Raw genomic sequence first — 56,884 nt, 5'->3', positions numbered from 1 at the left:
TCCGACGCCCTTCAGCTTGACGAGATCGTCGGGCGTGCCGGTCGCACCGGGCAATTCCTGGTGTACCTTGGCCGAAATCAGCTGCCCGGTGACATCGCTGGCGGCGGCGGCGGCCTCATCGGCTATGCCGCGGCCTTCGCGCTTGAGCGGCTGTGCGGCCATGTGCGGGCGGAGCGGCGTTTCGCTAGTCAGCGTCACCCGTTGCCGGGGGCGGAATACCAGGTAGCCGACAATGGCACCGATGATGAGTGCGACCAGGAATACCGGCCAGTAGATTCCAACGAATTCCATCCCCTCAAATCCTCCGTTTCCAGCGGTTCGCGCGGCGGCGCAGCTCGACCAGATACGCCAGAACCATGCCGACGGCGAAACCGGTCAACGCAAACATTTCTGCTTCGATACCAAGCGGGATCATTTCGCGGTCCTGTATTCCTGAGGCAGCGAGGCGGGGTCCCAGCGGACGTCGAGCACGCCGGGGACGTCGTCGAGGATTCGCACCAGCTCGGACCGCTGGAAGTCATCGGCAGGACCGGACAGGATCAGGCGGCGCGACAGCGGGCCGCGCTCCATGCGGGCCTGAATCATCGGCATGTCATAATAGTCGAGCGTCCGGCGGGCGGTGGTCTCTGCGCGGGCGGCGAGACGCTCTCCCGCGCCCAGCGGGCCGTGCCAGAGCGCAGTAGAGCCGAGCGTCGCGGCGACGCCGAGAATGACGATGCTGCTTCGGTTCACGATACTCGCTCCAGTTCCCGCCAGCCAATATCGCGGCGATGGAAGCCGTCGACGAAATCGATCCGGTCGACCGCCGCATAAGCGCGATCCCGCGCTTCGCCCAGCGAGCCCCCGCGAGCGGTGACGGCAAGGACCCGTCCACCCGTCGATACGAGTTGGCCGTCAGCAATCGATGTTCCGGCGTGGAAAATGATGACGCCATCGCGCGTTCCCGCGTCGTCGACATTCCGGATCGCGCCGCCTTTAATCGGAGTGCCCGGATAGCCCCGGGCCGCGAGGATGACCGTCATCGTGGTGTCGTTGGTGAGGGATGGGGCTTCGAACGCGCCACCGGTCGCGACGGCGTGGAGCAGCGCGGCGAAGTCGCCCTGGATCCGGGGCATGATCGCCTCGCATTCGGGGTCCCCGAACCGAACATTATATTCGATCAGCTGGGGTCCCTCGGCGGTCAGCATGAGGCCCGCGTAGAGGACGCCCGAGAAGGGGGTGCCGGCGTCGGCCATGGCGCGGGCGGTCGGTAGGACAATCTCGCGCATGGCTCGAGCTTCCAGCTCCGGCGTCAGCACGGGAGCGGGGGAATAGGCGCCCATGCCGCCGGTATTGGGCCCGGTATCGCCCTCACCGACCCGTTTATGATCCTGGGCGGAAGCGAGCGGGATAGCGCGTTCGCCGTGGACCAGCGCGAACAGGCTCGCTTCCTCGCCCTTCAAAAATTCCTCTATCACCATGGGGCCATCGCCCGCCGCGCGGATAGCGGCCTCGGCCTCCTCGCGGGAGATGGCGACGGTGACGCCCTTCCCGGCCGCGAGACCGTCCGCCTTGATCACGACCGGAGCCGCAAAACGGTCGAGCGCGGCCAGCGCGGCGGTGACGGTCTCGATCCGCTCATAGGCAGCGGTCGGGATCCCGGCGCGAGCGCACAAGTCCTTGGTGAACCCCTTTGATCCCTCCAGTTGGGCGGCGGCGGCGCTAGGTCCAAACGTGGCGATCCCAGCCGCTCGCGCCGCATCCGCGACACCGGCGACTAACGGCGCTTCGGGCCCGACCACGATGAGGTCGATGCCGCGTTCCTTCGCCAGCGAGACGACGGCTTGCGGGTCGCAAGGGTCAATCGCCACGCATTCAGCCCAGCGCGATATGCCCGGATTGCCGGGCGCCGCGATCAGCTCCGCGCAGCTTGGCGATTGCTTCAGCCGCCAGGCCAGCGCATCTTCGCGCCCGCCCGACCCCAGCAGAAGGATATTCATGTCACTCCCCGATGACGGCACTCCAGCTCTCCTAGCCGAGCAAAGGAGCGGCGACAACGCGCCCGCGCTGTCGGTCAGCGAACTGTCGGGAGCGCTGAAACGGACCGTCGAGTCCGCGTTCGGCCATGTCCGCGTGCGCGGCGAGATTTCGGGGTGGAAGCGGCATGCGTCGGGGCATTGCTACTTCACGCTGAAGGACGAGAACGCCTGCATCGACGCCGTATTGTGGAAAGGGCAGGCGGCGGCGCTCGCATTCCGGCCGGAAGACGGAGCCGAAGTCATCGCCACCGGCAAGCTCACGACTTATCCCGGTCGGTCGAAGTACCAGGTCGTCGTAACGCGGCTGGAACTGGCGGGCGAGGGCGCTCTGATGGCGCTCCTCGACAAGCGGCGCCGCGCGCTCGCGGCCGAGGGCCTGTTCTCGGAGGAGCGGAAGCGCCGACTTCCCTATCTTCCACGGGTGATCGGCGTGGTGACCTCCCCGACGGGCGCGGTGATCCGCGACATCCTGCACAGGTTGGAAGATCGTTGTCCCACGCATGTCATCGTCTGGCCGGTTCCGGTCCAGGGCGAAGGGGCGGCGGCGAAAGTAGCACAGGCCATTCGCGGGTTCGGCGCCTTGCCAAAGGACAGCGCGATCCCACGACCCGACCTCCTAATCGTGGCGCGCGGGGGCGGGTCGATCGAGGATCTGTGGGCCTTCAACGAAGAAGACGTCGTCCGGGCGGCGGCCGAATCGCCAATTCCGCTAATTTCTGCCGTCGGCCACGAGACCGACACGACCCTAATCGACTTTGCATCTGACCGCCGGGCGCCGACGCCCACCGCCGCTGCGGAAATGGCGGTTCCCGTCCGCGCCGAGCTGGTGGCATTCCTGGCCGAGCTGGGACATCGGCAGTCGGCCTGCGTCACGCGATCGCTGGTAAGGGGAGGGGAACGGCTGGAGCAATCCGCTGCGCGCTGGCCGGCGCCCGCTAACCTTTTCGCGCCTTTGGCACAGCGGCTAGACGAGGTTGGCGACCGGCTACCTCGCGCGCTGACCCAGCGCACAGCGCACGCTCGAGCCGAGCTTGCCGCCGTCGCGCCGCGGCTGCAAGCGCGCCTGCTCAATCATCGAATCGAGCGGGGACAAGAGCAGCTTGCTTCCCTATGGCGTCTTGCCGAACTGGCGCATCCCGAACGCCCGCTGCAGCGTGGCTTCGTCCGGGTGACGGATCGTGCGGGCAAGACGCTGGTCCACGCCGCAACGGCGCGCGCGGCCGGGGAGGTCGATCTGCACTTCGCCGATGGCAAGGTGGCGGCACGTGTCGGCGATGCAGCGACGCCCCGGGCGTTTCGCCCGGCAAAGCGGGTTGAGCGCGGTGGCTCAACGTCCTATCCGCCGGGCCAACCAGGATTATTCGATTCAGAGGATTAGGCGATGTTGATGAGCGGCCGCTCGCGAGAGGCGAAAATCCACTATCTAGACGGCACGTTCCGCCTGCTCAGCACCGGCGACCACGTCCGCTGCGCAATTACCGGCACGCTCATCGCGATTGAGGAGCTTCGTTACTGGTCGGTCGAACGGCAGGAAGCCTATGCCGACGCGGCGGCCAGCGTCGAAGCTGAACGCCGCGCCGGAAAGCTTTAGCCGACCCGCTTGACCTTGAATCCGGGCTGGCGGTTCACGCTGAGGTAGTAGCTGCCCATCGATCCGCGCCGCACCACGACTTTCTGTCCCGGCTTGGGCGACAGGCCCAGCGGCGTATCGTCGGTCTGCATCCACGTCGTGTTGTCGGCGAGCCGGACCGTCCAGCCGCCATCACCGTTGCGGACGGAAGAGGCGACTGTGCTTTCGATCTGCTTGACGCTCTCTTCTCCATCATCGCCAAACAGCCCGCCGAAGCCGGGCAGCGAAAATCCGAAAAGCGACCGCCGCGTGGCCCGGGCCTGCTCGCGATCGACCACGACCAGATCCTTCTTTGCGATCGCCTGCTCGATCCCGGAAGACTCCCTGTCGAAGCAGGCCAACCGCTGTGCCGGATCGGTAATCGCGCGGCATCCGATCAGCTTTTGCACCTGCGCCGGAGTACCGGCATCGACATTTTTCTTAGCCATCGCGGGCGCGCCGCCCACTAGCATTACGGTCGCCAACAGGCATTGAATCTTCATAGCCGCCACACCCTTTTTGCGTCGTCCGACAACTATGTCGTTGCCGCTCCAAAGCACAAGGTGTCGCTGTTGCAATTTTGCGACAGCATGTAGACAACTCGACTCAACGAAGGGCGAAGGCGTTGCCACGCTCGTCGCGCTTCACCTATCAACCCCCTGCTAAGCAATGGGCTCATTGCTGCCAAGATTGCCGTGCCCTGAAGGTGCGGCATGCAAGGGGAACTAACTTTATGAAGCTCGAATTCCGCTCGCGACTGCTGGCTACGACTCTGTTCGTAAGCGCCGGCATGCTCGCTTCGCCCGCGTTCGCGCAGGACGTGCCGCCCGCTCCGGACGAGGATCCGGCAGAAACGACCGCTCCGGTCGAGGGCTCCAGCCCGCCGTCGACGTCGGCCACCGGTGAGCCGGTCCGCGAAGCCAGCGACATCGTCGTCACCGGCTCGCGTATTCCGCAGCCGAACCTGACGTCGTCCAGCCCGGTCACCGTCGTCTCGAGCCAGGAAGTCAAGCTTCAGGGCACGACCCGTACGGAAGACCTCATCAACTCGCTGCCGCAATCGTTCGCGGCGCAGGGTTCGAACATCTCGAACGGCGCGACTGGCACCGCCACGGTCAACCTGCGTGGTCTGGGCACTGCCCGTACGCTGGTCCTGATCAACGGCCGTCGTCTCGTCCCGGGCGATCCGCGTCAGCCGGTTGCCGACATCAACTTCATCCCGTCGGCGCTCGTGAAGCGCGTTGACGTCCTCACGGGTGGTGCTTCGTCGGTGTACGGCGCGGACGCCGTCGCGGGCGTCGTCAACTTCATCATGGACACGCAGTTCACCGGCCTGCGCATCGACGCCCAGGCGAGCGTGTTCAACCACAACAACGGCGCACGCGAAGACATCATCGACGCGCTCGACGCTCGTGGCTTCCCGTATCCGACGAAGACCAGCAACAACGGCGGCGCGCAGGACATCTCCGTGTCCTTCGGCACCGGCTTCGACGACGATCGCGGCCACATCATGGCTTATGCGACTTATCGTCAGCAGGACGCTGTGCTCCAGTCCAGCCGTGACTATTCGGCGTGTGACAAGGCTGCGCTCAGCCCGGCGCAGATTGCTGCGACCGGCCGCACCTTTACCTGCGGTGGTTCGGGCACCTCGGCGCTCGGCACCTTCCTGACCAACGTCGGCACGTTCACCGTTGGCCCGAACCGCACGTTCGTGACCTCGAACGCGACGACCAACCCGCCGTTCAACTTCGCTCCGTACAACTACTTCCAGCGTCCGGACGAACGTTACACGCTGGGTGCGTTCGCGGAGTATGAGATCGCTCCGGAAGCGCGTCCGTACCTCGAAGCGATGTTCATGCACGATCAGTCGAACGCGCAGATCGCTCCGTCGGGCAACTTCTTCAACACCAGCTCGATCAACTGCAACAGCCCGCTTCTTTCGGCCCAGCAGCGCAACCTGATCTGCGTCACGTCGAACCTTGTGGGTTATGCGGTTGACGATCCCACGACGCCGGAAAACGAAGCTTCGGCACCGACCGTGTTCACCGACGCGAACGGCGACACCTTCAACCGCGCGATCGTGTATCCGGGACGTCGTAACGTCGAAGGCGGTGGTCGTAACGACGACCTTGAGCACCAGGCGTTCCGCATCGTCGGCGGTGTCCGCGGCGACCTCGCCCGTGGCCTGTCCTACGACGCGTCGTATCAGTATGGCCGCACGACGCTTGCCGAGACGTATCAGAACGACTTCTCGGTCACGCGCCTCAACCGTTCGCTCTATGTCGTCACCGATCCGGACACTGGCCTGCCGGTCTGTAACTCGGTTCTCGACGGCACGGACGTGAACTGCGTTCCCTACGACATCCTGGCGGCTAATAACGTCAGCCAAGACGCGCTCGATTACCTACAGACCCCGGGCTTCCTGCGCGGTAACGTTCAGGAAACCGTTGCCAACGTGAACTTCACCGTCGAACTCGGCGAATATGGCGTCAAGCTGCCGTGGAGCGACCGTGGCGTCGGCCTGAACGTCGGTGGCGAGTATCGTAAGGAATCGTTGAAGTTCGATACGGATACGGCCTTCGCAACCGGCGACCTCGCTGGTCAGGGCGGCGCGACCATCGGCGTCGAAGGCGAATTCGACGTCCGTGAGCTGTTCGGCGAAGTTCAGATCCCGATCGTGAACGACTCGTTCCTGTACGACTTCAACATCTCGGCCGGTTATCGTTACTCGGACTACAAGGTCCCCGCGACGACGACTTCGGAAGGCAACAGCTTCTCGACCGACACGTACAAGATCGCAGCCGAGCTCGCTCCGGTTCGCGACATCCGCCTGCGTGCCAGCTACAACCGCTCGGTGCGCGCACCAAACGTAGTCGAGTTGTTCTCGGCGCAGTCGGTTGGCTTGGCCGGCACCGAAGATCCCTGCTCGGGTGACTTCGATCCGACCACGGATGCGACCGCACCGTCGGCGACTGCAGCTCAGTGCGCCCTCACCGGCGTTACGGCTGGCCAGTACGGCAACGTTCCGCAGAACCCGGCGAACCAGTACAACTCGTTCCTGGGCGGCAACCCGAACCTGGCGCCGGAAGTCGCTGACTCCTACACCGCCGGTCTGGTCCTCCAGCCGCGGTTCCTGCCTGGCTTCGCCGCGACGATCGACTACTTCGATATTCGCGTGAAGAAGGCGATCGGCGTCATCGGGTTCGACACGATCATCAACCAGTGTCTCGACACGGGCGATGCGTTCTTCTGTGATCGCATCCAGCGTGACGCACAGGGCTCGTTGTGGGTCTCGCCGAACGGCTTCATCGTCGACGTGAACGACAACATCGGCAGCCTCCGCACCAAGGGTGTTGACGTCCAGGCTTCCTACGCCCGCGAAATCGGCGCGCTGGGAACGATGAACGCCAGCATCGTCGGCACGTGGCTGAAGGATCTGAAGGTTAACCCCTTCGGTGACATCAACTACGACTGCGCCGGCTTCTTCGGAACCCAGTGCGGTACGCCGAATCCTGAATGGCGCCACAAGCTGCGTCTGGGCTTCACGCTGCCGAGCGGCATCGGGATCTCCGGCCAGTGGCGCTACTTCTCGAAGGTGAAGAACGACGCTCGTAGCAGCGACGAAGATCTGGCCCTGTCGCCGACCTCGCCGCAGTTCTTCGAAGAAAACCTTGAGATCAAGGCTCAGAGCTACTTTGACCTTACGCTCACGGCGAAGGTCCAGGATCGGTTCAACTTCCGTCTTGGTGCCAACAACATCTTCGACAAGGATCCGCCCATCGGTGGTAACCAGGCGATCGGTGCACCGTTCGGTAACGGCAACACCTACCCGCAGGTCTATGACTCGCTGGGTCGGTACCTGTTCGCCGGTGTGACCGTCGACTTCTAAGTCGTCGATCACTCGAACAAGATTGCGGCGGGCCTCTCACGAGGTCCGCCGTTTTCTTTTGGGGCGCGGCGATGCATGACGAGACGATGGGTAACGAAGCCGACACGAACGAACTTGAAGCCGACCGCGCTGCGGCGGCCGGGCGCGCCGCAGACGCGGTTCACCTTCTTGAGGCGGCAGTAAGGGCGGATCCTGGCCGGTTCGCCGCGTGGATGAAGCTGTCGGCAATGAAGAGGGCGACGGGGGACGAGGTCGGGGCGCTCGCCGCGATCGACCGAGCGCTGGCCGTTCGGCCGCTGGACTTTTCGGCACTGCTTGCGCGAGCGATGCTGCTCGACCGCCAGGGCGACGGCCAAGCTGGCGAGGCCTTTTCTCGAGCGATTGCGCAGCTTCCGCCAGACGAGAAGGTGCCACCCGCCATGGCCTCGGCCATCACGCTGGCAAAGCGTAAAAGTGAGGCCCACCAGGCTGCCTGCGAAGCAGCGATGCTTTCGGCAGCCGGGCCATTGGCCGACGATGCTGTTGACCGCGCCATCCGCCGCTTCGCCTCCAACAGCGCGCGGAGGACTCGGCACTTTCATCAGGAGCCAACTCATTTCCACTATTCCGGCTTGCCGGAAGTGGAATTCCATGAATGCGAGCAATTTCCGGGCCTGGCTCGGCTGGAAGCTGCCACCGCCGACATAAAGGCGGAGTTCGAGGCGCTGATTGAATGCGAAGCGGCAGAGATTGCGCCTTATATCCAATATCCGGACCAAGCGCCGCTTCGGCAGTGGGAAGCGCTCAACCAGAACAAGGATTGGAGTGCGCTGCACCTCCTTCAAAACGGCAATCGCGTTGAGGCCAATGCCCGCCACTGCCCGGTGACGATGGACGTATTGGAATCGCTTCCGCAACCGCGCATTCCCGGAGCGTCGCCCAATGCGATGTTTTCGCTACTGGCGCCACGAACGCGAATTCCTCCTCACACCGGAGTCGCGAACATCAGGCTTGTTTGCCACCTGCCACTGATCGTGCCGCCCGATTGCGGCTTTCGCGTCGGGGCGACAACAGTCGAGTGGCGCGAAGGCGAGGCGTTCGTGTTCGACGACACGATCGAACATGAAGCCTGGAACTCCAGCGATCAATTGCGGGTGGTCTTCATCTGCGATTTGTGGGTGCCCCAACTTAGCGAACGGGAACGGGATGCTGTCGCCCGGATCATCCCCGCCGCCGGCGCGGGCTTTAGCGGCGGCCTCTGATGCAGCAGGTTTCCGATCCCACTGCCACCTATCGTCAGATTGTCGCTGCGCTTGATACGCCTGCCGCAGGCGCCATGCTTAACGACGCCGACGCACTCGTTCGCTTGGGCCCTGACGAACCCCGGTTCCACTATGTCCGCGGGATGATCCTTCGTCATCTTGATCGCCGGGATGAGGCTATCCCCTCGCTCCGGCGCGCGGTGGCGCTTGCCCCGGGTGAGCATTTGTTGTGGCATGGCCTTGCCCGGACGCTGATGGAGGCGGGCCTACCGAGCGTGGAGGAATATGGCCGCGCGCTGCAGCTTCGGCCCGGCGATGGGCCGATGATCGAGGGCATGACGGCCGCGCTAGTCGCCAAGGGTGACGCGGAAGCCGCTCTGCGGGGGCTTGAGCAGATCGTCCGACGCTCGCCGACCTGGGCCGATGGGCAGAAGTTGCTCGCCCAGATGCGCTGGATGAGCGGGGAGCGCGAAGGCTTCGACAGGGGGTTCGACGAAGCCCTCCGCCAGCATCCGCGTGACTACGGGCTTCGGTACGAACAGATCCTAGCGCTAACCCACGCCGACCAGTGGGAAAAGCTCCGGATCGTGGTTGAACGCGGCCGTGCGGCAATGGGCGAACTGCCCCTGTTCGCGGTCAACGAGGCCGTAGCCCTGAGCGAGTTGGGGGAAACCGAAGCCGCGGAACAAATGTTCGAGCGCTTCGACGACTCGGCGGATTCGTCGGTGGCGGTGCGCCACATTCGCAACCTCCTGCGCCTCGGCCGTCTCGACGTCGCGAACGCCGTTCTTGAGCCGTGGCTGAAAGGGGATCACGCTCAGACCTTCTGGCCCTATGCGGCTACGATCTGGCGGATGACGGACGACCCTCGGTGGGATTGGCTGGAGGGCGACGAACGATTTGTCGGCGTTTACGACATTGCCGGACGCCTGCCGGCCCTGGATGTGCTTGCCGAAAAGTTGCGATCGCTGCACCGAGCACCCGGCCAGTTGGTCGACCAGTCCGTCCGCGGCGGAACGCAAACGGACGGCAATTTATTCCACCTCATCGACCCCGTCATCGTTCAGTTGCGGGAGACCATCCGGGAGGTTGTCGCCGAGCATGTCGCGCAGCTCCCGCCAACTGATCCCGGTCACCCGCTCCTTCGCACGGCTCGCAGCCCGATCCAGTTTTCGGGCGCATGGTCCGTTCGCTTGACCGCGGGCGGACATCATTCAAACCATGTCCACCCGATGGGATGGCTGAGTTCCGCACTGTACATTGTCGTCCCGCCATCCGTTGCCGGCGATGCGCAGGCGGGCTGGCTGAACCTAGGCGAGCCTCATGCGCAGCTTGGGCTCGACCTTCCGCCTTTCCGAATGGTTGAGCCGAAGCCTGGCCGCTTGGCGCTGTTTCCGTCGACGATGTGGCACGGCACCAGCAAATTCCCCGCCGGCGAGCGGATGACCGTCGCGTTCGACGTGGCGATGCCGTCTGGAAGCGCGAGCTGAACCCAGTCCAGCATGTTAGTCCGCCCGAATTGCCGGGCGAGCGCTTTTCCGTTATCGAATGTGTTTCAATCAGATCAGGGAATCTACCCGATGTTGAAAGCTTCATTATTCGCTGCCGTGGCCGTGCTCGCGGCGCAGCCTGCCATTGCTGGTCAGGACACGACTACCGCTGCCAAGCCGATCGTCGTGACGGGCAAGGGGAAAGCCGGCGACCCGAACCGCATGGTCTGCCAGCGTGAAGAAACGACCGGCACCCGGCTCGGCGCCCGCCGCATTTGCCTGACCGCCGCGCAATGGGAAGAAAAGCGCCGCGTTCACCGTGAGGAGCTGGAGCGGGCCCAGCGAAACGTGGGGATCGCGAACGAAGGCTAAGCCTTTTCCGGCCAGTCGCTGCCAAGACGGTTGGCCAGTTCGCGCATTTCATCCGCGTAATTTTTCCAGCGGCCGGAAGATCGCCGATGCACCGGCTCGCGCACCTGCCAAACGCTGGCAGTCTTGACCTCGCCCTTGACGCGGTGGGGCTGAAGGCAGGCGTCTTCCCATTCCAGCCCGCAAAAATGCAGCAAGGCTTCCGTCACCCTGGTTGGATCACGGACTAACTCGTCATAATCGAGTGTGAAGATATCCTCGCCAAAGAGGCGCTCCCAATGCGCCATCAGTCGCTGGTACTGCCCATACCAATGCGCCGCATCGCCTAGGTCGAGCGCGTAAGACATGTCGGGATGGAGCTGAAGAAAATAAAGCGAGAGGAGATTATCCAGCGCGTTGCGCCGCGTGTGGACGATCCGCGCGCGCGGAAACATTGCCTTGATGAGGCCGATATGTAGGAAATTGTCCGGCCGCTTGTCGGTGATGAGCCTGCTGCCCGCGTCCAACGTTTCAATCCCACGCAGATAGTTACGCCGCGCGCCAGCAATCGCCTCGTCGTTTGCGGCCGCCTCTGGATAGGGAGAAATTCGTTCGGCAATCGTTGGAATGAGGTCGAGCTCCCCGCCGGGCATGACTTTACTGTGAGCCGCCAAGATCTGTTCGCCGAGCGTTGAGCCCGAGCGGAACATTCCGCAAATGAATACAACCGGCTCAGCCTCCGCTCTTGCAGTAGTCGGTCGGTCGAACGTCGAGATCAGCCGGTCGACGAAGCGCTCATGGGCGACCGCGTCATAGGACTTGAATGAAGGCCCCGCGCTCGCCCGGACGGCGTCGTTGGCAGATCGATAGGCCGCAAACGCATCGGAGTAGCGGCCTGCACGGTCGAGCAGCCGGCCTTGCGCAAACCCGAGGTCGGCTCGGCCCGCCGGCTCAAGCGCCGGATCGTCCAGCCGCTCGCCGACGCGCCGCAATAGGTCGTCTGTTTCATAATCCATTGTTACGCCCGCGAGCCGTGCCAGCGCGAGTCCGCTTAGCGGGTCCACCTCGAGCGCGCGTCTATATGCGTCTTCCGCCCCCCTTCGGTCGCCACGGTCCTCGGCCAGGTTGCCTAGGTTGAGCAGCGCCGGAAGATAGAGCGGATTGAGCGCCAGCGCGCGATCCAGCTCCGCCCGCGCATCGTCGGGGCGAAACAGCTGGTCCGAAAGGATGACCGCCCTGTTGACATGGACCTCCTCCGGTTTGCTCACGCCGCGCGCCAGCGCCTCAGCATAGGAGGCCAGCGCCTCCTCGAAGTGCCTCGCCTGCCGTTGCAGCCAGCCAAGGTTGTACCAGCTGTCGGGCAGCTGCGGTTCGACATTGAGGAGCTGTCGATACGCGGCGATGGCCTCTTCGACGCGTCCGGCATGCCGCAGGGCGGACGCCTTGGACAGCAGGGCCTGAACGGAGGAACTGATCACGGTCCAGCCCTACCGCCCACGACCGGCCTCTGTCGAGCAGCCGACCGGCTTGGACCTTGCGTCCACGGCCGCTACGGACGATGAATGACCGCGCAGCCGCTTCCGCCAGACCTCGCCGACGATGCCCGCTGGCTAGTGCAGGCCGTCGATTCGGCGGTCGGGCTGGCGCGCTTGGTGCGCATGGACGAGGAGGCTTATCGCCAGTCGAGCTTCCTCGACGACCGATTGCTGGCTGCAAAGCCCGAGGCAAGACTGTGTGCGCTTGGCGACATGCTTGGCGAAGCACGCCAAGTGAACCGGCCCGCCGCCCACTGGATCTTTCACATCGGCCATGTCGGCTCGACGCTGGTCGCACGCCTGCTCGGAGAATTGGCGGAGTTTCTGTCAATTCGTGAGCCGCGGTCTCTGCGTGACCTTGTGCAGTCCGGCGCAGGCGCGGAGGTTGCCGCTAGCATAGCTGCACTGATGTCGCGGACTTTCCGGCCGCATCAGCGTGCGCTGGTAAAAGCGACCAGCTTCGTCAGCGAAATCGCACCCTTGCTGGTGCAGCCCGACGGGCAGGCGCTATTCCTCTTCGCTTCGCCTCGCCACTACATCCAAGGAATATTGGCGGGCGAAAATAGTATCCTCGAACTACGGGCGCTGGAACAGGGCCGCCGGGAACGGCTCGCCAAGCGCGGGATCGACCTCGCCGGGTTCGACCGGAGCGATGCGCATCTCGCCGCCGCCGCTTGGGCTTGCGAAATGACGGCGCTGGAAGCCGCGTGCGACGCCGTGCCGGCCGGCTCGGTGATGTGGGCGGATTTCGACGGAATGTTGCGCGACATGGCCGGTTCGCTTGCAGCGGTAACTGCCCACTTCGGCGTGCCGGTACAGCATGACCGGCTGGTCGGGATTGCGTCGGGGCCGCTGATGCGCCGTTATTCCAAGGCGCCCGAATTTGATTATAGTCCGGATCTGCGGGCGCAGCTGCTGGCCGAGGCTGGCGCGACGCATCACGCAGACATCGGTGACGCCATCAATGGCTTGGCCCGTTCGGGCCATTCGTTGATCGTCCGGGCGTTGGGCAGGGCAGAAGGGGAGTAGGGTCAATGTATCGCGTGCTGCAGCTGCTGGACGAGCGCGAAATCGCGGAATGCCGCAAGATCGCGGCAGAAACGCCGTTCATCGATGGGCGCATCTCCAACCCGCATAACAAGGCGAAGAACAATCAGCAGCTGCATGACGCGGACGCGGGCCAGCGCAGTTCTCAGCTATTGATGCAGGCCTTCACGCGCAGCCCGGAGTTTCGCGAATTCGCCTTCCCGCTGAAGATCGCGCCGCCGTTGATGACCCGCTACCAGCCTGGCATGTCTTATGGCGCCCACGCCGATGCCGCCTTCATCCAGATCGGCAGCACGCTGATCCGAAGCGATTTGAGTTGCACGGTCTTTCTCAATGACCCGGCGTCGTATGAAGGCGGCGCTCTGCACGTAAGACTTGGCGATTCCAGTCTACGCTTCAAGCTGCAGCCCGGCGAGGCGATTATTTACCCGTCAGACACGTTTCACGAGGTGGAGCCGGTCACGAAGGGCGAGCGGCTCGTCGCGATCACCTTCATCGAAAGCCAGGTGTCGGACCCATTCCGCCGCAACCTCCTGTTCGACCTGAACGAGGTTGCGGCGCTGGAAGGGTTAAATATGGCACCCGAGAATTTCTCCCGGCTGCAGCTCGTCCAGCAATGCCTTTTGCGGCACTGGGCCGATAAGCCCTGACCGGTCGGGCACGCCGTTCACCGATTGAAAATTGGGCCAGTTTCAGGCTGGCTTAATTGTCAATCCGCCGTCGCCTTCATCGACCTTCACCGCCGATCCGTCATGCACGCGCCCGGCCAGGATTTCGTCGGCCAGCGGGTCCTGCAGATATTTTTGCACCGCGCGCTTCAGTGGTCGCGCGCCATAGACCGGATCGTAACCGACGCGACCCAGCCATGCGCGGGCGGCATCGCTGAGTTCGAGCCGGATTTTGCGGTCCTCCAACAGCTTTTGCAGACGCTTCACCTGGATATCGACGATCGGACCCATGTGGCTAGCCGACAGACGGTGGAACAGGATGATCTCGTCCAGCCGGTTCAGGAATTCTGGTCGGAAATGACTGCGGACAACCTCCATGACCTGAGCCTCGACATTGGTCGGATTCTCGTCCTCGCCCAGTGACGCCAGATACTGGCTGCCAAGGTTCGACGTTAGGATGATGATCGTGTTGGTGAAGTCGACCGTGCGGCCCTGACCATCGGTCAGGCGGCCGTCGTCCAGCACCTGCAACAGGATGTTGAACACGTCGCCGTGCGCCTTTTCGACTTCGTCGAATAAGACGACTTGGTAGGGCCGGCGCCGAACCGCCTCGGTCAGCACACCGCCTTCCTCATAACCAACATAGCCGGGGGGCGCGCCGATTAGCCGAGCGACCGCATGCTTTTCCATGAACTCGCTCATGTCGATGCGGACCATGGCGGTGGGATCGTCGAACAGGAACTCGGCCAGGGCCTTAGTCAGCTCGGTCTTGCCGACGCCCGTTGGTCCAAGGAACAGAAAGCTGCCCAGCGGCCGGTTCGGGTCCTGCAGGCCGGCGCGGGCGCGGCGGACTGCGGCGCTGACGGCCTTGACAGCCTGCTCCTGGCCAATAACCCGGGCACCGATCGCGTCTTCCATGTGGATGAGCTTTTCGCGCTCGCCCTCCATCATCCGCTCAACCGGAACACCTGTCCAGCGGCTGACGACCGCGGCAATGTCCTGGTCGGTCACTTCCTCGCGCAGCATAGCGCCCTGGCTCGCGTGCGCAGCCTCGGACAGCTTTTTCTCCAGTTCGGGAATACGGCCGTATTGCAGTTCGCCTGCCTTCGCGAGGTCGCCGCTGCGCTGCGCCTGCTCAAGCTCGATCCGCGCGGCGTCGAGTTGCTCCTTGATCTTCGCCTCGCCCGCGATCTTCTCTTTTTCCGCCTGCCAGCGGGTGGTGAGCTCGGCCGACTGCTGCTCGAGGTTGGCCAGCTCCTGCTCCAGCGTCGCAAGACGATCCTTTGACGCGCTGTCGCTTTCCTTTTTCAGCGCCTCGCGCTCGATCTTCAGCTGGATGATGCGCCGGTCGAGGTTCTCGATCTCTTCGGGCTTGGATTCGACCTCCATGCGCAGACGGCTGGCTGCCTCATCCATCAGATCGATCGCCTTGTCCGGCAGGAAACGGTCGGAGATGTACCGGTTGCTCAACGTCGCCGCTGCGACCAGCGCTGCGTCGGTGATCCTCACGCCATGGTGGAGTTCATATTTCTCCTTCAGGCCGCGAAGGATCGAAATCGTGTCAGGCACGGTCGGCTCGCCGACGAACACGGGCTGGAAGCGCCGCTCCAGCGCCGCGTCCTTTTCGACATGTTTGCGATATTCGTCGAGTGTCGTTGCGCCGATGCAGTGAAGCTCGCCTCGTGCCAGCGCGGGCTTCAGCAGGTTGGAGGCGTCCATTGCGCCCTCGGCCTTTCCGGCGCCGACCAGCGTGTGCATCTCGTCGATGAACAGGATGATTTCGCCCGCGGCCTGCTTCACCTCGTCGAGCACGCCCTTCAGCCGCTCCTCGAACTCTCCGCGATATTTCGCGCCTGCGATCAGCGCACCCATGTCGAGCGACAGCAGGCGGCGATCCTTCAGCCCGTCCGGCACGTCGCCGTTGGCGATGCGCAGCGCCAGCCCTTCCGCGATCGCGGTCTTGCCGACGCCCGGCTCGCCGATGAGCACGGGATTGTTTTTGGTCCGGCGTGCCAGCACCTGGATTGTCCGGCGGATTTCCTCGTCGCGGCCGATGACGGGGTCTAGCTTGCCGTCACGTGCCGCGGCGGTCAGGTCGCGCGCAAACTTCTTGAGCGCGTCGTAACGGTCCTCGGCACCCTGCGTGTCGGCGGTCCGCCCGCCGCGAAGCTTGTCGATCGCGGCATTGAGGTTCTGCGGCGTAAGGCCCGCCTTGGCCAGCGCATCGCCCAATTCGCTACCCTTGGCGAGCGCCATGGCAAGCAGAACCCGCTCGACCGTGACGTAACTGTCACCAGCCTTCTTTGCGATTTCCTGCGCTTGGTCGAGCAGGCGGATGAGGTCTCCGTCGATGCCTGGCGCGGAGGTGGCGCCGCTGCCAGTGACGGACGGCTGCTTGTCGACTAGCGCATCGACTTCGCGGCGTGCCGCGGCGCCGTCGCCGCCCGCCGCGTTGATCAGCCCGATGGCCATGCCCTGATCGTCGTCGAGCAGGGCCTTGGCATAATGGGCCGGCGTGATGCGCTGGTGATGTTCGCGTACCGCGATGGTCTGCGCTGCCTGAAGGAAACCCTTGGCGCGATCGGTCAGTTTCTCAAGGTCCATGCATTACCCCTCGGTTTTGCATGCATGTGGTGTGTCTTGACGGCAACGCAAGTGTGTCAGCGCTGCGGCGACAGCGGGTCGGAGGCGGGCGGATAAACGATCTTGGCGGCGAAGGGTGGCGGAGCAGCGGCGGTCACCCCGGGGGTGGCGATAGCTGGTGTATTTGGCCGTGCACCTTCGGCCATCACGGCGGTGCAGCCATAGCCGCCATGGGCACCTGCGGTCCCCCATTCGCGAAACTTCTTGGCGTCGATGTGAAAGCGCAGACCCTTGTAAAAGCCCAGTCCGATGCTGTTCCAGGATCCGCTGCCTAGGTGAATCCTGCAAAGGCTCGCCATCAGTGCTTCGCGCGTGATGGGATGCATCGGCACCATGTCCACCGCGCCCATTGTCCGGTGAACGCTTTCCGGCGCGCCGCCAGCGCAGCTGTTGAGCTGCGGATTGCGATAGACCGAGACGATCTCGACCTGCCCGATCACGGGCTCGACGAACGCGCCGATGTAGCGCAGCGCAGCGACGATGTTAGGCCATGCGTTGACCGGCGGCACCTCGAACGGCTCTGCCCCGCACCTGCTCCAGTCGGTCGCAGTGCGCAGCAGCTGCCATGTCGGCGCAACTCCGCCGACACCGTTGGCAGACAGATAATCGTTGAACGCCTTGACGTAGGTCGGGCGCCAGTTGGCGCGGGCCATCCAGGCGCGATAGCCGGGCTCGTCCTGGCCTGCGGTGATGTATTCGGCGGCCGGGTTGAACGGCTGGGCATGCGCGGCAACGGGCGCAACAAGTAACAATATGGCGGCAATCCAGCGGATCATTCGCCCATGAAACGCCTCGCGGCATTGAAATGCAACGATTGCCGTCGCATTTCATCGTGATGCAGAGACCGATCGACGTCGACCTCCCTCACAAGCTTGGCCGCGACGAAGCGCGCCGCCGGCTCGCCGACAACATTCACAAGTTAAAGGATCATATCCCAGGCGGTGCCAGTCACGTCGAATCCTCCTGGGTCGGGGACAGGCTCAACCTCTCCGTCCACGCCATGGGGCAGGCGGTCGAGGCGCAGATCGATGTCGAGGAGACGAAGGTGCATTGCCGCATCCAGCTGCCCGGCATGCTGTCGCTGTTCGCCGGCCCGATCGAGGCGATGCTGAAGGCCAAGGGCAGCGACTTGCTGCTGGAGGACAAGCGCGACTAGGCTCCGTCACGCAAAACGGGGGAGAGTCGCGCCATGCGCCATTTCGCGGTGATCGGTTCGGGACCGGCAGGCTTCTATACCGCCGAAGCGCTCGTGAAGGCCTATGGTGACCAGGCGCGGATCGATATCATCGACAAGCTTCCCGTTCCTTACGGCCTCATCCGTTTCGGGGTCGCCCCAGACCATCAGTCGATCAAGGCAGTCAGCAAGCGCTACGACAAGGTCGCCGACGATGGGCAGGTCCGCTTCGTTGGAAATGTAGCAATTGGCGACGCCGTCTCAATCGACGAACTGCGCAGCGTTTACGATGCCATCATCCTCGCGACCGGCGCCCCGTATGATCGCAAGCTCGGCATCGAGGGTGAGGAGTTGCGCGGGGTCATCGGCTCCGCCGCATTCGTCGGCTGGTACAATGGACATCCCGACTTCACCGACCTCGACGTGCCGCTCGATGGCGATTCGGCCGCGGTGATCGGCAACGGCAACGTCGCACTCGACGTCGCGCGCATCCTGTCCAAGACGCATGACGAGTTCGAAGGATCGGACATCGTCGCCCATGCCCTCGACGCGCTCGACGGCAGCAACATCCGTACGATCACCATCGTCGGCCGCCGGGGGCCGCACCAGATCGCGATGACTCCGAAAGAGCTGGGCGAACTCGGCCACCTCGCCGCCGCCGAAGCCGACGTCGAAGTCGCCGATCTCCCCCCGGGCGCGGCCGACGAGGCGCTGGACCCGGGCGCCCGCAAGTCGGTCGCGCACCTCCGGGAATTCGCCGCACACCAGGACGAGGGCAAGCCCAAGCACATCGTCTTCGATTTCTTCGCCCGTCCCGTTCGAATCGAGGGTGAGGGACGTGCCGAGCGGCTGGTGGTCGAGCGGACCGCCCTCGACGGCGAAGGGCGCAGTGTGGGCACAGGCGAGAACTACGACATCCCCGCGAGTCTCATCGTTAGCTGTATCGGCTACCAGACGCCGCGGATCGAGGGCGTGCCCTATGACGAGCGCGGCGGCCGCTTCGCCAATGAACAAGGTCGGATCGACGATGGCCTTTACTGCGTCGGCTGGGCTCGGCGCGGACCGACCGGCACGATTGGGACCAATCGTCCTGACGGCTATGAAGTCGCGGAACAGGTCGCGGTCGCAATGCCGCCCGGCTCCGATGGCGGCAAACTCGGCGGCATCGCACTCGACGAACTGCTGACGGGCCGCGGCGTTGAGGCCACCAGCTATGACGACTGGCGCTCGATCGAGGCGGCGGAAAACGCTGCGGCGCGGCCCGGATCGCCGCGCGAGAAGATCGTTCGCCACAGTGACTGGCTAAAAGTGCTCGGCCGCTGACCATCTGGGTTGCGCAACCGCCAACCCCCCGCTAGGAGGCCCTCGCCCTGCACCGGACGCTTGTCGTCCGGGAGCCCGGTCGGGGAGTAGCTCAGCCTGGTAGAGCACTGTCTTCGGGAGGCAGGGGCCGGAGGTTCGAATCCTCTCTCCCCGACCATTTCACTTTTGCCGATCATCCTGCCGGGTGGTCGGCAAAGTCGTTTTCGGGCTGCATTGCCCTGAGGCCTCGGGAAGCCTACTCTCCCATTCATGACCGGACAGTCCGAGGAAGTGCACGTCCTGCGGAGATTCCGTGGTCCTCCGACCTCGGGCAACGGGGGTTATGTCGCCGGCCTTGTAGCTGAATGGATCGAAGGGCCGGCGGAGGTACGGTTGCTTGCGCCGATCCCGCTGGAGGTCCCGCTGCACCGCCGCCGTAATGACGCCGAGGTGACGCTTTCGGACAGCATTGCGTCCTATGCCATTGGCCAGCCGCTAGATGACGGGCTGGACCTCGACATCCCCGCGCCGCCGTCGGAGGCGGAGTTGGAGGCCGCTGCCATCGCCTTCCCCGGCGAGGGCGGTCATCCGATTCCTGGCTGCTTCGTCTGCGGGACGGAACGGCAGGCGGGCGATGGGCTGTGCATCTACGCGGGCGAAAGTCCCCACCGCGATGTCGCCGTTGCCGAATGGGTGCCCGACGAGGAATTCGCGGGCGACGACGGCCACCTCGCCGAAAGGTTCCTTTGGGCCGCGCTAGACTGCCCGAGTTATTTTGGCTTGGGCGAACCGAGGCCGCTCGCGCTGTTAGCTCGGATGCAGGCAAGGATTGATCGCCCGGTTGTGCCGGGCGAGCGTTTGCGGGTTACCGGCTGGTCGCTTGAACGGCAGGGCCGGAAACATCATTCGGCAACCGCGATCCACGATGAAGCCGGTGAATTGGTCGCGGTTGCGCGTAACCTGTGGATCGAAGTGGCCGAACTGCCTGCCTAAGTCGCGAAACCGGCGTCGAGGCGGTACGCCTTGCGGAGGAGCGCAGGCCAAGCGAGCAGGTTTGCCGCCGGCTTCAGCCCCGCCATGCCCTGCTGGGCGGCCAATTCCGGAGTGCCCTGCGGGGGATTGTTGCACTTGTCCCCGGCAGACAGCGCCATGATCTGCGCCTGGCAGGCCCGTTCGATGAAATATAGTTTGATGAAACATTCGCCGACATTGCCGCCGACTGCCAGCGTGCCATGGTTGCGAAGCAGCATCCCGCCCTTGTCCCCAAGGTCCGCGACGATCCGCTCGCGCTCCTCAAGGTCGGTGGCGACGCCTTCATAGTCGTGAAAGGCGAGGTCGGCGCGCACCAGCATTGCGGTCTGGGTAAGGGGGAGCAGCCCTTCTTCGTGCGCGCTTACCGCTTGGCCCGCGGGCGTGTGCAGATGCATCACTGCATGCGCATCCTCACGCGCCATGTGAACCGCTGAATGAATGGTAAAGCCCGCCGGGTTGGTGATGAATGGCGTCGGATCGACCGGATTGCCATTGACGTCGACTTTGACCAGCGAGCTGGCAGTCACTTCCTCGAACATCAACTGGTACGGATTAAGCAGGAAATGATGCTCCGGCCCCGGAATGCGCGCGGACAAATGAGTGAAGATGAGGTCATCCCAGCCATAGTGAGCGACCAGTCGGTAGGCGGCGGCGAGGTCAACACGAATTGCCCATTCTTCATCGCTGACCTTGCCCTTTAGGCTCGGGATTTCGACCTCGCTCAGCGCTCGGGCCTGGGCCATACCGGCGTTGATATTGTCGACGCGGTTCATCTTAATGCTCCTGCCTGTCGGGATGGGCGGCAGCGAATGCCTCATGCGCGCTCGCGGTTTCGTCGGCGCGGCGAAGGGTGGGATAGGGTTCGATCGGCACCGAGAAGCGCCGTGCGTTGTAAAGCTGGGGCACCAGGCAGATATCAGCCAAGCTGGGCTCGTCCCCGAACAGGAATGCCCCGGCGCGCGGTGCGGCCATCGCTTCGAGTGCAGCCAGCCCCTCGGTCACCCAATGACGATACCAGCGGTCTTTCGCTTCCTCGTCCTGGCCCAGCTCGCTCTTCAGATATTTGAGCACCCGCAAATTATTGAGCGGGTGGATGTCGCAGGCGACCGTCAGCGCCAGCGCAAGCACATGACCGCGATCAGCAGCATCGGCAGGCATCAACGCCGGCTCGGGCACGATGCTGTTGATGTAGTTGCAGATGGCGAGGCTCTGGGTGATCCGGTGCCCATCAATCTCCAGCATCGGCACGAAGCCTTGCGGGTTGAGCGCCCGATAGGCCTCGTCCTGCTGCGCCCCCTCGGCCAGGTTCACTTGGCGCTGCTCGTACGCAATGCCTTTGAGGTTGAGCGCGATGCGCACCCGGTACGAGGCGGACGAGCGGAAATAATCGTGTAGAATGGCACGTGGCATAAGCAAAGCCTGCGCCTGCTTCGCCCCGCTCGTCAATCGCCCATAAACGGCGCGATGACTTCGGTCGGGACCCGCATCGGGCGGCCCGTTGCCTTGTCGATAATCGCCCATTGTGTCGTGGCGCGAACGCGCACCTTGCCGTCTTCGCCAACGAATTCCATATGCCGATCGAACCGCGCGCCGCGAGGCGCGTCGCCGACCCACGTCCGGCCGGTCAGCAGATCTCCTTCAAACGCTGCCCTGAGATAATCGATTTCGTGCCGCACCACGACCCAGATGTAATTGTCCTGGTGCTGCGGATCGGCGACGCTGTACCAATGAGCCAGCGCCACTTCCTGAATCCACTGAACCCACACCGCATTATTCACATGCCCCAGCTCGTCGATCGCCGAAGCCGGGGCGACGATACGATGCTCGAAGATGGGCCGTGTCACGGAATCTGCGTCACGACGAAAGTATAGGCTTCCGCGACCTCATGGAGGCTATTCCAGCGCCCCGACTTCCCGCCGTGGCCGGCGCCCATGTTGATTTTCAGGAGAAGAAGATTCTGGTCGGTCTTACTCGCACGCAGCCTGGCCGCCCACTTCGCTGGCTCCCAATAAGTGACGCGCGGATCGTTAAGGCCGCCGGTGATCAGCATCGGCGGATAGGCCTGTTTCCGGACATTGTCGTAGGGGCTGTAACTCTTCAGCAGTTCGAATGCTTCGCGATCAGTGATCGGGTTGCCCCACTCGGTCCATTCGCCCGGCGTCAGCGGCAGCGTGTCGTCGAGCATGGTGTTCAGAACGTCGACGAAGGGTACATCGGCAACGATCGCGCCGAACAGTTCAGGCGCCTGATTAACCACCGCGCCCATCAGTTCGCCGCCGGCCGAACCTCCCTGCGCCGCGACGCGGCCGGGCTTTGCATAGCCTGCGTCAATCAGGCCCTTGGTAACGTCGACGAAGTCGTTGAACGTGTTGTTCCGCTTCCTAAGCTTGCCGTCCAGGAACCATTGATAGCCAAGATCATCGCCACCCCGGATGTGGGCAATGGCGTAAGCGAAGCCGCGATCGACCAAGCTGAGCCGCGAGGTCGAGAAGCTGGGCGGGATGGCGTAACCGTAGGCTCCATAGCCGTAGACGAACAGCTTGCCCGAGCCATCTTTCTGGAAACTCTTCAGCCGGACGATTGAAACCGGCACTTTGGCGCCGTCGCGCGCGGTGATCATCATCCGTTCGGTGACATATTTCGACGGGTCGTAGCCCGACGGGATTTCCTGCACCTTGCGGACCTCGAGCCGCTTGTCGGCCGGGTGGTAGTCGTAGACTGTCTGCGGCGTGACCATCGACGAATAGGTCAGTCGGTAGCTGTCAGGCGCATACTCAGGGTTGCCAGAGAAGCCTGCGCTGTAGCTCGCCTCAGTAAACGGGACGCGCTCCTGCGCGCCGCTGGAATAGTCGCGCAGGACAAGCTGGTCGAGGCCGTCGACCCTGCTGGTGATCAGTAAATGGTCGCGGTGCGCCGTAATCCCTCGAAGGTAGGTTCGATCGCTGCCGGCTACGACCTCGGTCCATTCGCCGGGCGACTTCGGGTCGGCCGAAGCAATCCGGAAATTGACGTGCTTGTCGTTAGTGAGGATCCACAGCTTCCCGTGGGCGGCATCGACCTCATACTGGACGTCGGGCTTGCGCGCGCGCACGAGCATTTGCGGCTCATCGGGTTTGTCGGCACGGACTAGACGTACCTCATTCGATGAATTGTTGCCCGTCGAAATGACGATCAGGCTGTCGTCGGTCGTGCGGTTAACTCCGACCGAAAAGGCGATGTCGCCCTTTTCCTCGTAAAGCGTTTTCGTCGCTGAAAGCGGTTCGCCAATGACATGGTAACGAGCGCGGTAGCTTCGCCACTGGTCGTTGACTTCGGTGAATACCAGCCCCTTGGAATCGCTGGTCCAGACCGGGTTGCCGATGCCGACTTCGGTCACCGTTTCCAGTTCCTTGCCGGTCGCAAGTTCGCGGACGACCAGCTTGAAGCGTTCCGAACCGTCGTCGTCCACTAACGTCGCCAGCATCTTGCCGTTCGGGCTGACCGTGAACGCGCCGAGCCTGTAATATTCCTTGCCTTCGGCTTCCGCATTCTCGCTGTAGATTAGCACTTCGTTGCCGCCCGCGACGGGCCGGCGATACCAGTCGCGATACTGGGTGCCTTGCTTGAATGCGCTGCGATACAGCCAGTCGCCATCCTTCAGGGGAACCGAGCTGTCGTCCTCCTTGATTCGGCCCTTCATCTCCTGGAAGATTTCTTCTGTCAGCCCGGCATGCGGCTTCATCGCGGCTTCGAAGTAGGCGTTCTCGGCCTTCAGGTAATTGAGGACATCCTTGTCGTTGACGGTCGGATATTCCTTGTCTCGCAGCCAGGCGTATGGATCCTCGACCCGCACGCCATGCCGCTCATAGCTGTGGGGTCGCTGCTCGGCGCGGGGCGGGGCGGGAAGGGTGCTCGTCGTGGACATGGTCGCTTTCTGGGCTGGGGATTCGGTAACGGCGAAGATGGTGGCGGCCAGCCCCATCGCAAGCGCGATCGTTCTCATGGGATGGCAAACAAGCAGAGGCTGCCCCGTCGCGTCCAGCGCAAAACTTCGCTAACAGGGCGGCGATTCCTCACCTTCTAGCCAAATGGTGCTCCATGTCGTCCTATGCCGACCGTCTCGCCGCCCTTCGCCAGCAACTGAAGGAAGACCGCCTCGACGGATTCGTCGTCCCGCTGACTGACGAGCACATGAGCGAATATGTCGGCAGCTATGCGCAGCGGCTGGCTTGGCTGACCGGGTTTCAAGGCTCGGCGGGTTCGGCGGCGGTGCTACCGGAAGAAGCGGCGATCTTCACCGACGGGCGATATACCATCCAGGTGCGCCAGCAGGTCAGCCCAACCGAATGGACCTACCAGTCGGTTCCGGAAACCAGCGTCGCGCAGTGGCTGCAGGACAATGCGCCGAACGGAGCGCGCATCGGCTACGATCCCTGGTTGCACAGCCGCGACTGGGTAAGACAGGCGACTGCCTCGCTGGCAGCTAAGGGCGCGGAGTTGGTGGCGGTCAAGCGCAACCCAATCGACGCGGTTTGGGCTGACCGTCCCGAACCTTCAAAGGCAAGGCTAATCGTCCAGAGTGAAGAGCTTGCCGGCAAATCGTCGGCGGAGAAGCGGCATGACATGGCCGACTGGCTGTCCAAGGAAGGCGCGGATGCTGCGGTGCTGGCGGCACTCGATTCAATCGCCTGGACGTTTAACGTCCGCGGCGCGGACGTCACACACACGCCCGTAGCGCTGGCGTACGCCGTGGTTCATGCCGACGGTACGGCGGATCTGTTCACAGAGGGTGAGAAAATCGGTGACGACGTTCGCGCGCATCTTGGCAACGGCGTCCGCCTGCACGAGCGATCTGAGTTCGCATCCTATCTGAAGTCGTTGTCCGGCAAGCTGGTCGCGGTGGATCCTGAGCGGTCGGTTGCCGCCATCCCGCAAGCACTCGAGGAAGGCGGGGCACGCATCCTCAGCCGCCGCGATCCCGCAGTGCTTCCGAAAGCAATCAAGAATGCAACAGAGATCGCGGGTCACAAGGCGGCGCAGGCCCGTGACGGCGCGGCGGTGTCGCGCTTTCTGAAATGGGTCGAGGACGAGGCCCCGAAGGGTGGCGTCGACGAGATGATCGCGGCAGATCGGCTGGAAGCCTTTCGTCACGAGCATGGTGATGTCCGCGATCTCAGCTTCGATACGATTTCCGCCTATGGACCGAATGGCGCGCTACCCCACTACAAGGGCACCGCGGAATCCAACTTGCCGTTCAAGACAGGCACGCTCTACCTCGTCGATTCGGGCGGTCAGTACCAGGACGGCACTACCGACATTACGCGCACCGTGCCGATTGGCGAGCCGACGGAGGAGATGATCGACCGCTTCACTCGTGTGCTGAAGGGACACATCGGCATCGCCACCGCGCTATTCCCCAAGGGAACGCGAGGGTCGCAGCTGGACAGTTTCGCCCGCCGCCCGCTGTGGGAAGCGGGCGTCGACTATGCGCATGGTACCGGCCATGGGGTCGGCGCCTTCCTGTCGGTTCACGAGGGCCCGCAGCGCATCTCGCCGGTCGGAAGCTCGCAGGCCGGCGGCGACGAGCCGCTTCAGGCGGGCATGATCCTTTCCAACGAGCCCGGCTATTACAAGACAGGCGAATATGGCATCCGCATCGAGAATCTCGTGCTCGTGGTCGAAAGATCGATTCCGGGAGCGGAAAAGGAAATGCTCGGCTTCGACACGCTGACCTTCGTCCCGATCGAGCCCCGGCTCATCGACGTCGCCATGTTGTCCGATGCCGAACTGAAATGGCTCAACGACTATCATGCTGAGGTCCTAGCGAAGATCGGTCCGCAGCTTATGGGGGAGGACAAGGCATGGCTCGAAAGGCAATGCACGCCGCTAAGCCGTTAGGGCTGGTCGCGCTCGGCTGGGCGCTCGGCGCGCTCTACATTCTGGGTCCGCGGGTCGCGCTCAATCGCGGACTCGATATCGGCTATTCGCTGGCGGCCTGGTTCGGGTCGCTCTTCGGCTGAACGTCGCGCGACTGCGCCTTGCGCCGCCGCAAATTTTCGCGAAGCGCCGCCGCCAGCCGTTCCGCCTTGTCCTTGTCACCTTTGGTCATGGCCTAATGCGCTAATATTCCCGATGCCGCGCGGCAAGCGGGTTGACGGGTGCGCACGGCTCGGCCATAGGCCCGCCCGTCCTTCCGACATGCTGCCGTAGCTCAGTGGTAGAGCGCATCCTTGGTAAGGCTGAGGTCGTGAGTTCAATCCTCACCGGCAGCACCATTTTCTGAAGTCGGCCCGGCGTGCGGGCGGACACGCTCAGGTAGTGGGACAGTGGCGGTTCGCACGTCGCATTGACCTTCCCGTTTGGCCCCGCCACACGGCGCATCATGCGCTTCTTCTCCGATAACGCTGCCGCCGCCTGCCCCGAGGTCCTGCAAGCGCTGGTCGATGCCAATCGCCTCGACACCGCGTACGACGGCGATGCCTGGTCGGCGCGCATGGACGGCGCCTTCTCGGACCTGTTCGGAAAACCGGTCCGTGCCCTGTGGGTTACCACGGGCACAGCAGCCAATTGCCTCGGCCTCGCCGCGCTTTGCCCCCCTCACGGCGCAATACTGTGCCACGAATTCGCTCATATCGAGCAGGACGAAGCGGGCGCTCCCGGCTTTTTCACTCATGGTGCGAAGCTAAGCCTGTTACCCGGTGATGGCGCTAAGCTCTTGCCCGCTGCTGTGGACGAGGCATGCGATCGTATCCGCGCCGACGTTCACCAGGTTCAACCGGCGGCTCTGTCGATTACAAACGCCACCGAATATGGTCTGACCTACCGGGCCGACGAAGTGGCGGCGCTCGGCGACCTCGCAAGACGCCGTGGACTTGGCTTTCACATGGACGGCGCACGTTTTGCCAACGCCATTGCCTTCGCCAATGCCGATCCGGCGGACGTTACCTGGCGCGCCGGGGTCGACGTGCTGAGCTTTGGCTTCGTCAAGAACGGGGGCATGAACGCGGAAGCACTGGTGTTTTTCGACCTGGACAAGGCCGAATTAGTGCCGCGCCTTCGCAAACGGGCCGGACATCTGCTTTCTAAGGGCCGGTATTGTGCCGCCCAGATTCTTGCCATGCTGGAGGACGGCTTGTGGCTAACCAATGCCCGCGCCGCCAACGGCGCAGCGGCGACGCTTGCGAAGGCAGCACGAGACCGGCTGGTCTACCCGGTAGAGGCCAATGAGCTGTTCGTCCGCATGACGGCCACCGAAGCCGCTTCAGTTCGGGCGCAGGGCTTCGATTTCTACGATTGGGCGCCCGGCGAGGTTCGTCTAGTTACCAGCTGGGATCAGGACATGGACGCGGTCGCCAGGCTCGCCGCCGTGATCGAGGCGCTTTGAAGGACGGCGCGCGGATCGACGCGTCGATCGCCGTTCCCTTCATCATCTTCACGCTGGTCTGGAGCTCGACCTGGATAGTTATACGCGACCAGCTCGGTGTCGTGCCGCCGCAATGGTCGGTGGCCTACCGCTTCGCCATCGCGGCCGTAGCCATGGCGCTTGTCGCATGGTGGGGCGGGCATTCGTTGAAGATCGATCGCGGGGGGCTGATCGCGGCGACGGTGATCGGCGTCACGCAGTTCTGCGTCAATTTCAACAGTGTCTATATCGCCGAGCGGTTCATCACCTCCGGCGTCGTGGCGACAGTATTTGCCCTTTTGCTGATTCCCAACAGCCTGCTGGCTTGGGCATTTCTGGGGCAAAAGCCGAACCGCCGGTTCGTTGCCGCAGGACTGGTAGCGGTGGCGGGCGTCGGTCTGCTGTTCGCCCATGAGATTCGCAGTAGCGCATTGGACGGACGGCAAATCGCCATCGGACTTGGGTTCACACTTCTCGGCCTGCTCGGCGCATCGGCGGCCAATGTCTATCAGGCTGGCAAGGAAGCGCACCGACATCCGCTTCCTTCGTTGTTAGCCTGGTCGATGGCTATCGGCGCGGTTTTGGACGCGGTCATCGCTTTTACAGTCGCAGGCCCGCCGGTTTTCGAGACGCGTGCGGGCTATTGGTTTGGTCTGTTCTACCTCGCCCTCGCGGCATCCGTGTTGTGCTTCAGTCTTTATTTTCCGGTCGTCCGAAAAATCGGCCCAGGCAAAGCAGCCTACTCCAGTGTGATGGTACCGATTATTGCGATGGCCCTCTCGACTGCGTTCGAAGGCTATCGCTGGAGTACGCTGGCAATCGCGGGCGGCTTGCTGGCGATCGGGGGGATGCTAGTCGCGCTGCTTGGGCGCCGGCGGCCGCTTCCGGCAACCGCGCCAGACGCGGGTTAGTCGGCCGGGGCCGGCGGCGGGGTCATGACAACCATGCTGCGCAGGTCGACGGGAAGCTCGGCGAGGTGCTTCGTCTTCCAGTCCGGGGCCATCTGCACGCGTTCCCCCTTTGGAAGGGGTCAGACCAGCCTGTCGTTTCGCCCACGCAACACCTCTCCCCGCCGCTAGTAAAGGCCCGTCGCCGTTGCGTCGGACGGGTGCGCTGCCTAAGCGGAGAGCCATGTCCGACGCCATTTTGAACCCCGAAGCACCGGCCGCGCCGGAGCATGTCGCCATCTACCGGCAGGATTATCGTCCACCTGATTGGCTGGTGCCGGAGGTTACTCTGGATTTCGATCTCTCTGCTGACAGGACGCGAGTATTGTCCACGTTGAAGGTCGTCCGGAACGGCCAGCATGACCGGCCGCTGCAACTGGCAGGAGACGAACTGAAGCCCGTTTCGGTGCACGTAGATGGCAGCCAGGCCCGCTGGGCTCTGCACAACGACAATCTGGTGATTGAGCTGTCAGGCAATGAAGGCACGATAGAGACTGAGGTCGAGCTGTCGCCTGCGGCAAACAGCAAGTTAATGGGACTCTATGCTTCCGGCGGGATCCTCTGCACACAGTGCGAAAGCGAAGGTTTTCGCCGTATCACCTTCCATCCCGACCGCCCTGACGTCCTGTCGCGCTACCGGGTGCGGATGAGCGCTGACAAGACCAGCTTCCCAATCTTGCTGGCCAATGGCAACCTCGTCGAGACCGGTGAAGGTGAGGACGGCACGCACTGGGCGCTGTGGGACGACCCTTTCCCCAAGCCTAGCTATCTGTTCGCGCTGGTCGCGGGCGACCTTGGCGCTAACCGCGACATCTTCACGACGATGAGCGGTCGCAAGGTCGAACTGGCCATCTGGGTCCGGGAAAACGACTTACCGCGAACCCGCCACGCGATGGACAGCCTGAAGGCGGCGATGCGCTGGGACGAGGAGGTTTACGGGCGGGAATATGACCTCGACCTGTTCAACATCGTAGCGGTCGATGATTTCAATTTCGGCGCGATGGAGAACAAGGGCCTCAACATCTTCAATTCGCGCTACGTACTGGCCGACCAGGATACGGCGACGGACGCGGATTTTGACAATATCGCGGGCGTCGTGGCTCACGAGTATTTCCACAACTGGTCGGGCGACCGCGTGACCTGCCGCGACTGGTTCCAGCTCAGTCTCAAGGAAGGCTTCACTGTCTTCCGTGACCAGAGCTTTTCGGCCGATATGGGGTCCGAAGCGGTCAAGCGGATCGACGACGTCCGGCTACTCCGCGCCGCCCAATTTCCCGAAGATGGCGGACCGCTAGCGCATCCAGTGCGGCCCGAAAGCTATATCGAGATCACCAATTTCTATACGGCGACCGTGTACAACAAGGGTGCGGAAGTCATCCGCATGATGCGGACGATCCTGGGTGCCGACTCGTTCCGGAAGGGCAGCGATCTCTATTTCGACCGACACGACGGCCAGGCCGCGACCTGCGAGGATTTCGTGACGGCCATGGAAGACGCGAGCGGCATCGACCTTAGCCAGTTTCGCCTATGGTACAGCCAGGCCGGCACGCCCAAGGTTACTGCACACATGATCCATGACGCGGCGACGGGGGTCGCGACCCTCAAGCTTGCCCAACACGTTCCCGATACGCCCGGCCACAGTGGAAAGCAGCCAATGGTCCTTCCGCTGAAGACCGCCCTGATCGGCGCGGATAGCGGCGCGCAGTTGGGCGATGAGCGACTGATCCTGCTTGACCGGGAAGAGGTAGAGGTCGAGTTCGAGGGCGTCGGCGAACCGCCGCTCCTGTCGATTAACCGCGACTTTTCGGCTCCGGTACTGTTGCAGTCCGAACGACGCGCTGGCGAACTGGAAACGCTGGCTGCATCGGACCCCAACCCTTTTGCCCGTTACGAGGCAGGGCAGGAGTTGATGCTTCGCGCTCTTATCGCCGGTGCGCGCGGGGAGGTGATCGACTCGTCGCCCGTCATCGAGGCAATGCGCGGCACTTTGATGTCCAATGCGCTTGATCCCGCTTTCAAGGGCGAAGCATTGACCATGCCGACCGAGGCCATGATCGGCGACCGGATGGAGATCGTCGATCCGGACGCGATCCACGCCAGCCGCGATGCATTGCGCCGCGCTGTCGGCGCAGCGCTGACCGCCCTGCTGTCGGAGGCACAAGCTGCCGGAGCCGCCGGGTCCGACCTGTCGCCGCATGCGAAGGGCGTGCGCCGGCTAAAGTCAGTGGCGCTTGCCCTGCTAACCGCCGGCGACCCGGGGCGCGGTGCCGAATTGGCGAAGATGCAGTTTGATGCCGCGGATAACATGACGGACCGGCAAGGGGCGTTGATGGTTCTGGCCAGCTTGGACGCGCCGGAGCGCGAGGCGGCATTCGGCGCCTTCTATGAGCGCTATCGCGCCGATACGCTGGTGCTCGACAAGTGGTTCGCACTGCAGGCTGCGTCACAAAGACCGGACACGATGTCAGTCGTGGAGAAACTCGCGGCGCATCGCGACTTCACGTTAAAGAATCCCAATCGCTGGCGGGCCCTTGTAGCCAACTTTGCCGCCAACCAGTGGGCGTTCCACGACGCATCAGGTCGTGGCTACCGCTTCGTTACCGACATGATCCTAGCGGTCGACAGGCTGAATCCGCAGGTTGCCGCGCGGCAAGTTCCAGTGCTGGGGCGGTGGCGCCGGTTCGAACCGCAAAGGGCCGAGTTGATGCGTGCGCAACTGGAACGGATCGTGGCGACGCCGGGGCTCAGCAAGGACGTGTTCGAGCAGGCGTCGAAGTCGCTGGTCTAGGCCGACCCGAGAAAGCGACCGACGCGTTATCTAAGCCAAGCAGCGCCGGGCGCCATCACGGCGACGCCCGCGATGAGCAATAGCTTGCCTTTGGCCGACGGGCCATCGCACCACTCTGCCATTAACCGCCCACCCACTGGGCGACTTCGGCCGCAACTTGGTTTGCAGCTGCGTTGAGGGCTGGACCGACAGTCGGGGCCGTACCGTCAGCTGGCACCTTGGCCTCGAACCGCCGCGTCTCGACCCGCGTCCCCCCTGACGTCGACAAGGCGCCGTCGTAGCGAACGATGACGGACCCTTCCTGTGCATCGTAGCCGAAGCGGCTGAGCGTTCCTGTCAGGTGCAGGCCGGGATCCAGTGCGGACTGGCGCGGGTCAAGGACAACACGGCTGGTCGTGCGAACGACGGTTTCCTGGAGCAGGTCCTGGAACAACCGGTCCGGGCTTTCGACCCACTGCAGGTCCTTCACGTAGGCGATCGCCGTCGGCCCGACGAGCGCCGGGACGCGCGTGGTTGCGATTTCCTTTGGAACCACGGGCACGTCAATGGTGACCGCTTCGCCGGGAGACGCGGCGCGATTGACCGAGGCTGGTGCCGGTGCCGAACTCGTCAGGGTCAGCAGGGTTGGCGGAACCTTCTTGCCGCCAAAGCAGGAGGCCAGCGACAAGGCGCCCAATGTGACGATCAGCAGGCGGTCGTTACGCATCATTTCGTCTTTCCGGGCTTATAGTCAGGAAGCTTTTCAGGGCCGAGGACTCCCATCGCGCCGTCATTGTTCAGCCGGTCGCTGAATTGGCGAAGCGAGTCCGACAGATCGCGAAGATCGCGAACCAGGCGGTTGGCCTCGGGTAAGGTCGACTTTGAGAAGTTCTGGATTCCCGGCCGAGCGTCGGCGACGACGGCATCGAGATTATCCGCGGCGCGCTGGACCGATGCAATGGCTTTCCGCAGATCTTCCGCCGCTGGCTTGCCCTGCTCGTTGACCAAGCGGTTTGTGCTATCGGCGAGAATGCCGACCCGCTGGGCCGCTACGCCGGCATTCCGCGCGGCAATCCGAGCGTCGCCAATCGCGTCGGCGAGGTCCGGCGCGCGTTCGGCCAGGACTTTCGTCGTCTGATCGACATTTTCGAGGATGTCGGACACCGCGTTCTGGTTTTTGTCGCTGAGCAGTTCGGTCAAGCGCTCGGTCAGCCGCTGGATTCGGTCGATCAGTTCAGGCGCCGAGTTGAGTAGCGCGCCGAGGCCGCCCGAACTGGCCGGAATGACTGGGCAGCCTTGCGGGCCGATTTGCTCCAGCGGGCGAGCGCCCTTGACGGCACCTTCCAATGCGATTTCGCTGACGCCGGTAAAACCGACACCCTTGATCTGCGCGGTGGTGCCTTGAAGTACCGGCGTCTGCGCATCCACCTTGATCCGAACCCAGACGAATTCCGGCCGATCCGGAAGCAAGCTGATCTTTTCGATCTGACCCACCGGGACGCCCTGGAAATTGACCGACGAGCCTTTGTTGAGGCCGCCAACCCCTTGTGCGAAGTAAATGTCGAAGCATTTTTCTGCTTTGTTCGACAGGCCGGCGAGCCAAACGATGAAGACCAGCAGGCCAGCCAGCAGCAGTAAGGTCACGGTGCCGACCAAGACATGGTTCGAACGCGTTTCCATCGGCCTTAATCTTCCTTCCGCGAGGCGACGGCCGCGCGTCCGCGGGGGCCGTTAAAATACTCCTGAATCCAAGGATGGTCCAAGGAGAGCAATTCTTCAATCGTCCCGACCGCGATCACCTTTTGGTCGGCAAGCACCGCGACACGGTCGCAGATCGCCCAGAGCGTATCCAAATCGTGCGTGATCAGGAAAACGGTCAATTCAAGCTTGTGCTTCAGCCCGACAATCAGTTCGTCGAATGCGGCAGCTCCAATCGGGTCAAGACCGGCGGTCGGCTCGTCGAGAAACAACAGCTCGGGATCGAGTGCAAGCGCTCGCGCAAGTCCGGCGCGCTTCCGCATGCCGCCCGACAGTTCCGACGGGTATTTGGGGCCCGCATTAGCTGGCAGGCCCGACATCGCGATCTTGTATCCGGCGATTTCATCAAGGAGTGGCGGCTTGATGAACGGGAAATATTCTCGGATGGGCACTTCGACGTTTTCGGCGACGGTGAGCGTCGAGAAGAGGGCGCCGTTCTGGAACAGCACGCCCCAGCGCCGGCGGATATTCTTGGCCTCGTCCTCGCTGCGACCGATCATATTTTCGCCAAGGACGTCTATTTCGCCCTCGTCAGGTATCTGTAGCCCGATGATCGAACGCATCAGTACCGACTTGCCCGTGCCCGAACCGCCGACCACACCCAGAATTTCTCCGCGTCGAACATCGAGATCAAGATTCTCGTGAATGACTTGATCGCCGAAACTGTTGCGTAGGCCGCGGACGCTGATGACCGTGTCGGAGCTCATATCCAGCCGACCTGTGAGAAGAACACCGCGAAAACGGCGTCGAGCACGATTACCATGAAGATCGACTGCACGACCGCCGCAGTGGTTTTCGTGCCGACCTCTTCGCTGTTGCCCTGCACGAGCATGCCGTTGAAGCAACCGGCCAGAGCGATGAGGAATCCGAACACTGGAGCCTTGATAAGACCAACCCACAGGTCCGAAACCGGGACAACCTCCTGAAGCCGCTGTATGTACGTGAGCGGCGGAATCCCAAGGTCGATCCAGACGTACATGCCGCCGCCGATCAGCGACATGATCATCGCGTAGAAGGATAGCAGCGGCATCATTATGATCGCTGCGAGGATGCGAGGAACGACGAGCGCCTCGACCGGCGAGACACCGATGGTGCGCATAGCGTCGACTTCCTCGGTGATTTTCATCGTGCCGATTTGCGCGGCGAAGGCGGAGCCGGACCGGCCCGCGACCATGATCGCCGTCATTAGCGTCGCCAGTTCGCGCACGGTGATGCGGCCGATGAGGTTGATCGTGTATACCTCGGCGCCAAATTGCTCGAGCTGGACCGCACCCTGCTGTCCGATGACGATCCCGATGAGAAAAGTCATCAGCCCAATGATCCCCAGCGCGCGGACGCCAACTAGGTCGAAACGGTGCACCACGGCATTGATTCGCAGCCGCTTGGGCCGGCGGATGATCGCCGCGATCGCTACCAGTACGGAACCGAAGAAGGCGACCAGCCCGACCAGCGTGCGACCAGCGTCGGCCACCCATTCGCCCAACTCGTTAAGCGCGCGCAGGGGCGCCGCTCGTTCGTCCGGGCGGACCTGCACCGGATTATCCGCCTCGGCGACCTGATCGAGCAATTCCTTGACGTCGGGGCTGGCCCCGACGACCTTCGCGCCACGATCTCGAACCGTCCGGTAGATGACCCACGCGCCGACCGTGTCGATTTTCTCGACGCCGGCCAGATCGATGGTCAACGGGTCTGCTGCGGCATCGATTTCGCGCTGCGTGGAGGCGGCGCGAGCGATCGTCAGCGATCCGACGCAGCGGAACGCTTCACTTCCCTCGGCGGGATCGGAAGATTCTGACGCAACCCCCATCGGGCGCGACCCTGCGCGAAAACCGATTCAGCGGCAAGTGCAGCGGCGTTTTGTCTATTTCTTGCCAAAATTCATGCCCTATAGCGCGACTGGATGTCTGGCGATCTTCCTTCAGGCGATAAGCCGCTGTTCGTGACGGTCGGGGACAACCCGGCCCGCGCCTTTGGCATGAGCGCCGCCGATCGGGCGAATGCTCTGGCGATCAAGTCTCGCCTCGAACCGACAGCGCGTCCGGATGTTGAACGGGGAACCCTGTTAGCTGACCTCAATTGGGCATGGGATCCTGAATGGCTGGCTGCCTTGGCGGAACAGCCGGGGACTGTCCTGACCAAAAATGGCCTGGCGGTCCTGGCTCATGTTCCGGCTGGAGACGACTCTTCGGAAGTAATGGCCTCGATGGCGTCGGCCAGCCCATACAACGGCACATCGCTGCAGCGGATCGATGCCGACACCGCCGATTTCAGCTACCGGAAGCTGCGTAAGCGGGATCGGCCTTTCGTTCTCCAGTTGGATCCTTCAAATCCCGAGCCGGTCGAACGCGCTGCCTATAATGCTAGCTACAAGGGCGTTACAGATGCGCTGACACTCTATCTGTGGCGTGGATTGGCTTTTCACCTGACGCGCTGGGCCGCCAGGGCGGGCCTCACCCCCAATTTCGTGACCGCCGTCGGAGCTATCTTCTGCGTTGCGGCTTTTTTCCTGTTCTACAACGGTTGGTACTGGACCGGGATCGCGGCAGGCTTCACGTTCATGGTGCTGGACACCGTCGACGGGAAACTTGCCCGCTGCACGGGACAGTCGTCGAAGTGGGGCAATATCTTCGACCATGGCGTCGATTTGGTACATCCCCCCTTTTGGTGGTGGGCCTGGGCCGAGGGGCTCAATGCCTACGGACGGCCCTTGGATGATCGAGTCTACGAGGCGCTGATTATAGGGGCGATTGTCTTTGGCTATGTCGCGCAGCGTGTAATCGAGGGCATTTTCATGCGTCGCTACGGCATGCACATCCACGTCTGGCAGAAGGCAGACAGCCAGTTCCGACTGATCACGGCGCGGCGTAACCCCAACATGGTCGTCCTTGTGGTTGCCCTTGCATTGGGACGACCCGATCTCGGGATCGAACTAGTCGCCCTTTGGACCATCCTTTCCCTGATCTTCCATGCGGTCCGCCTTGCACAGGCCAATGCGCGCAGGGACCGCGGACGCCCGGTCGTCAGCTGGCTGGCATGAGCCGCTGGACGGCGTTGGTGCTCGCCGGGTCGCGGCCAGGTCGCGATGCATTTGCGCAGGCGCATGGAACCGACTTGAAAGCGCTGATCCCCGTCGGCGGCGTGCCCATGGTCGCAAGGCCCGTTACGGCTCTGCTCAAAGCAGATGAAATCTCCCGGGTGGTGGTTCTGGCGCAGCAGCCGGAGAGGATCGTCGTCGCTCTCCCGACCGATGTTCGGTTATCGGTCATTCGGTCCGGCGACACCATCGCGGCTACCCTCGAAAATATATTGAGTGACCCTGCGACGGAGTTTCCCCTGCTGGTCACTACCGCCGACCACGCGCTGCTGGACGAAGGAATAATCTCCGACTTTTGCCGCCAGGCCGCCGGCGCTGATCTCGCAATCGGGTTGGTCGAACAACGACCGCTGTTGGCCCGCCTTCCCGAAACGAGCCGAACTTGGCTTCGCTTTCGCGGCGGGGCATATTCAGGGGCGAACCTCTTCGCTTTCGGCAACAGAAAAGCTGCCAGCGCCGTCGCGCTGTGGCGGTCGGTTGAACAGGATCGCAAAAAAGGCTGGCGGATGATCGCAGCGCTGGGTCCGAGTGTGCTGCTGGGTGCAGTGCTGCGATTGCGTACCATCGAACAGACCCTGGCGTCGGTTGGGCGAAAGATTGGTCTCGACATCCGCAAGGTCGAACTTTCCAATCCCCTAGCGGCAGTAGACGTCGACAAGCCTGCGGACCATGAACTGGTCACTGCTATCCTGGATGGGCAGGCATGACCGACCTGGCAATTTACGACATGGACCGCACCGTCACGCGCCGCGCGACCTATACGCCGTTCCTTTTGCATTGTGCTCTCCGCAAGGCGCCGTGGCGACTGTTGTTTCTGCCGTTCGTCGCGCTTTCGATGCTCGCCTATCTGACGAAGCTGATCGACCGAGGTCGGCTGAAAGAAATCAACCACAGGCTTCTCCTGGGCCACACCCGCCACCCGGCCGAGTTGAAGCCACTCGTCGACGGATTTGCCCGGGCCACGCTGGTGCGAAACGTCCGCCCCGGTGCGCGCGCTGCGATCGCGCGCGACAAGGCCGAGGGACGGCGCGTGGTCATGGCAACGGCGAGCTATCGCTTTTACGCACGTGAGATCGCCGAGCAGCTAGGGTTCGACGACTGTATCGGCACAAATTCGATTAAGGGCCTGGACGAGCGGGTCCATGCCAAGATCGACGGCGAAAATTGCTACGGTCCGGCGAAGCTGCGGATGGTCGAGGACTGGCTGGGGAAGAGCGGCCTGACGCGCGGTCATGTGCGCTTCTACTCGGACCATGCAAGCGATGCGCCCGTGTTCGAATGGGCGGACGAAGCGGTCGCGGTTAATCCGCACGACAAGCTACGGAAGCTCGCCGCCGCCCGAGGCTGGCAGGTTGAAGACTGGGGCTAAAGAGAACGGTCTAAACCGCCCTCAACGCGTTCTCGAAATCAACGATCAGGTCTTCTGCCTTTTCAACACCGATCGAGATCCGCACCAGATTGTCGCTGATACCTAGGGCCGCCCGGCGTTCGTCAGGGACGGACAGGTGGGTCATCGCAGCGGGCGCCGACGCCAGAGTTTCAGTACCGCCTAGGCTGACTGCCAGCTTCGCGATCTTCAGTGTGTCGAGGAAGGCAAAGGCCTCACGTTCGCCGCCCTTGAGGTAAAGCGAGAAGGTCGAGCCCGCACCGGTGCAATGACGCTCGTAGATATCGGCCTGACGCGAACCCTCTTCGAGGAACCCGAGGTAGCCGACCTTTTCGACCTTCGGATGGTCGCGAAGGAAGGCGCAAACCTTTTCGGCATTTTCACCCGCGCGGGTCATGCGCAGTTCAAGTGTTTCCAAGCTCCGCATCAGCATCCAGGCGGTATTCGGGTCGCAGATGCCGCCCATCGTGTTCCGCATCAGCCGAACCTTGTCGAGTAGCGACTGCTTGCCGACCAGCCCGCCGGCTACGAGGTCGCTATGACCGCCCGCATACTTGGTGAGGCTGTAAACGGTGATGTCCGCGCCTTGCGCCAAAGGTTTTGCCCACAGCGGCCCCAAAAAGGTGTTGTCAATCGCAATTGGCGGAAGCTCGGCCTCGTCGCCGAACGCCGCGGCGCGCGCAGCCGCGACGGCCTCGACATCGACCAGGACATTTGTCGGGTTTGCCGGACTTTCGAGATAGATCATGGCGACCCGGCCCTTGGCCTTGGCGTTGGCCATAACCTCGTCCAACTCTTCGCGCGTCGCGCCGGCCGGGAAGTCGACATAGTGAACGCCGAACTGCGGCAAAATCTTGTTGATGATTGATTCGGTCGCTGCGTAAAGCGGACCGGAATGGATCACCACATCGCCGGGCCGGACGAACGCTAGCAAAAGCGTGGCAATGGCGGTCATGCCGCTAGAGAAGGTTAGCGACGTCTCGGCATCCTCCCATATCTTCAGCCGGTCTTCGAGAATTTCCTGGTTCGGGCCGTTGAAGCGCGAATAGACGAGCCCCTCGGCCTTGCCGCCCGATCCGTGCTTGTTTGTGATGCCTTCAAAGAAGCGCTTCCCGTCGGCGGCCTTATCAAACACGAAAGTCGAGGTGAGGAAGATCGGCGGCTTCAACGAACCTTCCGAAAGCGCCGGGTCGAAGCCATAGCCCATCATCAGGGTTGAGGGGTCAAGCTTATGGTTGCCAATGTGCGTTTCGGCATCCTTGGGGCGGCGGCTCTCGGTCACTGATATTCTCCTTGTCGCCGCGCCATTAGCCGCTGGTGCAAAGCGGCGCTAGGGCGCGAGACCAATGATGGAGATTTGCCGCCCATAAGTCACTTCGCCGCGATGGGTCGAACGGCGATAGCTGTAGTAACGGCCTTCCAGCGAATAGGTGTCGAGCCCTGCTGCCTCGATTTTCCGGACCCCCGCCGCAGCAAGGCGACCAACCACATAGGCTTCGAGGTCAAAATGCGGTCGGTGCGCAGGGCCTTCCGCGAAAAAGCGGTCGCTGCCCGGGTCCTCAGCGAGCAGCCTCTCCGTAAAAGCAGAATCAACTTCGTACGATGCGCGGGAAATGCAGGGACCAACCGCCGCGGCGATGCGCTCGATGGAGGCACCTAGCGAAATCATCGCCGCAATAGCCTGGTCGGTTACTCCGGCAGTCGCTCCACGCCATCCGGCATGGGCCGCGCCGATGACGCCGGCCTGCACGTCAGCTAGGAGGACAGGTGCGCAATCAGCCGTGACGATGCCAAGCAGAAGACCCGCTCGGTCAGTCACTAGCGCATCAGCGTGGGGCCGCTCCGAATGGGTGACAGCTTCCCGCACGATGGCTGCGGTCGGCGAATGGACCTGATGGACGCTTGCCAGCGGCGCGCCGGTGATGATCGCATCTGCCGCGAGGCGCCGGTTGGCTTCAACGGCTTCAGCATCATCGCCGCTGCCCAGTCCACAGTTCAGGCCGGCCATCGCTCCAGTCGACAGTCCGCCGACGCGGCCGAAAAATCCGTGGGGAACGTGCTTAAGCGCGCCTGCGCGGACGATTGAGAGGCTCATAGCTTTAGCCTCATTACAATATCCTCGTCGGCGTGATTGCCGACCATGAAGGCGTAGGTGCCTTCTGCCTCGAAGCCCAGTTTCTCGTAGAAGCGGCGAGCGCGGTGGTTGTCGGTGAACACCGACAGGTAGAGGTGATCGGCCCGCCGGTCGCGGGCGCGCTCGATGACCCAGTCGATCAGCGCGCGGGCCACCCCCTGACCCTTCACCTCTTCGATGACATATAGCTGGCGCAGTTCCGCAGCCTCCCCGCGAGGTTCGAACGGCAGGTGTGGCGGTCCGAGTTTTGCATAGCCGACCAGTCTACCACCGAGCTCCGCAACCCGAACCTCGAAGGCTCGATCGTTAAGTTCCTTGGCCCAAGCTTCGACCGAATGCGACTTCAGGAAGATCGCGAGATCGGCCGGGTCGTAGAGGTGGCCAAAGGTGGCGATGAATGTATCCGCCCCAATAGTGGCTAGGGCGGCAGCGTCCGCGGTGATCGCTGTTCGGTAAGTGACCGTCATGCGCTTAGCCCGGCCACCTCGGGCCAGCCCTTTGACCGCACGGCCATTACCTTGAACAAACGACCCATTTCTTCCTCGTCGCACAACCGCCGGCGGGCAGCGGCAATTGCCTCCGTATCCTGCGGGTTCTTGGCCGCCAAGGTCATTGCCCGGGCGCCGATGCCCAGCGTTTCCAGCCAGGTTCCCTGTGACGCGATGTTACTCGCTGCCGCCCCCCCACGCCCAGCGGCGTCGGCCAACGCCTTAAAATCGACGTGGGCTGTCAGATCCTGCTCACCGGGATGATCGAGGACATAGGAATATTGGTGACACCGGACGCCCTGCAGCGTGTCGCCTTGCTCCCCGCCGGCATACCCATAGTCGATGATGATGGCCGCGCCGCCGTGTGTTGCCAGCCGCCACGAGAGCGTTTCGGCAAGGGATTGCCGCATAGGCGAATCTTCAAAGATGGGACCATCCCTATCGAACGCGAAGTGGCCACCCGCCACGATGACATGCCGTTCGCGGCCGTCGACGAATTGCCGGATTGGCAGCGCGTCGAAAAACTCATTGGCCACCAGCAGCAAGGGCATGGCTGGCAAACTGTCGATCGAGTCATGAAAAGCGGCTTCTGGCACCCGCTTGGACTGTGCCTCGCGCAATGCTGGGCTGGTTTCTACCAGGTGTGCTTGGCCAGCAAATCCAGATCGCCGCAACACCCGAAGCGCATCGGCGGCAAGCGTTCCGCGGCCGGGCCCGAGTTCTGCGTAAACGGCATCGCCCGGCTTGCCCGCCCGAAGCCATACATCAGCTAGCGCGGCGCCCACCAGCTCACCAAACATCTGGTGGATTTCCGGGGCGGTAGTGAAGTCGCCGCCCTCCCCGAGCGGATCGCGGGTGGCGTAATAATAGGCGTTGCAGGCCTCCATATAGGCCTCGACGCTGAGCGGTCCTTCGCTCTTGATCCGTTCAATGAGCGCCCGGCCTAGCGGGGTCACGCAATACTCGCGGTACCGACCGTCGGCTCAACCCTCACCCGACGCTTCTTGGCAGTGGCCATCAAGTAAATCCCGCCAAGGATCATGGGCACGGTTAGCCACTGGCCCATGTGCAGGCCGGTCGCCGCGGCGAACTCGGTGAGCTGGGCGTCAGGCTCACGTATGAATTCCACGCCGAACCGGAAAATGCCGTAGAAAAAGATGAACGCGCCGACGAGCTTGCCCGGTTCGTAACGCGCCTGGCTGCGCCAGAACATGACTGCCAGGATGGCGAAGAGGACGAGGCCTTCGAGCGCCGCTTCGTACAGTTGGCTCGGGTGACGAGGCGGACCCAGGACGGCTTGGCCGCCGACCGTCTCGACAAAGCGGATGGCCCAGGGAATGGTGGTCGGTGCGCCCCACAATTCGCCGTTCACGAAGTTCGCCAGGCGGCCAAAGAAGAGGCCAAACGGGACGCAGCAGGCTACGTAATCATGGATGCGTAGCCAAGGCAGGCCTTCCTTGCGTGCGAGGTAGAGAATCCCAAGCGAAGTGCCGATGACGCCACCGTGGAAGCTCATCCCCCCGTCCCACAGCTTCAGGATGTCGATTGGATTCTGAAGGTAATATGACAGGTTGTAGAAGAGCACATAGCCCAGCCGTCCGCCGAAAATGATGCCGAGCGAGGCGTAGAATACCAAGTCGTCGGCATGGCGTCGGGCCATTGGTGCGCCAGGCTGTTTCAACAGCTTCAGCAGGTACCAGTAACCGATGAAAATCCCGGCGAGATAGGCGAGGCTGTACCAGCGAAGCTGGAAGAAGCCCAGGTCGAGAGCGACCGGCGAAAGACCGAGATCCGGAAAGGCGATCGCGCCTGAAACTGCCGCCGCCAACACTGCTGAACTCATCGACCAAACCTCATGGGGCTTTCCCTTGCCGTTGCTGCCTCATAGGGTGGCATTAGCCAAAGGCCAAGGAGTGACGGATGCCCCTGACGGAACTCGACCGGAAGTTCGACGCGGTGATGACCGCCATTACCGGTCCCGGGGGGCGCGTCATACTGGACAAGGACGCGGATGGCCGGACGATCGTCGGGAATTTCCCGTCGACTTTGCCGCTGTTTTTCAAGACATTCTGCGCACTGAATGGCGCGGTCGAAGGCGTCGTCGCCGGTGACGAACGCCTCACCTTTTCGAAGCTCGACCAGCTGTCGGACAGGCTGGCGCGGGCGTTGGTCGGGCGGGGGATCGCCAAGGGCGACCGGATCGCTATCGCCATGCGTAACTGCCCGAGTTGGATCCTGGCCTATATGGCGACGGTCAAGGCCGGGGCGATCGCGACCCTGATCAATGGCTGGTGGCAGCCGGAAGAACTCGACCATGCACTGGCGCTGACCGATCCGGCGCTGACCATCGCAGACGAGCCGCGCGCTCGGCGCATTGCGGCGACCACATCCGGCGGGGCCATCGAGACGATCGCGATCGAACGACCGCTGGAGGAGGCTTTCGCGACGCTGCTGGGCGAAGCGTCGGACGATACGGCACTGCCTGAGATCCAGCCTGACGACGACGCGACGATCCTGTTCACGTCCGGTTCGACCGGCGAGGCCAAGGGGGCACTGTCGACGCATCGCGCGGTAACAACCGGCGTCTATGCCTATGCGACCAGCCTGATGACTCTTCGCGGGATCTTGGAATCCGAGGGCCGATCGCCCGTCAATCCGCTGAAGACGCTGGTGGTCGTCCCGCTGTTTCACGTGACGGGCGAGGTGCCGGTCATGCTCAACAGCTTCGTCATCGCTCGCGGCATGGTCCTGATGCCCAAATGGGACGCGGGCGAAGCTCTTCGCCTGATCGAAAAAGAAAAAATCACCTATTTCGTTGGGGTTCCGACCATGAGCCTGGAGCTAATGAACCACCCGGACCGCGACAATTACGACCTGTCGACGCTAACCGACATCGCCGGTGGTGGCGCGCCGCGCCCCGTGGCGCATGTCGACAGGCTTCGGCAAGCCTTCCCGAACAGTCAGCCTGCGCTGGGCTATGGCCTGACCGAGACCAATGCCGTCGGCTGCGGCAATTTCTGGGGCAATTACGCCGCGAAACCAGCATCGACGGGTCGGGCGCAGCTACCCTTTGTCGAGCTTGCCATCCTAGGCGAGGGCGACCGTCACTTGGAACCAAACGAGCGCGGCGAAATCGCGATCCGGTCGGCCGCCAACATCAAGGGCTATTGGCGCAATCCCGAGGCCACCGCAGCGGCCTTCACCGCCGATGGTTTCGTCCGCACCGGCGACATCGGCTATCTCGACGAGGACGGCTATCTGTTCATCGTCGACCGAAAGAAGGACATCATCATTCGCGGCGGCGAGAACATTTCTGCCGCCGAGGTCGAGGCCGCGCTCTATGCTTGCGAGGGCGTGGCCGAAGCGGCCGTCTTCGGCGTGACCGACGAGCGGCTGGGCGAGGTTCCGGTAGCCATTCTCCACCGACGCGAAGGAAGCTGCCTAAGCGAGGAAGATTTGCGTCAGTTCCTGGACGGGCGGCTTGCGGCGTTCAAGGTTCCGGCGCGCATGGTTTTCGTCGACGAGCCGCTGCCCCGGCTCGGCACCGGCAAGATCGACCGCATTGCGCTCAAGCAGCAATTCGCCGGCTAATTATGCGCTCACCGCGCTTCACGCGCCGCACCATGCTGATCGGCGGTGGCGCGGGCGTAGGCCTGTTGGTCGCCTATTGGGCATGGCCAAAGCAGCAGGGCAGCCCGCTGCGCGCTGGCCCCCGCGAAGCCGCAATCGGCGCCTATTTACGGCTTGCGACCGATGGCCGTGTGACGCTCGCGGTACCGCAGACCGAGGTGGGTCAGGGCATTTGGACCGGGCTTGCGCAAGTCGCCGCTGACGAACTTGGTGCCGCTTGGGAGATGATGGCCGTTGAGCCCGCACCCTCGGCACCCATGTATGCCAACCGCCTAATTGCGCGCGAATATAACGTCGACACCCGAATAACCGCGGGATCATCCTCGATACGGGCGTTCGAGCAGCCACTCCGCGAGGCGGCAGCAGTGGCGCGGGACCTGCTGTGCGCAGCAGCCGCCCAGCGCTGGGGCGTTAACGCAGCCGAATGTGACACAGCTGGCGGTTTCATCCTGCACGAAGGCAAGCGCCTCGGGTTCGGGGAGGTTGCGGCCGATGCGGCCACGACCATGCCGCCGGCGACATCATTAATCCGGGCGCCGGGCACGGGCGAAATTGCAGGTGAGTCCCTGCCGCGACTGGACCTTGCGGCGAAATCGGACGGCAGTTTCCGATTTACCTCGGACGTCCGACTGCCAAGGATGCTGTTCGCTTCGGCCCGGCTTGCGCCGCTAGGCGGCCGCCTGCGGGGCTTTTCTCGCGAGGGCGCCAAGGCCCAGAAGGGATTGTTGGATCTGGTCGTCCGTGACGGCTGGATCGCGGCCATCGGATCGACCTGGTGGGCGGCCGATAATGCGTTGACGCGGGCAGCGCCGAAATTCAGCGCCACCGATGGACCGGACGTGATGGCTCGCTTGGCGGATTTGCTGGCAACCGAAAATGGAGATCGCCTGTTCGAGTGGGGCGATTATGCGAGCGCCACCGACGGATCGCGCCCCTTGTCCGCGACGTATAGCATTGCGCCGACCCCGCATTATTCGCTGGAAGCGCCCGCTGCCGTTGCCCGCTTCACCCGCGATCGGTTGGATGTCTGGACGGGGACGCAAGTGCCCGAACTCGCGCGGGCGGCCGCCGCAAAAGCCGCGAATCTTCCCGAACGCGACGTGACCCTATACCCCATGCCGGTTGGTGACGGATCGGGAGGGGCGATGGGACTGGACGCGGTGACGATCGCGGTCGCACTGGCCCGCCACGCCAACCGCCCCGTCAGCCTGGCGTTCCCGCCCACCACTGCGCAGAACCACGATGCCGTCAGGCCGCCAGTGATGGCCAAGGTTTCGGCACTGCCTTCGCCCGGCGGAACGATCGCAGCGTGGAGCAGCCGGATCGCAGGGATGGCATCACTAGAGGCCGCGCTGGCGCGAGCAGGCGACGACAATGCCCCTGCCTATTCGCCGCGTGGCGCGACTCCGCCCTATGGGATCGAATCCATCCGCATTTCAGCCATCGATGCCGGCCCGGCATTGCAGGCCGGTTACATGCGCGGCGGCGACGAGGCATCGCTGACCTTCGTCACCGAAAGCTTTGTCGATGAATTGGCGCGGGCGATGGGAGCAGAGCCGCTCGCCTTTCGTGTCGGAATGCTTGGCGGCGCTCCCAGGCTGGCGCGCGCGATGTCCACCGCGGCAGCGATTGGCGGCTGGGACGGCGGCGCGCGGGGCAGTAACATGGGCATTGCCTGCGCAACCTTGTTCGGGTCGCATATCGGTTTGTTGGCTGAGGCAAGCATTGGCGCGGACCAACGGGTGAGGGTGTCGCGGCTGGTGGCTGCCGTTGATGCGGGGCGAATCGTCAACCCGGCATTGGTCCGGCAGCAGGTGGAGGGCGGTCTCATGGCTGCAGTGGCTGCCGCGACGGTGCCCGCGCCTGAATGGGTTGCCGGGATGCCGAAGGCGGCCCCGCTGCGTGGCAAGGGGTTCGAACGTCTCGCCGATGTGCCGCAGATCGAGGTGGAGCTGATCCGGACCGACAATCCGCCCGGCGGTGTCAGCGGTCTCGGCATGGCCGTCTTGGCCCCCGCCGTAGCCAACGCCATTGCTGCGGGGACGGGTAAGCGCTTGCGCAACCTGCCGTTCGACCCGATGGGGGCGGCATGACACGACCCGCCGACCATCCCGCCATTCCTTCACGCAAGATCGGCGTCCTGCTCGTTAATCTGGGGACTCCGGACGCGCCGGAGCCGGGAGCGGTGCGCAAATATTTGGCGCAATTCCTGTCCGACCCGCGAGTGGTCGAGATCCCCTCCTGGGCCTGGAAGCCGATCCTGCACGGGATCATTCTTCGCACCCGGCCCAAAAAGAGCGCGCATGCCTATCGACAGATATGGACGGAGGACGGTTCCCCTTTGGCCGCTATAACAGGGCGGCAGGCGGCCTCGCTTCAGGCGCGGCTTGGAGACGGGGTGCTGGTCGACTGGGCCATGCGCTACGGCAATCCCGGCATTCAAACGGCCATTGACCGGCTGTTCGCCGAAGGAGCAACCCACATCTTGGCAGCACCGCTCTATCCGCAATATTGCGCGGCCACGACCGCGAGTGCGATGGACGCGACTTTTGCAGCCATTGCCGCCAAGCGCTGGCAACCCGCGCTGCGCACTTTGCCACCTTATCATGACGACCCGCACTATATTGACGCATTGAAGCGCGATCTCGACCGGCAGCTTGCGGCGCTCGACTTCGTTCCGGAACGGTTGCTGCTGAGCTTTCACGGCATGCCCCAGCGCACGCTGGATCTCGGCGATCCCTATCATTGCCACTGCCAGAAGACTGCGCGCCTGCTCGGCGAGGCGATTGGAAGCCCGGTCGACATTGCGTTCCAGTCGCGCTTCGGCAAGGCCAAGTGGCTGGAGCCGGCGACGGATGCGATGCTGGCCGCTTATCCATCCCAGGGCGTTCGAAAGCTCGCCATCGCCGCGCCGGGCTTTTCCGCCGACTGTCTGGAAACCCTTGAAGAGCTTGGCATTCGCGGCCGCGAGCAATTCTTGGCCGCAGGCGGCACGCATTTTGCCCGGCTCGATTGCCTCAACGACAGCGACGAGGGGATGGGGATGCTCGACGCACTCATCCGCCGCGAACTTGCCGGATGGTGGCCGCCGTCCTAACCCGAACGAATAAATAAAATCAGGAGAGAGTCATGGCGCGTGTGGCGATCGTAACCGGGGGAACCCGAGGTATCGGCGAGGCGATCAGCGTCGCGCTCAAGGGTATGGGGATGAAGGTCGCCGCGAACTACGCCGGCAATGAAGAGCGCGCGCGCCAGTTCACCGAACGCACCGGCATTCCGGCCTATAAATGGGATGTGGCAGATCACGAAGCCTGCATGGAGGGCGTCAAGAAGGTCGAGGCCGACCTCGGCCCGGTCGATGTACTGGTCAACAATGCTGGGATCACGCGCGATACGACGATGAAGCGCATGGATCATCAGAAATGGCAGGACGTGATCGACACCAATCTGGGCGGCTGCTTCAACATGGCCAAGGCCGTGTTCGAAGGCATGCAGTCGCGCGGCTATGGTCGGATCGTGAATATCGGGTCGATTAACGGGCAGGCAGGTCAATACGGCCAGGTGAACTATGCCGCTGCCAAGTCAGGCATCCACGGCTTCACCAAGGCGCTTGCGCAGGAGGGCGCACGGAACGGAGTGACCGTTAACGCCATCGCGCCGGGCTATATCGACACCGACATGGTCGCCGCCGTGCCGCAGGAAGTTCTGGGCAAAATCATTGCCAAAATCCCGGTCAACCGGCTTGGCAAGGCCGACGAAATCGCGCGCGGCGTGGCATTCCTTGTCGACGAAAATGCCGGTTTCATCACCGGCTCGACGCTGTCGATCAACGGCGGTCAGCACATGTATTGATGGAGCTTGGAAAGCCCACCAAACGATCGGTGACGATCGCCGGTCACGAAACGTCAATCAGCCTTGAACCGGTTTTCTGGGCAGCGTTGGAGCGTGCATCGGCGGTGGCGGGATTGCCGGTCAACGCGCTGATAGCGCGGATCGATGTCGAACGGATGGGCGCGCCCGGCGGGCCGCCCAACCTGACTTCAGCCATTCGCCAATGGCTGTTTCTCAAGACCGGCGGCGGTGCGGATCGCTGACGCAAAAGCGGCGCCACTGTCGGACGAATGCTGTAGCCACAGCGCCGGCTCGATCAGCTCCAGTTCGATGATCGCAAGCGCGCCGTGGTTATTACGTACCATGTCGACGCGGGCATAGGTCGCTTCGGCGGGAGCGGCCAATAATGCTGCTCTCGCAAGCTCCACCGCGCCTTCGGGAGGATCGCAGGGCACCTCTGTCCCGCCCAAATGCGGCTGGACGCGATAGTCCCCCGCTTTTGGGCGTTTGACGATGGAATGGCTGAAATGGCCGCCGAACATAATGATAGAATATTCGCCTTCGCGTGCGACCGACTGCAGGTAGGGCTGGATTAGCATTTCCTTGCCGCGCGCCGAGGCGGGTAGGGGGTCGTCGGGTCCCAACTTGAACGTGCCGTCGGCAGATGCGGATACTGGCGGCTTAATGACCAGGGTGCTGCCGAACCGTGCGCGCGCCTCGTTAAGGTCGGACTCCTCGATGGCTTCGACAAGGATCGTTGGGATGACGGCGATGCCCTTGGCGCCCAATTCCGCGAGGTAGCGCTTGTCGCTGTTCCAGCGCAGCAGCGGGACCGGGTTCAAGGTCGGTACGCCGTCGCGTTCGAGCTGGTCGAGCAGCGCATGCCATCGGACGGGTTGCAGGTGGTATCCCCACGCCACTAGCGGCATGACGAGGTCGGCTTCGGTGAGACCGCCCATCTCCGTCCACGGCTGTGGCGTGACTTCGAAGCCCGCGTCCCTGAGAACGGCGGATTCGACGTCGTATGCCCAGTCCCACGCCTCGTGGAACTCGGGTGCAGGAACGAGGACTGTTGCGCGCATCAGCGGGCGAGCAAAATCCGGGCCTGGCCGGCGATCTGCGCGAGCATCGGGGCGGTGATGTTGCCCGACAGCTTTGCCCGCTCGACCAGCGCGCGGAATTGCGCGATGCGTCGCGGGTTGCGTTCGACCCAGCGTTCGACGCTGTCATACGGGTCCTCGCCGCGCGTGCGGTTGAGGAAATCGATCCGCAGCTGCTCGAAATCGCGGGCGATGCCGGCGGTCAGCAGTCGTTCCCAATGGTCGGACGGGACAAATCGCGCCACTTGTTGCTGGGTCCAATCGATGCCGAGCACTTCGCCAAGCTTGGTGTAGGCACGAGTAATCGCCAGCGAGTCCGTGCCTTTGCGGGCGCCCATCGCCGCGATACCGAAGACGCCGTCCAGCTCGTACAGTCGAACCAGTTCGTCGACCATGTCCATGCTGGCGCCGAGCGTGAGCAAGCGCTCGCGGCGCGAATCCGCCTCACCCCTAACTTCGTCGCGGATCAGGCTGGACGTTTCGCTGGCAACGGCCTGAAGGCCCGGCTGAAGGAGGTCGGTTACGGCCTGGACACTAGTCTCGCCGGCGGCCGCGCGGATGATGTCGCCCAAGTGTCCGCGGACGCTACGCGCAGCAGACGCGAACAGTTCGATGCGGGCAGCCTCGGTCACGTCCGCGGTTTCGATCTGCGCCCAGAGTCTGGGCAGTTCCAACAGGCGCTCGGCAACGAGGAATGCGGTGATGACCTGCGGTAGGCCAACGCCCTCCTCTTCAGTCATGTCCAACGCAACGCTTGGCCCCATGCGGTTGACCAAGCGGTTTGCCACCTTGGTCGCGATGATCTGGTGCCGCAGACGATGAGCACGGATCGCGTCGGGATGCGCCTTCTGCATCGGCGTCGGGAAGGCTGACAGCAGGTCGCCGTCCATGGTTGGATCGTCAGCCAGCTTCAGTTCTTCGGCCGCGTCCTGCAGGCTCATCTTGGCCATCGACAAGATAACCGCCAGCTCAGGCCGGGTCAGGCCACGCGCGTCGAGTCCGCGGCGAAGCAGGGCATCGCTGCTATCCAGCCCTTCAACCTTGCGGTCGAGGCGGCCGGCCGCCTCGAGCATTTCGATGGTCCTGACGAAGCCGGGAAGACCGGCCGGTCCGCGCGCTTCGGCGATCGACAGGGCCAGCGACTGGAGGCGATTGTCCTCCAACACCAATTCAGCCACTTCATCCGTCATCTCGGCCAAGAGAGCGTTGCGGTCCGCTTCCTCAAGCCGTCCCTCCCGCATTTCGCGGTTGAGCGGAATCTTGATGTTGACCTCATTATCGGAACAGTCGACGCCAGCCGAATTGTCGATGAAATCGGTGTTGATACGGCCGCCATGGACGGCGAATTCGATGCGGCCTGCCTGATTGATTGCTAGGTTCGCGCCTTCGCCGATTACCTTCGCCCGAACATCGCGCGCATCGACCCGTAGCGCGTCGTTCGCAGGATCGCCGACCTGCGGGTTCGTTTGTGCCGACGACTTGATGTAAGTGCCGATGCCGCCGAACCACAGCAGGTCGACCGGCGCTTTGAGGATCGCGCTGATCAGGCTGGTCGGGTCGATCGTCTCTGTATCGATGCCCAACGCCGCGCGGGCCTCGGCCGTCAGCTCGATTTCTTTCTGGCTGCGCGGGACGATCATGCCACCTGTCGACATGACGCTGCGGTCATAGTCATCCCAGCTTGAGCGGGGAAGGTCGAACATCCGTTTGCGCTCGGCCCAGCTTGCTGCGGGATCGGGATCGGGATCGATGAAAATGTGGCGATGATCGAATGCCGCGACCAGCTTGATCGCGTTGGACAGCAGCATGCCGTTGCCAAACACGTCGCCCGACATGTCGCCGCACCCTGCGACGCGAACCGGGTCCTTCTGGACGTTGATGCCCATTTCGAGGAAGTGGCGCTGCACCGAGATCCATGCACCCTTGGCGGTGATACCCATAGCCTTGTGGTCGTAACCGTTGGAGCCGCCGCTAGCGAAGGCGTCGCCCAGCCAGAAGCCGCGTTCCAGCGCAATCGCATTGGCGACGTCCGAGAATGTCGCGGTTCCCTTGTCCGCGGCCACGACGAAATAAGGGTCATCGCCGTCGTGGATCACGACGTCGGCCGGATGCATCACCTCATCCTCGACGATGTTGTCGGTCACCGACAGCAGCGACCGGATGAAGATGCGATAGCTTTCCGTGCCTTCCGCCAGCCATGCGTCGCGATCGAGCGACGGGTTAGGCAACTGTTTGGCATAGAAGCCGCCCTTGGCGCCGGTCGGAACAATGACCGCGTTCTTTACCAGCTGCGCCTTCATGAGCCCAAGGATTTCGGTGCGGAAGTCGTCGCGCCGGTCGGACCAGCGAAGGCCGCCGCGTGCGATCGGGCCGCCGCGCAGGTGGATGCCCTCGACGCGGGGGCTGTAGACCCAGATTTCGCGATAGGGGATCGGCGCAGGGAGGCCAGGGACCTGCTTGCTGTCGATCTTGAATGCCAGCGCCTCATTCGCAGCAACGGAGAATGCATTGGTGCGCAGCGTGGCGCCCACAACCGCGCGCATCAGACGGAGAATTCGGTCGTCATCAATGCCACGAACGTCCTTGAGCGCTTCGTCGAACGCAGCGCCCGCGGCCTTCACGGCGGCCGGGCGGCCCTGCTCGCCTGCTGGATCATGTCTCGCAACGAACAGGTTGACCAGCGCGGCCGTTGCAACCGGCGCGAGCCGGAGTGCGTCGACCACCGTGGCCAAGCCAAATGCGACGCCAGTTTGGCGCAGATAGCGGAACCAGGCGCGCAGCCAGACAACCGCGCGCGTCTCCAGCCCGGCAAATAGCACTAGCTGGTTGAAGGCATCATTTTCTGAATGACCGGCCAACACGTCGGCGATTGCCCGCTCGATCGTTTCGGCCCGTTCGAAGATCCCGGTGATGTTCGTACCGACAGGAAGTTCCAGCAGGCAATCGTGGATGTAGCTGTCCACGTCGCCCTCAACTTCTGTCGGAAGTTCCTCGAGTACGCGGAAACCGAAGTTCTCCAGGACCGGCACCGCTTCCGACAGGGCAATCAGGTCACCACGCCGGTAGATCTTCAGGCGCAGGCGGCAATTCTCGATCGGGCCGTCGCGGAAGAATCGCGCGTCCCGTTGATCGATGCCGTGCAGGCGATCGAGGCGCAGGATGTCCTGCGCCGCTTCCGACGGGTTCGTTTGCGTCCGGTAATGTTCGGGGAATTGGCTGGCGTAGGTGAGTGCCAGACGGGTACCGCGGCCCGCGCCGACTGCCTCGATGAGCGACTCCTCGACGCTTGGGCGCCAGCCCCGAACCATCGCGTCCAGACGCTCGTTCAGAAGCTTGATGTCGGGGGTCGCCTCGTCGGCCTCGATATCGAGCGTATAGCGAATGAGGGCGAGGTCGCCTTCGCCAAGTTCGACCGACCAGCTTGTCACTTCGCGGCCGGTAGAGTCTTCGAGCATCTCGCCAATCGCGAGGCGGCGGCCGGTGTTCAGTTCCTCCCGCGGCAGCCAGACGAAGGCAAACAAATGGCCTCTAAGGATGCTGCGCAGCAGCAGGATGGCCGGACGCGGACGGTCCGCCAGCGACATCGCCATGGTGACCAGCTCGCGCCCGCTTTCCGGGCTGAGATTGATCAACAGGTCGCGCGGGACGGAGCCGAGGGCATGGCGTAGCGCCTTGCCGCTGTGGCCGGAGGGGTCGAAGCCGAACGCCTTGTCCAGCTCTTTCAGTCGGCGGCGAAGCACCGGGACTTCCTCGGTCGGAAGGATGAGCGCCTGACTGGTCCACAGGCCCGCGTGGACGCCGATGCCGGTGACCTTACCGCCTTCGCGGATTGGCACCGCAACCAGGTCGAGCGGGACGCGGCGATGGACCGTCGATTTCCGCTCGGCCTTGGCGATCAGCGGAACGGCTCCGCCATTTTCGAAATAGCGAATTGCGCCTTCGCTTCCGCCCTTGTCTGTCGGTGCGCCAGGGATCGAGAAGATTCCGAGAGTTCTCGACGGCTCTTCGCCCGGCCGTTCTACTTCGTAACCAAGCAGGGTCATCGCGCCGTCGGCGAACCAGTTTAGTAACGCCGCGCCTTCGGGATCGTCGATGTTGGCGGCGTCAGCGCGCATCTGCTCTTGCAGCTTGCGCCAGTCGCGCACGGCGACGCGGACGTCGGCCAGTACGGCGTGAAGTTCATCATTCAATTCAACGCGGCCACGCGCGTCGGCGCGGTCGAGTTCGATGTACATCATCGATTCGCGGCGGCTCTTGTCCTCGCAACTTTGTTCGACGGCCTTCAAGCGGCCGTCGAGGTCGCGATCGACGCACATCACGGGATGCAGCAAGCGGTGGATGGTGAGGTGGCGGCCGGCGATCGCGTTCGCGATGGAATCGACCAGGAACGGCATATCGTCGTTGATGATCGCGATCCGCATGCGGCGGCGGCCGGCTTCACCACCGGTCGATTCGATACGAAGCGCAACCTCACCGGGCTTCCGCACCTGGGCGACCTCCGCCAGGAAGCGCGCGGCTTCAGCCTGATCCTCGCTGCTGAACCCATCCAGTTCGCCCGCCAGGGCGTTGCGCACCAGCGCTTCCTGCAAACCATCGATCGTCGCCGTTTCCGCGCGCGTAACCACCGTCATGTCCTGCTAAAGCTCCGCATGTCTCGCGATGCGGCGGGGCCTAGTCCCGCGCGCCGCGTTAAGCAACAGTCGGAAAAGGTCGTGGGTGCCGGTTAACGGGCAGCGCGGCGGAGCGCGCGGTCGAGCATCGATGAGTCCCCCACCAGTTCGACTACCTCGTGGATGCCGTTGGCGTTCCGGCGCGTTAGGACCAGCGCGAACTCCTCGTTGGTCGGAAGCTGCGCCAGTGCAATCGGCGGAGCCGAACGCAGGGCAGTTTTTCCGATCGCGACCTTGTCTTCCACTGGCTTGTCCGGGCGGCGCGCCTTGCGCTCTTCGGCGACGAGGCCCTTCAAGCCACCCTCGGCCTGTTCCACAAATGACTGGAAACCGCCGAAGTCGACCTCGCAGCGTTCTGCATAGCTCAGCGCAGCGGCGAATTCGGTCAGGCGGGTTTTGTCATAATCGGCCCCGAAGACGAGCTTAACGATCGGCGTCATAGGAGCGCGCGCCTGCGCTTTCACGCCGGCGTCGTCGAGGATTTCTGCATAATCGTCGGGGACGCGCTTTGCGGCGACGGCGAAGTCATAAGCCATCGCCAGAGCACGATAGAGTGCCGCGCGGCTCCGCCCGTCCTGCTGCTTACAGACCTCGGCGCTTTCGCGCGCGGCCCAAAGGCGGTCGGCAAGGCCCGCGTCGGGATCGAGCTCAACCTCGGCATCCTCGCCGCTGTCCTCCGAGGTTGCATCATCTGCCATGGGTCCGTCTTCCCAAGCGAGATGCGGGATAACGGCCGTCTGCTCGTCCACTACTTCGACCAGATCGAGCGTTTCGTCCTCGTCCGTTTCCCGCTCCAGCGGCGGCAAGGCGGGCCGGATGACGGCGGGCGTCTCCCCGGCTTCGCCAACATCTTTCCAGTTAATGACGCCATAGATGAAATCGATCGTGTCACCGTCGGAGCTGAACGGCATCAGGATGCCGCGGTAGCAGATCGAGCGGCCTCGCTGATTGACGAACTCGGCCTCAAAGCCGACCGGCGCGCGGTTGGCGATAATCTGCATGTAATGGTCGGTCAGCCGCGACAGCAGCGAACGGCTCGGGACGTCGGCGATCTCCTTGATGTCGTCGCCGAGTCCACATTCCTCGCGAATCGCGGTGCCGACGTAGGGGGTCGCCGGATTGTCCGAACCCTCGGTGAAATCAAGCAGGACCGAATGCGGCCCGAAATCCTGGATGTCGCCTGGCTCCAAGTCCTCGATAGAAGGATAATCGCGACCGTCCAGCAGCGAGCACCAATAATTATAGGCGCGGACGTGCATCCGGCGCTCATCGGCGCCGATCGCGGCCGACACATCTGACTGCGTTTCGGCGGTGGTCGCCGTCGCATCATATTCGCTCGGGTGTTCGGAATAGCTGTCCACGCCGTAAAACCTTCGCAAAATCCCTTGTTGCAGCGCCAATTTCCTCTGAAACGGTTGCGAAAGCGTTAAGCATAAGCGGTAATCGCCATCGGCAATGCCAAGGCTTGCCGCGTGCGAACGGCGCGTGTAGGGGCGCAGCGCAAGCCGATTCAGGCAATGCCGCTTTAGCTCAGCTGGTAGAGCACATCATTCGTAATGATGGGGTCGCGTGTTCGAGTCACGCAAGCGGCACCACTTCCGGCGATCGAACGGGTTCTTCCCTTTTTCTGCCGCTTTCCACTGATAGGCGCTGCACATGCTGACCATCAACGCCATCACGGTGCGCCTCGGCGGGCGCGCGATCCTCGAACGCGCCAGCGCCACCATCACTCCGGGTAGCCGTGTCGGTCTGATCGGCCGCAACGGGGCGGGCAAGTCGACGCTGATGAAGGTCATTATCGGCCAGCTGGAAGCTGACGAAGGCGGAATCGAGATGCCGCGCCGCACCCGGCTGGGCTATATCGCGCAGGACGCGCCGAGCGGGACGATCACTCCGTTCGAGACCGTGCTGGCCGCCGATACCGAGCGTGCGGCGCTGATGGTGGAGGCGGAAGGTTGCGATGATCCAGACCGGCTCGGCGACATTTACGACCGGTTGCTGGCGATCGACGCATATACCGCGGACGCCCGCGCCGCGCAGATTCTGCTCGGCCTCGGCTTTGACGAGGAAATGCAGGGCCGGCCCCTCGACAGCTATTCGGGCGGATGGAAAATGCGTGTCGCGCTTGCCGCCCTGCTATTCTCGGCGCCTGACGTACTGTTGCTCGACGAGCCGTCGAACCACCTCGACCTTGAAGCGACGCTCTGGCTCGAAAACTTCCTGAAGAGCTACGCCGGAACGCTGATCCTGATCAGCCACGAGCGCGACCTACTCAACAACGTCGTCGATACCATTCTCCACCTGGAGGGCGGGCGCATCGCGACTTACAGCGGCAATTACGACGGGTTCGAAAAGCAGCGCGCCGAACGCGCAGCACAGCTTGCCGCGGCCAAGGCGTCGCAGGATGCGCAGCGCGCCCGGCTTCAGGACTACATTGCCCGCAACAGCGCCCGCGCCTCGACCGCCAAGCAGGCGCAATCGCGCGCGAAGATGCTGGCCAAGATGCAGCCGATCGCGGCGATGGCCGAGGATCCCAGCTTGAGCTTCGACTTTCCGTCGCCCAGCGAGCTGAAGCCACCGCTAATTACGCTCGACATGGCATCGGTCGGCTACGGCGCGAAGCCGGTACTGAACCGCTTGAACCTGCGCATCGACCCGGACGATCGCGTTGCTCTGCTCGGTCGCAATGGCAACGGCAAGACGACGCTTGCGCGCCTGCTCGCAGCGCAACTGGCGCCGGGCGAGGGTGTCATGGTGGCCGCCGGCAAGATGAAGGTCGGATACTTTACCCAGTATCAGGTGGAGGAGCTGAGCAGTGACGAAACGCCGCTCAATCACATGAGCCGGGCGATGGAAGGCAAGACTCCCGCCGCAGTGCGCGCGCAACTCGGTCGCTTCGGCTTTTCGGGTGACAAAGCGACGACAATGGTCGCACGGCTTTCGGGCGGCGAGCGCGCGCGTTTGGCGTTAGCGCTGATAACCCGTGATGCGCCGCACCTGCTGATCCTCGACGAACCGACCAATCACCTCGATGTTGATGCGCGAGAGGCGCTGGTCCAGGCGCTGAACGGCTATGAGGGCGCGGTCATCCTGATCAGCCACGACCGACACATGGTCGAGGCGACGGCCGACCGGCTCGTGCTCGTCGACCAGGGCAGTGCGACCGATTTTGACGGCAGTATTGACGATTATATCGACTTCATCTTGGGCCGAAACCAGCCAAAAGGCGAGGGCAAGACGAGGGGCGGAAAGGTTGACCGCAAGGCGCAGGCATCGGCGCGCGGCGATGCCAAAGAGGCTCGGAAGCGGGCGAGCGAAGCCGAGAGCGCGATCGCGCGGCTAACCGCGGAGATCGAGGTGATCGACGCGGCAATGGCAGATCCGGCTCAATCCGCCATGCTTGCCGAACTGGCCCGAAAGCGAGCTCGGAAGGCGACCGAGTTGGCGGACGCCGAAATGCGTTGGCTGGACCTTAGCGAGCAGGCGGAGCAGCTGGCGGCGTAGCCGTACGCGTCACGCGCCACACCGTGTTGGACAAGTCGTCCGCAACGATTACAGCGCCCCTGGGATCGACCGTGACGCCTACGGGGCGACCGCGCGCCTTGCCGTCTTTCAGGAAACCGCTGAGGAAATCGATTGGGTTGCCCGCCGGGCGCCCGCCGCGGAACGGGACGAACGAGACGCGATAACCGACGACGCCG

General features: G+C 63.3%; 49 protein-coding genes and 3 tRNA genes (2 of these 52 cut by a window edge). 27 read left to right on the top strand and 25 right to left on the bottom strand.

The genetic code is table 11. The features are described from left to right. The 3 genes from D3M59_RS05130 to purD all read right to left on the bottom strand — a co-directional run. Positions 1-291, bottom strand: the 5' portion of a protein-coding gene (locus tag D3M59_RS05130; RefSeq protein ID WP_119532179.1) for a hypothetical protein. The gene continues 204 nt to the left of window position 1, outside the view; only the first 291 of its 495 coding nucleotides appear in the window; the start codon lies at positions 289-291; the stop codon falls past the left edge of the window. A 120-nt stretch (positions 292-411) separates the two neighbouring features. Further along, positions 412-732 carry a hypothetical protein gene (locus D3M59_RS05125; RefSeq protein ID WP_119532177.1) on the bottom strand — a complete coding sequence of 107 codons (321 nt, stop codon included), beginning with the start codon at positions 730-732 and terminating at the stop codon, positions 412-414. Further along, positions 729-1,979, bottom strand: coding sequence for a phosphoribosylamine--glycine ligase (purD, locus tag D3M59_RS05120; RefSeq protein WP_119532175.1), 1,251 nt, complete (start codon positions 1,977-1,979; stop codon positions 729-731). The genes D3M59_RS05125 and purD overlap by 4 nt, the downstream gene beginning before the upstream one ends. Here purD and xseA point away from each other — a divergent pair. Together xseA and D3M59_RS05110 are read left to right on the top strand one after the other, a co-directional pair. Then, positions 1,978-3,396 carry an exodeoxyribonuclease VII large subunit gene (gene xseA, locus D3M59_RS05115; protein ID WP_119532173.1) on the top strand — a complete coding sequence of 473 codons (1,419 nt, stop codon included), beginning with the start codon at positions 1,978-1,980 and terminating at the stop codon, positions 3,394-3,396. The genes purD and xseA overlap by 2 nt on opposite strands. A 3-nt stretch (positions 3,397-3,399) precedes the next feature. Next, complete coding sequence (locus tag D3M59_RS05110) at positions 3,400-3,609, top strand: DUF2093 domain-containing protein (protein ID WP_199662364.1); 210 nt, start codon at positions 3,400-3,402, stop codon at positions 3,607-3,609. On the opposite strand, the gene D3M59_RS05105 is transcribed toward D3M59_RS05110, so the two are convergent. Continuing rightward, positions 3,606-4,130, bottom strand: coding sequence for a hypothetical protein (locus D3M59_RS05105; RefSeq protein ID WP_147416704.1), 525 nt, complete (start codon positions 4,128-4,130; stop codon positions 3,606-3,608). The two genes, D3M59_RS05110 and D3M59_RS05105, sit on opposite strands and share 4 nt — an antisense overlap. Positions 4,131-4,360: 230 nt before the next feature. On the opposite strand from D3M59_RS05105, the gene D3M59_RS05100 reads away from it, so the two are divergent. From D3M59_RS05100 to D3M59_RS05085, 4 genes are all read left to right on the top strand, one after another. Then, entirely contained in the window at positions 4,361-7,516 is a 3,156-nt protein-coding gene (locus D3M59_RS05100; RefSeq protein WP_119532169.1) for a TonB-dependent receptor domain-containing protein, read from the top strand. Positions 7,517-7,587: 71 nt separating this feature from the next. Next, positions 7,588-8,757 (top strand): aspartyl/asparaginyl beta-hydroxylase domain-containing protein, encoded by a 1,170-nt coding sequence (locus tag D3M59_RS05095; RefSeq protein ID WP_233543141.1) that lies wholly within the window; start codon positions 7,588-7,590, stop codon positions 8,755-8,757. Next, entirely contained in the window at positions 8,757-10,247 is a 1,491-nt protein-coding gene (locus D3M59_RS05090; RefSeq protein WP_119532167.1) for a putative 2OG-Fe(II) oxygenase, read from the top strand. The genes D3M59_RS05095 and D3M59_RS05090 overlap by 1 nt, the downstream gene beginning before the upstream one ends. Before the next feature lie 90 nt (positions 10,248-10,337). Further along, complete coding sequence (locus tag D3M59_RS05085) at positions 10,338-10,619, top strand: hypothetical protein (protein ID WP_147416703.1); 282 nt, start codon at positions 10,338-10,340, stop codon at positions 10,617-10,619. Here D3M59_RS05085 and D3M59_RS05080 read toward each other — a convergent pair. Next, positions 10,616-12,073 (bottom strand): tetratricopeptide repeat-containing sulfotransferase family protein, encoded by a 1,458-nt coding sequence (locus D3M59_RS05080; protein WP_119532163.1) that lies wholly within the window; start codon positions 12,071-12,073, stop codon positions 10,616-10,618. The genes D3M59_RS05085 and D3M59_RS05080 overlap by 4 nt on opposite strands. Before the next feature lie 84 nt (positions 12,074-12,157). On the opposite strand from D3M59_RS05080, the gene D3M59_RS05075 reads away from it, so the two are divergent. Then, complete coding sequence (locus D3M59_RS05075) at positions 12,158-13,159, top strand: hypothetical protein (RefSeq protein WP_119532161.1); 1,002 nt, start codon at positions 12,158-12,160, stop codon at positions 13,157-13,159. A 5-nt stretch (positions 13,160-13,164) separates the two neighbouring features. After that, a complete protein-coding gene (locus D3M59_RS05070) occupies positions 13,165-13,827 on the top strand; it encodes a Fe2+-dependent dioxygenase (RefSeq protein WP_119532159.1) in 663 nt (220 codons plus the stop codon). Between the two features lie 42 nt (positions 13,828-13,869). On the opposite strand, the gene clpB is transcribed toward D3M59_RS05070, so the two are convergent. Next, complete coding sequence (gene clpB, locus D3M59_RS05065) at positions 13,870-16,449, bottom strand: ATP-dependent chaperone ClpB (protein ID WP_119532157.1); 2,580 nt, start codon at positions 16,447-16,449, stop codon at positions 13,870-13,872. Between the two features lie 56 nt (positions 16,450-16,505). Beyond that, positions 16,506-17,264, bottom strand: coding sequence for a D-Ala-D-Ala carboxypeptidase family metallohydrolase (locus D3M59_RS05060; RefSeq protein WP_119532155.1), 759 nt, complete (start codon positions 17,262-17,264; stop codon positions 16,506-16,508). 29 nt (positions 17,265-17,293) lie between these two features. Between D3M59_RS05060 and D3M59_RS05055 the strand changes: the two genes are divergently transcribed. The 4 genes from D3M59_RS05055 (at position 17,294) to D3M59_RS05040 (ending at position 19,957) form a co-directional block, all read left to right on the top strand. Further along, a complete protein-coding gene (locus tag D3M59_RS05055) occupies positions 17,294-17,644 on the top strand; it encodes a polyhydroxyalkanoic acid system family protein (RefSeq protein WP_233543140.1) in 351 nt (116 codons plus the stop codon). A 33-nt stretch (positions 17,645-17,677) separates the two neighbouring features. Further along, positions 17,678-18,985: an FAD-dependent oxidoreductase gene (locus D3M59_RS05050; RefSeq protein WP_119532153.1), complete on the top strand. Its 1,308-nt coding sequence runs from the start codon at positions 17,678-17,680 to the stop codon at positions 18,983-18,985. Positions 18,986-19,065: 80 nt separating this feature from the next. Then, positions 19,066-19,142, top strand: a tRNA-Pro gene (locus D3M59_RS05045). A 92-nt stretch (positions 19,143-19,234) separates the two neighbouring features. Next, positions 19,235-19,957 carry a hotdog fold domain-containing protein gene (locus D3M59_RS05040; protein WP_119532151.1) on the top strand — a complete coding sequence of 241 codons (723 nt, stop codon included), beginning with the start codon at positions 19,235-19,237 and terminating at the stop codon, positions 19,955-19,957. On the opposite strand, the gene D3M59_RS05035 is transcribed toward D3M59_RS05040, so the two are convergent. Genes D3M59_RS05035 through D3M59_RS05020 form a run of 4 tightly spaced genes read right to left on the bottom strand, consistent with a single transcriptional unit; the run spans position 19,954 to position 23,900 of the window. Then, on the bottom strand, positions 19,954-20,739 hold the full coding sequence (locus D3M59_RS05035) for a class II aldolase/adducin family protein (protein ID WP_119532883.1): 786 nt from the start codon (positions 20,737-20,739) through the stop codon (positions 19,954-19,956). The two genes, D3M59_RS05040 and D3M59_RS05035, sit on opposite strands and share 4 nt — an antisense overlap. 31 nt (positions 20,740-20,770) lie before the next feature. Next, the gene (gene maiA / locus D3M59_RS05030) at positions 20,771-21,406 is read right to left on the bottom strand and encodes a maleylacetoacetate isomerase (protein ID WP_119532149.1); all 636 of its coding nucleotides are present in this window, start codon (positions 21,404-21,406) and stop codon (positions 20,771-20,773) included. A gap of 32 nt (positions 21,407-21,438) precedes the next feature. After that, positions 21,439-21,840 carry an acyl-CoA thioesterase gene (locus D3M59_RS05025; RefSeq protein WP_199662362.1) on the bottom strand — a complete coding sequence of 134 codons (402 nt, stop codon included), beginning with the start codon at positions 21,838-21,840 and terminating at the stop codon, positions 21,439-21,441. Continuing rightward, positions 21,837-23,900, bottom strand: coding sequence for a S9 family peptidase (locus D3M59_RS05020; RefSeq protein ID WP_119532881.1), 2,064 nt, complete (start codon positions 23,898-23,900; stop codon positions 21,837-21,839). Before D3M59_RS05020 ends, D3M59_RS05025 begins: the two co-directional genes overlap by 4 nt. 173 nt (positions 23,901-24,073) lie before the next feature. On the opposite strand from D3M59_RS05020, the gene D3M59_RS05015 reads away from it, so the two are divergent. After that, complete coding sequence (locus D3M59_RS05015) at positions 24,074-25,873, top strand: aminopeptidase P family protein (protein ID WP_119532147.1); 1,800 nt, start codon at positions 24,074-24,076, stop codon at positions 25,871-25,873. An 82-nt stretch (positions 25,874-25,955) separates the two neighbouring features. Here the strand turns inward: D3M59_RS05015 and D3M59_RS12330 are convergent, their stop codons facing one another. Next, positions 25,956-26,084: a hypothetical protein gene (locus D3M59_RS12330; RefSeq protein WP_267896922.1), complete on the bottom strand. Its 129-nt coding sequence runs from the start codon at positions 26,082-26,084 to the stop codon at positions 25,956-25,958. 91 nt (positions 26,085-26,175) lie between these two features. Between D3M59_RS12330 and D3M59_RS05010 the strand changes: the two genes are divergently transcribed. The 4 genes from D3M59_RS05010 (at position 26,176) to pepN (ending at position 31,112) form a co-directional block, all read left to right on the top strand. Next, positions 26,176-26,250, top strand: a tRNA-Thr gene (locus D3M59_RS05010). A gap of 107 nt (positions 26,251-26,357) precedes the next feature. Then, a complete protein-coding gene (locus D3M59_RS05005) occupies positions 26,358-27,359 on the top strand; it encodes a threonine aldolase family protein (RefSeq protein ID WP_119532145.1) in 1,002 nt (333 codons plus the stop codon). Next, entirely contained in the window at positions 27,356-28,288 is a 933-nt protein-coding gene (locus tag D3M59_RS05000) for a DMT family transporter (protein WP_119532143.1), read from the top strand. The genes D3M59_RS05005 and D3M59_RS05000 overlap by 4 nt, the downstream gene beginning before the upstream one ends. Before the next feature lie 220 nt (positions 28,289-28,508). Beyond that, positions 28,509-31,112 (top strand): aminopeptidase N, encoded by a 2,604-nt coding sequence (gene pepN / locus D3M59_RS04995; protein WP_119532141.1) that lies wholly within the window; start codon positions 28,509-28,511, stop codon positions 31,110-31,112. A 121-nt stretch (positions 31,113-31,233) separates the two neighbouring features. Here the strand turns inward: pepN and D3M59_RS04990 are convergent, their stop codons facing one another. The 4 genes from D3M59_RS04990 to D3M59_RS04975 are packed head-to-tail and all read right to left on the bottom strand — an operon-like array spanning position 31,234 to position 34,656. Next, complete coding sequence (locus tag D3M59_RS04990) at positions 31,234-31,821, bottom strand: ABC-type transport auxiliary lipoprotein family protein (RefSeq protein WP_233543139.1); 588 nt, start codon at positions 31,819-31,821, stop codon at positions 31,234-31,236. Next, complete coding sequence (locus D3M59_RS04985) at positions 31,818-32,771, bottom strand: MlaD family protein (RefSeq protein ID WP_119532139.1); 954 nt, start codon at positions 32,769-32,771, stop codon at positions 31,818-31,820. The genes D3M59_RS04990 and D3M59_RS04985 overlap by 4 nt, the downstream gene beginning before the upstream one ends. Positions 32,772-32,776: 5 nt before the next feature. Then, positions 32,777-33,556, bottom strand: a complete 780-nt coding sequence (locus tag D3M59_RS04980) for an ABC transporter ATP-binding protein (RefSeq protein ID WP_119532137.1) — start codon at positions 33,554-33,556, stop codon at positions 32,777-32,779. Next, positions 33,553-34,656, bottom strand: a complete 1,104-nt coding sequence (locus tag D3M59_RS04975) for an MlaE family lipid ABC transporter permease subunit (RefSeq protein WP_119532135.1) — start codon at positions 34,654-34,656, stop codon at positions 33,553-33,555. Before D3M59_RS04975 ends, D3M59_RS04980 begins: the two co-directional genes overlap by 4 nt. A 93-nt stretch (positions 34,657-34,749) precedes the next feature. Between D3M59_RS04975 and D3M59_RS04970 the strand changes: the two genes are divergently transcribed. The 3 genes from D3M59_RS04970 to D3M59_RS04960 are packed head-to-tail and all read left to right on the top strand — an operon-like array spanning position 34,750 to position 37,312. After that, positions 34,750-35,886: a CDP-alcohol phosphatidyltransferase family protein gene (locus tag D3M59_RS04970; protein WP_119532133.1), complete on the top strand. Its 1,137-nt coding sequence runs from the start codon at positions 34,750-34,752 to the stop codon at positions 35,884-35,886. Continuing rightward, positions 35,883-36,650 (top strand): NTP transferase domain-containing protein, encoded by a 768-nt coding sequence (locus tag D3M59_RS04965; RefSeq protein ID WP_119532131.1) that lies wholly within the window; start codon positions 35,883-35,885, stop codon positions 36,648-36,650. Before D3M59_RS04970 ends, D3M59_RS04965 begins: the two co-directional genes overlap by 4 nt. Next, positions 36,647-37,312, top strand: a complete 666-nt coding sequence (locus D3M59_RS04960; RefSeq protein ID WP_119532129.1) for an HAD family hydrolase — start codon at positions 36,647-36,649, stop codon at positions 37,310-37,312. The genes D3M59_RS04965 and D3M59_RS04960 overlap by 4 nt, the downstream gene beginning before the upstream one ends. Before the next feature lie 10 nt (positions 37,313-37,322). On the opposite strand, the gene D3M59_RS04955 is transcribed toward D3M59_RS04960, so the two are convergent. From D3M59_RS04955 to lgt, 5 genes are read right to left on the bottom strand one after another with little or no spacing between them, the layout of a single operon-like run. Then, complete coding sequence (locus D3M59_RS04955) at positions 37,323-38,612, bottom strand: cystathionine gamma-synthase family protein (RefSeq protein WP_233543138.1); 1,290 nt, start codon at positions 38,610-38,612, stop codon at positions 37,323-37,325. Between the two features lie 48 nt (positions 38,613-38,660). After that, a complete protein-coding gene (pgeF, locus tag D3M59_RS04950; RefSeq protein WP_119532125.1) occupies positions 38,661-39,425 on the bottom strand; it encodes a peptidoglycan editing factor PgeF in 765 nt (254 codons plus the stop codon). Continuing rightward, a complete protein-coding gene (locus D3M59_RS04945; protein WP_119532123.1) occupies positions 39,422-39,931 on the bottom strand; it encodes a GNAT family N-acetyltransferase in 510 nt (169 codons plus the stop codon). Before D3M59_RS04945 ends, pgeF begins: the two co-directional genes overlap by 4 nt. Continuing rightward, positions 39,928-40,908 carry a class I SAM-dependent methyltransferase gene (locus D3M59_RS04940; protein ID WP_233543137.1) on the bottom strand — a complete coding sequence of 327 codons (981 nt, stop codon included), beginning with the start codon at positions 40,906-40,908 and terminating at the stop codon, positions 39,928-39,930. The genes D3M59_RS04945 and D3M59_RS04940 overlap by 4 nt, the downstream gene beginning before the upstream one ends. Next, positions 40,905-41,795, bottom strand: coding sequence for a prolipoprotein diacylglyceryl transferase (lgt, locus tag D3M59_RS04935; RefSeq protein WP_119532121.1), 891 nt, complete (start codon positions 41,793-41,795; stop codon positions 40,905-40,907). Before lgt ends, D3M59_RS04940 begins: the two co-directional genes overlap by 4 nt. A 77-nt stretch (positions 41,796-41,872) precedes the next feature. Here lgt and D3M59_RS04930 point away from each other — a divergent pair, with 77 nt between their 5' ends. Genes D3M59_RS04930 through D3M59_RS04910 form a run of 5 tightly spaced genes read left to right on the top strand, consistent with a single transcriptional unit; the run spans position 41,873 to position 47,676 of the window. Next, positions 41,873-43,543 (top strand): class I adenylate-forming enzyme family protein, encoded by a 1,671-nt coding sequence (locus tag D3M59_RS04930; protein ID WP_119532119.1) that lies wholly within the window; start codon positions 41,873-41,875, stop codon positions 43,541-43,543. Between the two features lie 2 nt (positions 43,544-43,545). Beyond that, a complete protein-coding gene (locus D3M59_RS04925; protein WP_119532117.1) occupies positions 43,546-45,675 on the top strand; it encodes a molybdopterin cofactor-binding domain-containing protein in 2,130 nt (709 codons plus the stop codon). After that, complete coding sequence (hemH, locus tag D3M59_RS04920) at positions 45,672-46,679, top strand: ferrochelatase (protein WP_119532115.1); 1,008 nt, start codon at positions 45,672-45,674, stop codon at positions 46,677-46,679. The genes D3M59_RS04925 and hemH overlap by 4 nt, the downstream gene beginning before the upstream one ends. A gap of 32 nt (positions 46,680-46,711) precedes the next feature. Further along, the gene (gene phbB / locus D3M59_RS04915; protein WP_119532113.1) at positions 46,712-47,434 is read left to right on the top strand and encodes an acetoacetyl-CoA reductase; all 723 of its coding nucleotides are present in this window, start codon (positions 46,712-46,714) and stop codon (positions 47,432-47,434) included. After that, positions 47,434-47,676, top strand: a complete 243-nt coding sequence (locus D3M59_RS04910) for a ribbon-helix-helix domain-containing protein (RefSeq protein ID WP_119532111.1) — start codon at positions 47,434-47,436, stop codon at positions 47,674-47,676. The genes phbB and D3M59_RS04910 overlap by 1 nt, the downstream gene beginning before the upstream one ends. Here the strand turns inward: D3M59_RS04910 and D3M59_RS04905 are convergent. From D3M59_RS04905 to D3M59_RS04895, 3 genes are all read right to left on the bottom strand, one after another. Next, a complete protein-coding gene (locus D3M59_RS04905) occupies positions 47,623-48,495 on the bottom strand; it encodes an ATP-grasp domain-containing protein (protein WP_119532109.1) in 873 nt (290 codons plus the stop codon). The two genes, D3M59_RS04910 and D3M59_RS04905, sit on opposite strands and share 54 nt — an antisense overlap. Then, positions 48,495-53,144 (bottom strand): NAD-glutamate dehydrogenase, encoded by a 4,650-nt coding sequence (locus D3M59_RS04900; RefSeq protein ID WP_119532107.1) that lies wholly within the window; start codon positions 53,142-53,144, stop codon positions 48,495-48,497. The genes D3M59_RS04905 and D3M59_RS04900 overlap by 1 nt, the downstream gene beginning before the upstream one ends. A 92-nt stretch (positions 53,145-53,236) precedes the next feature. Further along, positions 53,237-54,544 (bottom strand): PAS domain-containing protein, encoded by a 1,308-nt coding sequence (locus D3M59_RS04895; RefSeq protein ID WP_119532105.1) that lies wholly within the window; start codon positions 54,542-54,544, stop codon positions 53,237-53,239. A gap of 158 nt (positions 54,545-54,702) precedes the next feature. Between D3M59_RS04895 and D3M59_RS04890 the strand changes: the two genes are divergently transcribed. Continuing rightward, positions 54,703-54,778: transfer RNA gene (locus D3M59_RS04890), tRNA-Thr, on the top strand. A gap of 61 nt (positions 54,779-54,839) precedes the next feature. Then, positions 54,840-56,687 (top strand): ABC-F family ATP-binding cassette domain-containing protein, encoded by a 1,848-nt coding sequence (locus D3M59_RS04885; RefSeq protein WP_119532103.1) that lies wholly within the window; start codon positions 54,840-54,842, stop codon positions 56,685-56,687. Here the strand turns inward: D3M59_RS04885 and D3M59_RS04880 are convergent. Then, positions 56,656-56,884 carry the final stretch of a PQQ-dependent sugar dehydrogenase gene (locus D3M59_RS04880; protein ID WP_119532101.1) on the bottom strand. The gene runs 1,082 nt beyond the window's last position, so 229 of the gene's 1,311 nt are visible here — the last part of the coding sequence; its start codon lies beyond the right edge, outside the window — the gene reads right to left on this strand; the stop codon is at positions 56,656-56,658. The two genes, D3M59_RS04885 and D3M59_RS04880, sit on opposite strands and share 32 nt — an antisense overlap.

Source organism: Sphingomonas edaphi (genome assembly GCF_003583725.1).
In the GTDB taxonomy this organism is placed as follows: domain Bacteria; phylum Pseudomonadota; class Alphaproteobacteria; order Sphingomonadales; family Sphingomonadaceae; genus Sphingomicrobium; species Sphingomicrobium edaphi.
This window is presented reverse-complemented; position numbering and strand designations above follow the sequence as displayed.

Excerpts from the sequence above, each read along its gene's own strand:
- D3M59_RS04985 (WP_119532139.1), bottom strand. The coding sequence starts at position 32,771 with ATGGAAACGCGTTCGAACCATGTCTTGGTCGGCACCGTGACCTTACTG.
- D3M59_RS04965 (WP_119532131.1), top strand. The coding sequence starts at position 35,883 with ATGAGCCGCTGGACGGCGTTGGTGCTCGCCGGGTCGCGGCCAGGTCGC.
- pepN (WP_119532141.1), top strand. The coding sequence starts at position 28,509 with ATGTCCGACGCCATTTTGAACCCCGAAGCACCGGCCGCGCCGGAGCAT.
- D3M59_RS04925 (WP_119532117.1), top strand. The coding sequence starts at position 43,546 with ATGCGCTCACCGCGCTTCACGCGCCGCACCATGCTGATCGGCGGTGGC.
- D3M59_RS04975 (WP_119532135.1), bottom strand. The coding sequence starts at position 34,656 with ATGGGGGTTGCGTCAGAATCTTCCGATCCCGCCGAGGGAAGTGAAGCG.
- clpB (WP_119532157.1), bottom strand. The coding sequence starts at position 16,449 with ATGGACCTTGAGAAACTGACCGATCGCGCCAAGGGTTTCCTTCAGGCA.
- D3M59_RS04945 (WP_119532123.1), bottom strand. The coding sequence starts at position 39,931 with ATGACGGTCACTTACCGAACAGCGATCACCGCGGACGCTGCCGCCCTA.
- D3M59_RS12330 (WP_267896922.1), bottom strand. The coding sequence starts at position 26,084 with ATGACCAAAGGTGACAAGGACAAGGCGGAACGGCTGGCGGCGGCGCTT.
- D3M59_RS05050 (WP_119532153.1), top strand. The coding sequence starts at position 17,678 with ATGCGCCATTTCGCGGTGATCGGTTCGGGACCGGCAGGCTTCTATACC.
- D3M59_RS04885 (WP_119532103.1), top strand. The coding sequence starts at position 54,840 with ATGCTGACCATCAACGCCATCACGGTGCGCCTCGGCGGGCGCGCGATC.
- D3M59_RS04930 (WP_119532119.1), top strand. The coding sequence starts at position 41,873 with ATGCCCCTGACGGAACTCGACCGGAAGTTCGACGCGGTGATGACCGCC.
- purD (WP_119532175.1), bottom strand. The coding sequence starts at position 1,979 with ATGAATATCCTTCTGCTGGGGTCGGGCGGGCGCGAAGATGCGCTGGCC.
- D3M59_RS05005 (WP_119532145.1), top strand. The coding sequence starts at position 26,358 with ATGCGCTTCTTCTCCGATAACGCTGCCGCCGCCTGCCCCGAGGTCCTG.
- D3M59_RS04980 (WP_119532137.1), bottom strand. The coding sequence starts at position 33,556 with ATGAGCTCCGACACGGTCATCAGCGTCCGCGGCCTACGCAACAGTTTC.
- D3M59_RS04910 (WP_119532111.1), top strand. The coding sequence starts at position 47,434 with ATGGAGCTTGGAAAGCCCACCAAACGATCGGTGACGATCGCCGGTCAC.
- D3M59_RS04905 (WP_119532109.1), bottom strand. The coding sequence starts at position 48,495 with ATGCGCGCAACAGTCCTCGTTCCTGCACCCGAGTTCCACGAGGCGTGG.
- xseA (WP_119532173.1), top strand. The coding sequence starts at position 1,978 with ATGTCACTCCCCGATGACGGCACTCCAGCTCTCCTAGCCGAGCAAAGG.
- D3M59_RS05105 (WP_147416704.1), bottom strand. The coding sequence starts at position 4,130 with ATGAAGATTCAATGCCTGTTGGCGACCGTAATGCTAGTGGGCGGCGCG.
- D3M59_RS04990 (WP_233543139.1), bottom strand. The coding sequence starts at position 31,821 with ATGATGCGTAACGACCGCCTGCTGATCGTCACATTGGGCGCCTTGTCG.
- D3M59_RS05110 (WP_199662364.1), top strand. The coding sequence starts at position 3,400 with ATGTTGATGAGCGGCCGCTCGCGAGAGGCGAAAATCCACTATCTAGAC.
- pgeF (WP_119532125.1), bottom strand. The coding sequence starts at position 39,425 with ATGAGCCTCTCAATCGTCCGCGCAGGCGCGCTTAAGCACGTTCCCCAC.
- D3M59_RS05090 (WP_119532167.1), top strand. The coding sequence starts at position 8,757 with ATGCAGCAGGTTTCCGATCCCACTGCCACCTATCGTCAGATTGTCGCT.
- maiA (WP_119532149.1), bottom strand. The coding sequence starts at position 21,406 with ATGCCACGTGCCATTCTACACGATTATTTCCGCTCGTCCGCCTCGTAC.
- phbB (WP_119532113.1), top strand. The coding sequence starts at position 46,712 with ATGGCGCGTGTGGCGATCGTAACCGGGGGAACCCGAGGTATCGGCGAG.
- D3M59_RS05085 (WP_147416703.1), top strand. The coding sequence starts at position 10,338 with ATGTTGAAAGCTTCATTATTCGCTGCCGTGGCCGTGCTCGCGGCGCAG.
- D3M59_RS05100 (WP_119532169.1), top strand. The coding sequence starts at position 4,361 with ATGAAGCTCGAATTCCGCTCGCGACTGCTGGCTACGACTCTGTTCGTA.
- D3M59_RS04900 (WP_119532107.1), bottom strand. The coding sequence starts at position 53,144 with ATGACGGTGGTTACGCGCGCGGAAACGGCGACGATCGATGGTTTGCAG.
- D3M59_RS05070 (WP_119532159.1), top strand. The coding sequence starts at position 13,165 with ATGTATCGCGTGCTGCAGCTGCTGGACGAGCGCGAAATCGCGGAATGC.
- D3M59_RS05015 (WP_119532147.1), top strand. The coding sequence starts at position 24,074 with ATGTCGTCCTATGCCGACCGTCTCGCCGCCCTTCGCCAGCAACTGAAG.
- D3M59_RS05095 (WP_233543141.1), top strand. The coding sequence starts at position 7,588 with ATGCATGACGAGACGATGGGTAACGAAGCCGACACGAACGAACTTGAA.
- D3M59_RS05075 (WP_119532161.1), top strand. The coding sequence starts at position 12,158 with ATGACCGCGCAGCCGCTTCCGCCAGACCTCGCCGACGATGCCCGCTGG.
- lgt (WP_119532121.1), bottom strand. The coding sequence starts at position 41,795 with ATGAGTTCAGCAGTGTTGGCGGCGGCAGTTTCAGGCGCGATCGCCTTT.
- D3M59_RS04960 (WP_119532129.1), top strand. The coding sequence starts at position 36,647 with ATGACCGACCTGGCAATTTACGACATGGACCGCACCGTCACGCGCCGC.
- D3M59_RS05020 (WP_119532881.1), bottom strand. The coding sequence starts at position 23,900 with ATGTCCACGACGAGCACCCTTCCCGCCCCGCCCCGCGCCGAGCAGCGA.
- D3M59_RS04970 (WP_119532133.1), top strand. The coding sequence starts at position 34,750 with ATGTCTGGCGATCTTCCTTCAGGCGATAAGCCGCTGTTCGTGACGGTC.
- D3M59_RS05035 (WP_119532883.1), bottom strand. The coding sequence starts at position 20,739 with ATGGCCCAGGCCCGAGCGCTGAGCGAGGTCGAAATCCCGAGCCTAAAG.
- D3M59_RS05040 (WP_119532151.1), top strand. The coding sequence starts at position 19,235 with ATGACCGGACAGTCCGAGGAAGTGCACGTCCTGCGGAGATTCCGTGGT.
- hemH (WP_119532115.1), top strand. The coding sequence starts at position 45,672 with ATGACACGACCCGCCGACCATCCCGCCATTCCTTCACGCAAGATCGGC.
- D3M59_RS05060 (WP_119532155.1), bottom strand. The coding sequence starts at position 17,264 with ATGATCCGCTGGATTGCCGCCATATTGTTACTTGTTGCGCCCGTTGCC.
- D3M59_RS05055 (WP_233543140.1), top strand. The coding sequence starts at position 17,294 with ATGCAACGATTGCCGTCGCATTTCATCGTGATGCAGAGACCGATCGAC.